This window comes from Lysobacter sp. ESA13C (assembly GCF_019970005.1).
Taxonomy (GTDB): Bacteria; Pseudomonadota; Gammaproteobacteria; order Xanthomonadales; family Xanthomonadaceae; genus Lysobacter; species Lysobacter antibioticus_B.
Genome location: NZ_JAHXYK010000009.1, coordinates 57,672 through 115,342 on the forward strand (window position 1 = coordinate 57,672; position 57,671 = coordinate 115,342).

The 57,671-nt window shown below is 67.7% G+C and carries 50 protein-coding genes (2 of these 50 cut by a window edge); 26 read left to right on the forward strand and 24 right to left on the reverse strand.

Annotated elements, in window-relative coordinates; genetic code table 11:
* On the forward strand, window positions 1–527 hold the final stretch of the coding sequence (locus LC490_RS17700; protein ID WP_223621051.1) for an FAD-dependent oxidoreductase. 685 nt of this gene lie to the left of the window's left edge; the window shows 527 of its 1,212 coding nt (coding positions 686–1,212); the start codon falls outside the window, past its left edge; the stop codon is at window positions 525–527.
* A 105-nt stretch (window positions 528–632) separates the two neighbouring features.
* Here LC490_RS17700 and LC490_RS17705 read toward each other — a convergent pair whose 3' ends face one another.
* The 6 genes from LC490_RS17705 to LC490_RS17730 all read right to left on the reverse strand — a co-directional run bounded on the left by LC490_RS17705 (window position 633) and on the right by LC490_RS17730 (window position 8,218).
* Complete coding sequence (locus tag LC490_RS17705; protein WP_031372459.1) at window positions 633–1,352, reverse strand: OmpA family protein; 720 nt, start codon at window positions 1,350–1,352, stop codon at window positions 633–635.
* 142 nt (window positions 1,353–1,494) lie between these two features.
* Window positions 1,495–2,961: a wax ester/triacylglycerol synthase family O-acyltransferase gene (locus LC490_RS17710; RefSeq protein ID WP_223621052.1), complete on the reverse strand. Its 1,467-nt coding sequence runs from the start codon at window positions 2,959–2,961 to the stop codon at window positions 1,495–1,497.
* A gap of 140 nt (window positions 2,962–3,101) precedes the next feature.
* On the reverse strand, window positions 3,102–4,532 hold the full coding sequence (locus tag LC490_RS17715; protein WP_223621053.1) for a deoxyribodipyrimidine photo-lyase: 1,431 nt from the start codon (window positions 4,530–4,532) through the stop codon (window positions 3,102–3,104).
* 99 nt (window positions 4,533–4,631) lie between these two features.
* Entirely contained in the window at window positions 4,632–6,266 is a 1,635-nt protein-coding gene (locus LC490_RS17720) for a S8 family serine peptidase (protein WP_036148835.1), read from the reverse strand.
* A gap of 372 nt (window positions 6,267–6,638) precedes the next feature.
* Window positions 6,639–7,715 carry an alanine racemase gene (alr, locus tag LC490_RS17725; RefSeq protein WP_031372463.1) on the reverse strand — a complete coding sequence of 359 codons (1,077 nt, stop codon included), beginning with the start codon at window positions 7,713–7,715 and terminating at the stop codon, window positions 6,639–6,641.
* 212 nt (window positions 7,716–7,927) lie between these two features.
* A complete protein-coding gene (locus tag LC490_RS17730; protein WP_223621130.1) occupies window positions 7,928–8,218 on the reverse strand; it encodes a glycine zipper 2TM domain-containing protein in 291 nt (96 codons plus the stop codon).
* Window positions 8,219–8,752: 534 nt separating this feature from the next.
* Here LC490_RS17730 and LC490_RS17735 point away from each other — a divergent pair.
* From LC490_RS17735 to LC490_RS17745, 3 genes are all read left to right on the forward strand, one after another.
* The gene (locus tag LC490_RS17735) at window positions 8,753–9,130 is read left to right on the forward strand and encodes a BlaI/MecI/CopY family transcriptional regulator (protein WP_031372465.1); all 378 of its coding nucleotides are present in this window, start codon (window positions 8,753–8,755) and stop codon (window positions 9,128–9,130) included.
* Window positions 9,127–10,677: a M23/M56 family metallopeptidase gene (locus LC490_RS17740; RefSeq protein WP_223621054.1), complete on the forward strand. Its 1,551-nt coding sequence runs from the start codon at window positions 9,127–9,129 to the stop codon at window positions 10,675–10,677. The genes LC490_RS17735 and LC490_RS17740 overlap by 4 nt, the downstream gene beginning before the upstream one ends.
* Before the next feature lie 193 nt (window positions 10,678–10,870).
* Window positions 10,871–13,105, forward strand: a complete 2,235-nt coding sequence (locus tag LC490_RS17745) for a TonB-dependent receptor (RefSeq protein WP_223621055.1) — start codon at window positions 10,871–10,873, stop codon at window positions 13,103–13,105.
* 84 nt (window positions 13,106–13,189) lie between these two features.
* Here LC490_RS17745 and LC490_RS17750 read toward each other — a convergent pair whose 3' ends face one another.
* The 7 genes from LC490_RS17750 to LC490_RS17780 form a co-directional block, all read right to left on the reverse strand.
* Window positions 13,190–14,602 carry a replicative DNA helicase gene (locus tag LC490_RS17750; protein WP_031372468.1) on the reverse strand — a complete coding sequence of 471 codons (1,413 nt, stop codon included), beginning with the start codon at window positions 14,600–14,602 and terminating at the stop codon, window positions 13,190–13,192.
* A gap of 336 nt (window positions 14,603–14,938) precedes the next feature.
* On the reverse strand, window positions 14,939–15,391 hold the full coding sequence (gene rplI, locus LC490_RS17755; RefSeq protein ID WP_031372469.1) for a 50S ribosomal protein L9: 453 nt from the start codon (window positions 15,389–15,391) through the stop codon (window positions 14,939–14,941).
* Between the two features lie 177 nt (window positions 15,392–15,568).
* A complete protein-coding gene (gene rpsR / locus LC490_RS17760) occupies window positions 15,569–15,799 on the reverse strand; it encodes a 30S ribosomal protein S18 (protein ID WP_031372470.1) in 231 nt (76 codons plus the stop codon).
* Window positions 15,800–15,810: 11 nt separating this feature from the next.
* Window positions 15,811–16,248 (reverse strand): 30S ribosomal protein S6, encoded by a 438-nt coding sequence (rpsF, locus tag LC490_RS17765; RefSeq protein ID WP_031372471.1) that lies wholly within the window; start codon window positions 16,246–16,248, stop codon window positions 15,811–15,813.
* Between the two features lie 331 nt (window positions 16,249–16,579).
* On the reverse strand, window positions 16,580–18,415 hold the full coding sequence (locus LC490_RS17770; protein ID WP_223621056.1) for a DUF885 domain-containing protein: 1,836 nt from the start codon (window positions 18,413–18,415) through the stop codon (window positions 16,580–16,582).
* Window positions 18,416–18,627: 212 nt separating this feature from the next.
* A complete protein-coding gene (locus LC490_RS17775) occupies window positions 18,628–18,966 on the reverse strand; it encodes an iron-sulfur cluster assembly accessory protein (protein WP_031372473.1) in 339 nt (112 codons plus the stop codon).
* A gap of 202 nt (window positions 18,967–19,168) precedes the next feature.
* Window positions 19,169–20,302 (reverse strand): DUF2891 domain-containing protein, encoded by a 1,134-nt coding sequence (locus LC490_RS17780; protein WP_223621057.1) that lies wholly within the window; start codon window positions 20,300–20,302, stop codon window positions 19,169–19,171.
* 185 nt (window positions 20,303–20,487) lie between these two features.
* Between LC490_RS17780 and asnS the strand changes: the two genes are divergently transcribed.
* From asnS to LC490_RS17805, 5 genes are all read left to right on the forward strand, one after another.
* Window positions 20,488–21,888: an asparagine--tRNA ligase gene (asnS, locus tag LC490_RS17785; RefSeq protein WP_031372475.1), complete on the forward strand. Its 1,401-nt coding sequence runs from the start codon at window positions 20,488–20,490 to the stop codon at window positions 21,886–21,888.
* A 274-nt stretch (window positions 21,889–22,162) separates the two neighbouring features.
* Window positions 22,163–22,468, forward strand: a complete 306-nt coding sequence (locus LC490_RS17790; RefSeq protein ID WP_031372476.1) for a hypothetical protein — start codon at window positions 22,163–22,165, stop codon at window positions 22,466–22,468.
* Window positions 22,468–22,806 (forward strand): hypothetical protein, encoded by a 339-nt coding sequence (locus LC490_RS17795; RefSeq protein ID WP_223621058.1) that lies wholly within the window; start codon window positions 22,468–22,470, stop codon window positions 22,804–22,806. The genes LC490_RS17790 and LC490_RS17795 overlap by 1 nt, the downstream gene beginning before the upstream one ends.
* Window positions 22,807–22,816: 10 nt before the next feature.
* Window positions 22,817–23,452, forward strand: a complete 636-nt coding sequence (locus tag LC490_RS17800; RefSeq protein WP_223621059.1) for an FMN-binding negative transcriptional regulator — start codon at window positions 22,817–22,819, stop codon at window positions 23,450–23,452.
* A gap of 1 nt (window position 23,453) precedes the next feature.
* Entirely contained in the window at window positions 23,454–24,239 is a 786-nt protein-coding gene (locus LC490_RS17805; protein ID WP_031372479.1) for an SDR family oxidoreductase, read from the forward strand.
* Window positions 24,240–25,214: 975 nt separating this feature from the next.
* On the opposite strand, the gene LC490_RS17810 is transcribed toward LC490_RS17805, so the two are convergent.
* The 10 genes from LC490_RS17810 to LC490_RS17850 form a co-directional block, all read right to left on the reverse strand.
* Window positions 25,215–27,098 carry a carboxypeptidase regulatory-like domain-containing protein gene (locus tag LC490_RS17810; RefSeq protein WP_223621060.1) on the reverse strand — a complete coding sequence of 628 codons (1,884 nt, stop codon included), beginning with the start codon at window positions 27,096–27,098 and terminating at the stop codon, window positions 25,215–25,217.
* Entirely contained in the window at window positions 27,095–29,299 is a 2,205-nt protein-coding gene (locus LC490_RS17815; protein WP_223621061.1) for a DUF4175 domain-containing protein, read from the reverse strand. Before LC490_RS17815 ends, LC490_RS17810 begins: the two co-directional genes overlap by 4 nt.
* Entirely contained in the window at window positions 29,296–30,471 is a 1,176-nt protein-coding gene (locus tag LC490_RS17820; RefSeq protein ID WP_223621062.1) for a BatA domain-containing protein, read from the reverse strand. The genes LC490_RS17815 and LC490_RS17820 overlap by 4 nt, the downstream gene beginning before the upstream one ends.
* Complete coding sequence (locus LC490_RS17825; RefSeq protein WP_223621063.1) at window positions 30,468–31,373, reverse strand: DUF58 domain-containing protein; 906 nt, start codon at window positions 31,371–31,373, stop codon at window positions 30,468–30,470. Before LC490_RS17825 ends, LC490_RS17820 begins: the two co-directional genes overlap by 4 nt.
* Before the next feature lie 19 nt (window positions 31,374–31,392).
* On the reverse strand, window positions 31,393–32,358 hold the full coding sequence (locus LC490_RS17830; protein ID WP_223621131.1) for a MoxR family ATPase: 966 nt from the start codon (window positions 32,356–32,358) through the stop codon (window positions 31,393–31,395).
* A 49-nt stretch (window positions 32,359–32,407) separates the two neighbouring features.
* On the reverse strand, window positions 32,408–32,536 hold the full coding sequence (locus LC490_RS24440; RefSeq protein ID WP_255610992.1) for a hypothetical protein: 129 nt from the start codon (window positions 32,534–32,536) through the stop codon (window positions 32,408–32,410).
* Between the two features lie 61 nt (window positions 32,537–32,597).
* A complete protein-coding gene (locus LC490_RS17835) occupies window positions 32,598–33,275 on the reverse strand; it encodes a DUF4159 domain-containing protein (RefSeq protein WP_223621132.1) in 678 nt (225 codons plus the stop codon).
* Window positions 33,276–33,376: 101 nt separating this feature from the next.
* Complete coding sequence (locus LC490_RS17840; RefSeq protein WP_223621064.1) at window positions 33,377–35,002, reverse strand: TldD/PmbA family protein; 1,626 nt, start codon at window positions 35,000–35,002, stop codon at window positions 33,377–33,379.
* A gap of 99 nt (window positions 35,003–35,101) precedes the next feature.
* Window positions 35,102–36,436: a TldD/PmbA family protein gene (locus tag LC490_RS17845; protein WP_031373391.1), complete on the reverse strand. Its 1,335-nt coding sequence runs from the start codon at window positions 36,434–36,436 to the stop codon at window positions 35,102–35,104.
* A 21-nt stretch (window positions 36,437–36,457) separates the two neighbouring features.
* The gene (locus LC490_RS17850) at window positions 36,458–38,086 is read right to left on the reverse strand and encodes a TldD/PmbA family protein (RefSeq protein WP_223621065.1); all 1,629 of its coding nucleotides are present in this window, start codon (window positions 38,084–38,086) and stop codon (window positions 36,458–36,460) included.
* Window positions 38,087–38,549: 463 nt separating this feature from the next.
* Between LC490_RS17850 and LC490_RS17855 the strand changes: the two genes are divergently transcribed.
* The 13 genes from LC490_RS17855 (at window position 38,550) to LC490_RS17915 (ending at window position 52,613) form a co-directional block, all read left to right on the forward strand.
* Window positions 38,550–39,977 carry an aldehyde dehydrogenase gene (locus LC490_RS17855; RefSeq protein WP_223621066.1) on the forward strand — a complete coding sequence of 476 codons (1,428 nt, stop codon included), beginning with the start codon at window positions 38,550–38,552 and terminating at the stop codon, window positions 39,975–39,977.
* Window positions 39,978–39,984: 7 nt separating this feature from the next.
* On the forward strand, window positions 39,985–40,650 hold the full coding sequence (gene can, locus LC490_RS17860) for a carbonate dehydratase (RefSeq protein WP_223621067.1): 666 nt from the start codon (window positions 39,985–39,987) through the stop codon (window positions 40,648–40,650).
* Window positions 40,647–41,105: a RidA family protein gene (locus LC490_RS17865; RefSeq protein ID WP_223621068.1), complete on the forward strand. Its 459-nt coding sequence runs from the start codon at window positions 40,647–40,649 to the stop codon at window positions 41,103–41,105. The genes can and LC490_RS17865 overlap by 4 nt, the downstream gene beginning before the upstream one ends.
* Window positions 41,106–41,636, forward strand: a complete 531-nt coding sequence (locus tag LC490_RS17870) for a 3-hydroxyanthranilate 3,4-dioxygenase (RefSeq protein WP_223621069.1) — start codon at window positions 41,106–41,108, stop codon at window positions 41,634–41,636.
* Window positions 41,637–41,643: 7 nt separating this feature from the next.
* A complete protein-coding gene (locus tag LC490_RS17875) occupies window positions 41,644–42,654 on the forward strand; it encodes an amidohydrolase family protein (RefSeq protein ID WP_031373397.1) in 1,011 nt (336 codons plus the stop codon).
* A 74-nt stretch (window positions 42,655–42,728) separates the two neighbouring features.
* Window positions 42,729–44,015: a kynureninase gene (kynU, locus tag LC490_RS17880; protein ID WP_223621070.1), complete on the forward strand. Its 1,287-nt coding sequence runs from the start codon at window positions 42,729–42,731 to the stop codon at window positions 44,013–44,015.
* 117 nt (window positions 44,016–44,132) lie between these two features.
* Window positions 44,133–44,432 carry a GIY-YIG nuclease family protein gene (locus LC490_RS17885; RefSeq protein WP_031373399.1) on the forward strand — a complete coding sequence of 100 codons (300 nt, stop codon included), beginning with the start codon at window positions 44,133–44,135 and terminating at the stop codon, window positions 44,430–44,432.
* 91 nt (window positions 44,433–44,523) lie between these two features.
* Window positions 44,524–45,894: an NAD(P)/FAD-dependent oxidoreductase gene (locus tag LC490_RS17890; RefSeq protein ID WP_223621071.1), complete on the forward strand. Its 1,371-nt coding sequence runs from the start codon at window positions 44,524–44,526 to the stop codon at window positions 45,892–45,894.
* 4 nt (window positions 45,895–45,898) lie between these two features.
* Complete coding sequence (gene sbcB / locus LC490_RS17895) at window positions 45,899–47,350, forward strand: exodeoxyribonuclease I (RefSeq protein WP_031373401.1); 1,452 nt, start codon at window positions 45,899–45,901, stop codon at window positions 47,348–47,350.
* Window positions 47,351–47,393: 43 nt separating this feature from the next.
* On the forward strand, window positions 47,394–48,080 hold the full coding sequence (locus LC490_RS17900; RefSeq protein WP_031373402.1) for a DUF2461 domain-containing protein: 687 nt from the start codon (window positions 47,394–47,396) through the stop codon (window positions 48,078–48,080).
* 817 nt (window positions 48,081–48,897) lie between these two features.
* On the forward strand, window positions 48,898–50,067 hold the full coding sequence (locus LC490_RS17905; RefSeq protein ID WP_223621072.1) for an MFS transporter: 1,170 nt from the start codon (window positions 48,898–48,900) through the stop codon (window positions 50,065–50,067).
* A 157-nt stretch (window positions 50,068–50,224) separates the two neighbouring features.
* Entirely contained in the window at window positions 50,225–50,776 is a 552-nt protein-coding gene (locus LC490_RS17910; RefSeq protein WP_031374264.1) for a DUF2939 domain-containing protein, read from the forward strand.
* A gap of 1,315 nt (window positions 50,777–52,091) precedes the next feature.
* A complete protein-coding gene (locus LC490_RS17915) occupies window positions 52,092–52,613 on the forward strand; it encodes a CHRD domain-containing protein (protein ID WP_031372347.1) in 522 nt (173 codons plus the stop codon).
* 56 nt (window positions 52,614–52,669) lie between these two features.
* On the opposite strand, the gene LC490_RS17920 is transcribed toward LC490_RS17915, so the two are convergent.
* A complete protein-coding gene (locus LC490_RS17920) occupies window positions 52,670–53,590 on the reverse strand; it encodes a 5'-nucleotidase (protein WP_031372348.1) in 921 nt (306 codons plus the stop codon).
* A gap of 193 nt (window positions 53,591–53,783) precedes the next feature.
* Between LC490_RS17920 and LC490_RS17925 the strand changes: the two genes are divergently transcribed.
* The 4 genes from LC490_RS17925 to LC490_RS17940 form a co-directional block, all read left to right on the forward strand.
* Window positions 53,784–54,908: a type 1 glutamine amidotransferase domain-containing protein gene (locus tag LC490_RS17925; protein ID WP_031372349.1), complete on the forward strand. Its 1,125-nt coding sequence runs from the start codon at window positions 53,784–53,786 to the stop codon at window positions 54,906–54,908.
* A gap of 6 nt (window positions 54,909–54,914) precedes the next feature.
* Window positions 54,915–55,613, forward strand: coding sequence for a response regulator transcription factor (locus LC490_RS17930; RefSeq protein WP_223621073.1), 699 nt, complete (start codon window positions 54,915–54,917; stop codon window positions 55,611–55,613).
* Window positions 55,610–56,959: a HAMP domain-containing sensor histidine kinase gene (locus tag LC490_RS17935; RefSeq protein WP_051885059.1), complete on the forward strand. Its 1,350-nt coding sequence runs from the start codon at window positions 55,610–55,612 to the stop codon at window positions 56,957–56,959. Before LC490_RS17930 ends, LC490_RS17935 begins: the two co-directional genes overlap by 4 nt.
* Before the next feature lie 162 nt (window positions 56,960–57,121).
* A protein-coding gene (locus LC490_RS17940) for an amino acid permease (RefSeq protein WP_223621133.1) crosses the window boundary here: on the forward strand, window positions 57,122–57,671 show its start. 821 nt of this gene lie beyond the right edge of the window; only the first 550 of its 1,371 coding nucleotides appear in the window; its start codon is at window positions 57,122–57,124; its stop codon lies beyond the right edge, outside the window.

Sequence of the window (57,671 nt, forward strand, 5' to 3'; positions counted from 1 at the left end):
AGCACGCGGTGATCGCCGCCGGTTACGCCGGACAGCAATGGATCGATCGGCGCCTGGCACGCAATCGCAGCAGTTACGCCTTCGTTACCGATCCGCTCGAAGCCGGGCAATTGGGTCGACTCGACAAAACCCTGGTCTGGGAATCGGCGCGCCCGTACCTGTATCTGCGCGCCACCGGCGACGGCCGCCTGATCGTCGGCGGCTGCGACGATGCCGTCGATGTGCCGGCGCGGCGCGACCGCCGGGTCGAGTCGCGCGCACGCAAGCTGGTGCGCAAGATCGGCGAGCGCTTTCCCGGCCTGCAACTGCAACCGGCCTTCGCCTGGGCCGGCACCTTCGCCGAAACCGCCGACGGCCTGCCCTGGTTCGGTGCGCATCCGCAGTACGGCCGGCGCGTGCAGTTCGCCATGGCCTACGGCGGCAACGGCATCACCTACAGCATGATCGGCGCCGGGCTGTTGCGGGCCGCGATCGAACGCCGGCCGCATCCGCTGGCGCGGCTGTTCTCGTTCGAGCGAGCGGGCTGAGGCCAGGCCTTCGTCGGCCCCAGACAAAACGGGCCGCGATGCGGCCCGTTCTGGTAATGCGATGTTGCAAGCCGAGGCGGCGACCGCCGTCTCTCGTCTAGCCCATCAGGAACGCACCGGCACCAGGGTGATCTCGACGCGGCGATTCTGGGCGCGGCCGGCATCGGTGTCGTTGCTGGCGATCGGGCGGGTCTTGCCGGCGCCGGTCAGGATGAAGCGATCGCGCACCAGGCCCTTCGACATCAGGTAGTTGCCGACGCTCGCGGCACGCTGCTCGGACAGACGCTGATTGACCGCGTCGCTGCCGATGCTGTCGGTGTGGCCGGCCACCTCGACGATGGTCTGGTTGTACTCGGTCAGGGTGCTGGCGACGTTGTCGAGCACCGAATAGAACTGCGGGTCGAGGCTGGCGCTGTTGAAGGCGAAGGTGATGTTGCTCGGCATGTTCAGGGTGATGTTGTCGCCCTGGCGGACCACGTCGACGCCGGTGCCGGCCATGCGGTCGCGCAGCGCGCGTTCCTGGCGGTCCTGGTAGTTGCCGATGGCGCCGCCGGCGAGGCCGCCGACACCGGCGCCGATCAGGGCGCGCTGGCGGCGTTCGGTGGCATCGTCGCCGCTGAGCAGGCCGGCCGCGACGCCGGCGAGCGCGCCGATCAGGGCGCCCTTCTGGGTGCGGTTCATGCCGCCCTGCTGTTCCGGCGGCGGGTTCTGGCCCGGATACGGTTGCTGCTGGCCGCCGTAGTAGCCGCCACCGCCGGTGGCGCAACCGGCGAGCAACACGGTCATGCTGGCAGCGGCCAGGGCGAGCTTGATCTGGGTGTTCATGGGAATTCCTCGTCTGTGTTGCGGGACGCAGACAAGCTAATCACGCCGCCGTCGCGGACGAGTGACGAGGGAGATCCACATTCAGGTCGCGGTCGGCGAGCGGTCCGCGCACCGCAGACCGCTGCCGTCGGTCGCTAGACCGTCAAAGCGCCGGCATCAGGGCGTCGGCGGCCTCGGCATTGAGGGTGACGTCCCAATTGCCCATCAGCGACAGGTACAGCAGCTTGTCGAATTCGCTGCCGAAGCGCTGGATCACCGCGTCCGGATCGGGGATCAGCTTGCCGTCGGCGATCAAGCCGAAATGCACGCGGCCGTTGTAGCTCAGGATCGAGATACCGATGCCGATCGAGCCCGTCTGCGGCACCCAGAACATCATCTCGTCGAGACGACAGCCGGCCAGGTACAGCGGTTGCTGCGGGCCCGGCACATTGGTCGCCACCGCCGTGGCCTTGCGGCTGAAAAGCTCCAACGCCAAGCCTTGCACTTGCGCCGGCGCCATTCCGAGCGCGGCCAAAAGACCAAATGCAACAATGGCTTGGCGTGAATTCTTGAGATTGTTCATGCACTCGGCGACGCGTTCCACCCGCCGAATCGGGTTGTCCTCGCCGACCGGCAGGTCGAGGAAGACCAGGCCGAAATGGTTGCCGAGCTTGCGCGCGTGTTCGAGCGGACGCAGGTTGACGGGTACGGTCGCGCGCAGGGTCAGCCCGTCGACGTTGTCGCCGCGCTCGATCATGTAGCTGCGCAGCGCGCCGGCCGCGGTCGCCATCAACACGTCGTTGACCGTGCAATCGCAGGCGCGACCGACTGCCTTGACCTCTTCCAGGTCCAGCGGCTCGGCCCAGGCCACGCGCTTGCTGACGCCGAGCTTGCCGCGCAGCAGCGACGGCGGGTCGTCCGGCAGCGACAAGGCATGCAGCAATTCGCGGGCGATCTCGCCGCCCTCCTTCGCCAGCATCGCGGCGAGGGTCGGGTCGCGATACATCTCCATGCTCTTCTCGACCACCTTGCTGCCGAGCTTCATGTAGCGGTCGACCGCGCCGACGCGGCGCGCGACTTCAACGCCGTCCTGCTTGAGCCAGGCGTGCGCGAGGTCGCTGCCCTTGGCCGGCTCGGCGGTGGTGTCGGTCAACGACAGCAGCACCTGGACCAAGGCGATGCCGTCGGCATAGCTGTGGTGGATCCGCGCGATCAGCGCCGAGCCGCCGTTGTAGCGCTCGACCAAGTGGAACTGCCAAAGCGGCCGGCTGCCGTCGAGCGGGCTCGACGCCAGCTGGCTGACGAAACGCTCCAGGCCGCGCTTGCCGCCGCGCCCCGGCAAGGCCGTGTGCTGGACGTGCCAGTCCAGGTCGAAGTCTTCGTCGGTCTGCCAATAGGCGCCCGCGGCGGTGTCCACGGCCTTCTGGCTGAAACGCGTATAGGCCAGGAAACGCTGCTTCACCACGCGCTTGAGGGCGTCCAGCGACATCGGCTCGGCGAACATCAGCACGCCGGTGATCATCATCGGATTGGTCGGCCGTTCCATTCGCAACCAGGCCGTGTCGACCCGCGACATCGCCTCGCGACGCGCGCGTTTGCGCGATGTTGCCCCCGCTTCTGCTTTGGCCATGCGCCCTCCCAAGCGTCAGCGTCGAGTGAATCACGCTGCCGCGAGCGGCGTCAACGCGAGCCGCGCCGAAGCGGGCGCTCGACGCGCCCGCCGAGCGCGGCTTGCGACGCCACGCACGCCGCAGCGCCCTCGCCTTCGTCCTACTCGCGCAACTTGCGGTAGGCCTCGAGCGCGTCGTCGCGGCCCGCCGCCAGGTCGACCAGCGGATGCGGCGGATAGTCGGGCGCGTGTTTGCGCAGCAAGGCCGCATCGTGCCAGGGCGCGAAGCGCAGCGGCACCGGCAGGCCGGCGAGCTCGGGCACCCAGCGTGCGATGTAATCGCCGTCGGGATCGAACTTCTCCGACTGGGTCACGGGATTGAACACGCGGAAATACGGCGCGGCATCGGCGCCGGTGCCGGCGACCCATTGCCAGCCGAGGCTGTTGTTGGCCAGGTCGGCGTCGACCAGGGTGTCCCAAAACCAGCGCGCACCGTGGCGCCAGTGATAGCGCAGGTGTTTGGTCAGATAGCTCGCCACGATCATGCGCACGCGGTTGTGCATCCAGCCGGTGGCCCACAGCTCGCGCATGCCGGCGTCGACGATCGGGATGCCGGTGCGGCCCTGCTGCCAGGCTTCCAGGCGCGGCTGCGCCACCCGCGCCCAGTCGAAATCGGCGAAGCGCGGATTGAAGTTCTGTTCGGGCGTTTCGGGAAAGTGATGCAACAGGTGATGGGCGAACTCGCGCCAACCCAGCTCGCGCACCGCCGAGTCGACGTCGCGGGCATTGCCGGCGTTGCGATGCTCGCGCAGCGCGCTGGCCACTCGCCACGGCGCGATCTCGCCGAAATGCAGATGCGGCGACAGCCGCGAAGTGCCGACCCGGTCGGGGCGGTCGCGTTGTTCGGTGTAGCCGCGCAAAGCGCCGTCAACGAAGGTCTCCAGCGCCGCCCGGGCGCCGGCCTCGCCCGGCGTCCAATGGCTCCAGAACGGTTCGGCCCAGTCGCGCTCCGGCGCCAGCTTGAGTGCGGCCAGCGGCACGCCGTCCGGCCCTTCGCGGGTGCTCGGCAGCGAGGCCGGCGGCTCCCACGAGGGCTCCTCCTTCCAGTTCGCCAGGGCCGAACGCCAGTACGGGGTGAACACTTTGAACGGCCCGCCTTGCTTGGTCCGCAAGGTCCACGGCTCGAACATCAGCGCGCTGTTGAAGCTTTCGACTTCCAGGCCCATGCCGCGCAGGGTCTGCTTGATCTTGGTGTCGCGACGTTCGATGTGCGGCTCGTAGCGGCGGTTCCAGAACACCGCCTGGGCGTCGGTGGCGAGAATCAGCGACTGCAGCGTGGCCAGGCTGGGACCGAAGAAATGGCGCAGGTGCGAGCCGCGTTTACGCAGGTCGCGATCGAGCGCGGCGAGCGAGCGCTGCCGCCAGGCATCCGACGCCGCACCGGGACGCCAACTGGCGTGCTCGTCGGGGGCATGGATGTAGATCGGGATCGGGGTGTAACCGGCCTCCAGCGCGGCACGCAACGCAGGATGATCGGCCAGGCGCAAATCGTTGCGGAACCAGATCAGCGCGGTCGCGTTGGCGTCGGGCATTGCGGCAGCCGCAAGGTCGAGGAGGCGGCAGTATGCCGCGTCCCCCGGCGTCCGGAACGGACGGGGTTCATGCTCGAACCCCGTCCGTGCGATCCCCGCTTACTGGGACTGCAGTTCCGTGATCGCGGCCTGGGTCTGGACCAGGCCCCAGCCGGTGTTGTTGTCGCGGCCGGCCGCATCCAGGTCGACCGCGGTGGTCGCCAGGGCGTCGCGGACCTGCTGCGCGGTCGCGGTCGGCTTGGCGCTCCACACCACCGCCGCCACGCCGGACACGTGCGGGGTCGCCATCGAGGTACCGCTCTTGTTCTCGTAGGCCACGTTGCTGACCGACGGGGTCGCATCGACGGTGGCGGTCTGCCCGGCCAGGGTGGCGATGATGGTTTCGCCGTCGGCCTTGCTGATGCCCACGGCCGGCAGCGTGCTGGTGACCGGCTGCGGCGGCGTGGCCGAGCTGTACAGACCGGCCTGCAGCGGGCCGTCGACGTTGTTGTAGACCACCATGGCCAGGCCGCGGCCGGTCTTCACCTTGGTCGCCTTGTCGGTGAAGGTGTTGGTGCCGCGCTGGCACAGCACGACTTTGTTGCGCCAGGTGTTCGACGAGGCCGTGCACTGGCCGCCGTTGACCCAACCGGCGCTGGCGGTGGTCTGCTTCGAACCGCTGATCGGGTTGGCGGCGAACTGGCTGTTGCCGACCACCAGCGGGTCGTTGGCCAGCGGCGTGGTGCTGTAGGTGTCCACGCCCGGCGCGGCGAGTTCGACTTCGCTGTTGAACTGCGAGAAATCGGCCTTGGCGTTGTTCTGGTCGATCGCCGCCACCGACACCACGCTCGGGTACGAAGCCGGGTAGCTCAGGGTCGCGTTGCCGTCGTTGCCGGCCGCGGCGATGCTCAGCACGCCGTTGTTGGCCAAGGTCTGGAAGGCGTTGCTCTCGGTGGTGGAGCTGCCGCCGCCGCCCAGGCTCATGTTGATGATCTTGGCGCCGGCCGCGGCGCAGCGGTTGGCCGCGTCGACCAGGGTCGAGCTGTAGGTCCACGAGCACTGGCCGTGGCTGCTGCCGTTGTAGCCGTTGCTGCCGAAGATCTTGACGATGTGCAGCGAGACCTTGCCCGGGCTGACGCCGACCACGCCGGTGCTGTTGTTGGCCGCGGCGATGGTGCCGGCGACGTGGGTGCCGTGCCCGCAGGTGTCGGTGTTCCAGCCGGTCGGATAACCGGTGATGGCGATGCCGGCGAAATCCTCGTGGCCCGAATTGATGCCCGAGTCGATCACGCAAACCTTGATGCCTTCGCCGGTGGCCGCCCCGGTGTCGATGACGCCGTCGCGATTGGCGTCCCATACGTCGCGGGCCTGGACCTGGTCGATACCGTAGGGAACGCTCTGCGCCATCGGATAGCGCGGCTGGTCGATCTCGACCGACTCGACATCGGGGTTGTCGCGCAGGGCCTTGACCGCATCGGCCGACGGCAGGGTCAGCACCGCGGCATTGAGCTTGTCGAACTGGAAGTTGACCGTGGCGTCGCCGCCGTGGGCGGCGGCCAGCCGGGTACGCAACGCCTGCACCTTCTGCTGCACGTTGGCCTGGACCAGGCCGCGGTTGGCGGCGCCCGCGCCGGCACCGGACTTGAACTTGACCCAGACCCGGTTCGGGTTCGGACCTTCGGCATTGGCCATGCTCGAAGCGACCATCATCGCCAGGCCCAGACCCAGTGCGCTCACCAAATTGCGTTGCTTCATTCGTGACTCCCCGAGATAGATTGCGGCCCGGACGCGGTCCGGGCCGGTTAGCCGCGTGCGGTCTTGGCCGCGACGCTCCAGCGACGCTAGCGCGCTCGGGGATCGGCTGGGAATGGGAGGAATCGCCCAGATGAATCATAAATTTGTGATGTACATCACAAATTTATGCTGATGAATGCCGCTTTTTGCGGCCTGTAGGGAGGTCATCCCGTTTAAGCGTTGCGCCTTTCGGAGCCCCCTGCGGGAGAGGGCTCGGCGGCCGATTCGCGACCTCGCGACGCCAGCCGAGACCGGGGCGACCAGCGCCCGCGAGCGGGCACCTGCGAGGCGGTCCTGCCCTGCCCTGGATCAGGGTCGCAGCCGCCGAGGCGCTCAGGCTTCGACGAAGCGTACCCGCCGGGTGATCGAGCAAGTCAGCTCATAACCGATGGTGCCGCTGGCCTCGGCGATGCGTTCGACCGGCAATTCCGGCCCCCACAACACCACCGGGTCGCCGACCTTGGCCTCGGGGACGCCGCGCAGGTCGATCGTCATCAGGTCCATCGAGACCCGGCCGATGACCTGGGTGTCGTGGCCGGCGACCCGCACCGGCGTGCCCGAGGGCGCCGCACGCGGGTAGCCGTCGCCGTAGCCGATCGCAGCCACGCCGACCAGCATGTCTTCGGGGCATTCCCAGGTCGCGGCGTAGCCGATGCGTTCGCCCTTGCCGACCCGGTTGACCGCGATCAGGCGCGTCGACAGGGTCATCGCCGGACGCAGGCCGAAGTCGGCGCCGGTGCGCCCTTCCACCGCGCTGATGCCGTACAGCAGGCCGCCCGGCCGGATCCAGTCGGCGTGGGCATCGGGCCAGCCGAGCACGGCCGCGGAATTGGCCAGCGAACGCGAACCCGGCAGGTCAGTAGTGGCCGCGGCGAAGGCCTGCAATTGCTGGCGCGTCTGCGGCTTGTCGAATTCGTCGGAGCTGGCGAAGTGATTCATCAGCACGATGCCCTCGGCCACGCTCGACGCTGCGGCCAGGCGCGCATGCGCCTCGCGCACGTCCTGCGGAGCGAAGCCGAGCCGGTGCATGCCGCTGTCGACCTTGAGCCAGCAACGGATCGGCTCGCCGGCAGCGGCCTGTTCGAGCATCTCGACCTGACTGATGTGATGGACCACGGTCTCGACGCCGAGCCGGCGCAGCTGCGGCAGGTCGTCGGCTTCGTCGAAGCCCGACAGCAACACGATCGGCTGCGACAGACCGGCCGCGCGCAGGCGGTCGGCGTCGGACAAGGCCGCCACGCCGAACGCGTCGGCGCCTTCGAGCGCCCGCGCCACGCGCTCCAGACCATGGCCGTAGCCGTCGGCCTTGACCACCGCCATGACCCGGCTGTGCGGCGCCATGCTGCGCGCCTGGGCGAGGTTATGACGCAGCGCGTCGGTGTGGATGCTTGCGGAAGTCGGTCGTGCCATGCGCCTATTCTAGCGGGCGCCGATGCGCGCCAGAACGCTCGCATGCGAGTCGCCGCAACGATCCCGCGCAAACGACGCGAGCGGCAAAACCTCGCCCAAGAAAAAACCGCGCGGGGCGAACCCTGCGCGGCTTTGGGTCGAGACCGATCGGGTCAGGACCGGTCAGGACGGACCGATCGGGTCGAAACCGATCGGTTCGGGGCCGACGCGGCTCAGTCGCAGCGGCGCTCGATCACGGTTTCCATCTTGTTCTGCTGGTTTTCCTGGATCTTGCGACCGGCGAAGGCGCCGCCGACCGCACCGGCCGCAGTCGCCAGCTTCTTGCCGCTGCCGCCGCCGACCTGGTTGCCCAGCAGGCCGCCCGCGACCGCACCGATGGCGGTGCCGGCGATCTTGTGTTGATCCTTGATCTGCTTCGGACGCTGCACTTCGACGTCGTAGCAACGCGGCTGGTGCGCCTTGGACTTGGACTTGGTCTGCGCGGTAGCCGCGCCGGTCACCATGACGCAGGACATCAGGGCGACGGCGATCGTGGATTTGAGCTTGGAGTTCATGGACTCACCGATAGGAATATGGACGGGATGCACGATGCGCCAGCATCCGTCACGACTGCGTCAACCCAGTCGCAACGCCGCTGCCGCGCATGTTCGCAAGGCTAACGTCGCGATGCTGAACGCGCGCAGGCATGCGTGCGTCTCGACACGGTCGTTCGACGAATCTGCGACGCGCTGCGCGTACGACGCGCATCGCGACTGCCGCGTCGATGCGCGATGCAGTGACGGCTTCGAATCGAGATACACAACGAGGTCGCTCGCCGGCGCATTCGCTCGCGCCGATGCCGTCGCCGATTCGATGCCGGCACAGTTGCGACCGGCCGTTTACGGAAGCCACGCTTGGCGGCCCCGCGAACGCTGCGTCGCCGCGCCAGCAGCCCAGCATTGGCTACCGAGCCCCTCGATCGCTGCCGTGATTCGCTCGGCTTGACACCATGCGACACTTGTCGCATGTTTACGACATCTGACGCTGGGAGCCCCGCGATGATCCGCCCGTCGAATGCCGAACTGGAATTGCTGAAGTGCCTGTGGCGCGAAAACGCCTGCAGCGCACGCGAGTTGCACGAGCGCGTCGCGCCGCTGCTGGACTGGTCGTATTCGTCGACGCGCAAGACCCTCGAACGCATGGTCGACAAGGGCCTGGTCGAGGAAATCGGCGAGCACGGGCTCAACGTCTACCGTGCCGCGGTCGGCAAGGTCGCGGTGCTCGCCGCGCTGAGCAGCGACTTCGCCAAGCGCGTGCTCGAAATCGACGGGCCGCTGCCGACCCAGGCCTTCGCCGACAGCCGTCTGCTCAACGAAGACGAGATCGACCAGCTCGAAGCGATGCTGCGCGACGGCGAACCGGAGTCGCAGGCATGACCTTGCCCAGCCTCGAGTTCTGGTCGCTGCACCTGGGCGCCTGTCTGGCGACCGGCGCGCTGGCTTGGGTCGCAGGGCTCGGCCTGCATCGTGCCCTGCGTCTGTCGCATGCCTCGCGCGCTTACTGGCTCGGGGTATGGACGCTGGCGGCGTTGCCGACCGCGGCGGCACTCGCCTTGCGTTGGCTCGGGCCGGAGACCCCATCGTGGCCGATAACGCCCAGCCTGCCGCTGCCGATGTTGAGCGATGGCGGCGTCTGGCCGGGCATGACCGGCGCGACGCCGCCGGTCGCGACGGCCGCGACGACCGCGCTGCGCGATTGGCTCGAACCGTTGCTGGCCGCCTTGTATCTCAGCGGCGCGATCGTCGCCGCGCTGCGCTGGTGCTCGGGGCTGCGTGCGGTGCGCCGCATCGTCGCCGCTTCGCGTCCCTTCGACGGCACGCCCGGTGGCGCGCTCAACGACGCTTCGGTCGCCGCTGAATGCCGGCGCTTGGCCGAGGCCGGCATCGAGGTGCGCAGCATCGACGATGCGACGAGCCCGTTCGCGGTCTGCCTGCCGCGGCCGACCATCCTGGTCCCGACGGTGTTGAGCGCGCAGATGAGCGATGAACAACTGCGCATGGTGCTGCGCCACGAGGCCGCCCACCTCGCCCGCCGCGACCCGCAGCGCGCCGCCGGGATGCGCCTGGTCCAGGTGCTGCTGTGGTTCGATCCCTTCCTGCGCCTGATCGCCCAACGCGTGCAGATCGCCGCCGAGCTGCGCTGCGACGCCGCCGCCATCGCCGACCGCGCCGACCGCCGCCGCAGCTATGCCCAGGCCTATCTGCAGACCTTGCGCCTGTCCGCCGGCGTGCCCTTGCCGGCCTCGGCCGCAGCGTTCTCGCGCAAGGACCCTGGCCATCACCGGCTGCGCATCGCCCACATGATTGAGGGCGACCGGCGTCGCCGCGTGCCCCCGGCTTTGCGCTGGGTGCTGGCAGCGACGGCGCTGGTCGCAGGCGCCGCGATCGCCTCGGTGCAGATCGCCGCGACGCCGGCAACGACCGCGCCAGCCGCCACGATCAGTCCGACGAGCGCTGCGGCCAAAGCAGTGGCCAAGCCGGCACCCGGCCCAGCCGTCGCCGCGACCGCAGCCGCGACCGCGGCCAGTGTGGAGATCGACTTCTCCTCGCCGATGCGCAAGCCGAAGATCAGCGGCCACTTCGGCGAAATCGGCCCGCCGCGCAGCAACCCGCATCGCGGCCTCGACTTCACCGCGGCACGCGGCACGCCGGTGCACGCGCCGGCCGCCGGCGTCGTGGTCGCGGCCACCGAACGCTACGACAACGCGCCGAACTACGGCACCGTGGTCGTGCTCGATCACGGCGGCGGCTGGCAGTCGCTGTACGCCCATCTCGAGGCTTACGACGTCCAGGTCGGCCAGCAAGTCGTGAGCGGAGAGCGCATCGGCCGCGTCGGCATCACCGGCAAGGTCACCGGCCCGCACGTCCACGTCGAGATGCTGCACAACGGCCAACGCGTCGACCCGGAGCCGCTGCTGCGATGAGCCCGATGCCATCAGCCCGATGACTCCGTAGTCGTCTGCGGCGACGCGCGAACCGCGTCGCCGCCCTACCCGGCCAGCCTGTTTGAATGCCCCGCTCATGGGGAGGGCCGGTCTTTGCCCCGCGATCTTCGCCCGCTCCGTCGCCGCCAAGCGCGACGGTCGCGCGACTGCGCCTCCCTCTATCCCGGTCCTTATGCAATCAACGTCGTCACCCACCTCGACACCGCTGCGCCAGGCATGCCGCCTGGCCCTGCTCCAGGCGATGCTGGCCTGCGTCCCAGCCGGCGCCAAGCCGCCTCAGGCCGCGCCCGCATCCCCTACTGCTGCGGCAGCGGTCGCCGAACTCGACACCGTGGTGGTCGAAGGCGAACGCCACGACGCGCGCCGCGACGACACCGCCTCGCGCACCGTGATCACGCGCGCCGAATTGCTCGCATTCGGCGACGCCAGTCTCGCCGAAGCGATGAAGCGTTTGCCGGGCGTCAGCATCGGCACCGGTGCGCCCGGCAGCTCGGGCGCGATTTCGCTGCGCGGCATGGGCAGCGGCTACACCCAGTTGCTGATCGACGGACAAGCGGCCGCGCCCGGTTTCGACCTCGGCGCGCTGTCGCCGGAGATGATCGAACGGGTCGAGATCCTGCGCACCACGACCGCCGACCTGCGCAGCGCCGCCATCGCCGGAACCATCAACATCGTGCTCGGCCGGCAGGCACGCCGCGACAGCGACGAATTCAAGCTGGCCTTGGGCGTGTCGAACGGCCGGCACCTGCCGAGCCTGCATTGGAGCCATTCGCGCCGCGACGGCTATCGCAGCCGTTCGCTCGAAGCCTCGTTGACGCGGCGCGAATACCTGGTCGAGGAAACCGGCAGCGAAATCGCACGCGACCGCGATGGCGTGCTGGCTTCGCAACGCGACACCCGCCTGCGCGTCGATGGCTATCGCGACGCACTGGCGATCGCGCCGCGTTTCGAGCTGACCCTGCAGAACGGCGACACCCTGGCCCTGCAAACCTGGCTCGACGCCGGCCATGCCCGCAAATACGCCGACATCGACTGGACCACTTCGTTGGGCCCGGAGCTCGATCATGTCCGCTACCGCCAGTTCACCGGCACCGACGTCGTGCAACTGCGCACCGACCTGCACTGGAGCCACGAATTCGCCCAGGCCGGCAAACTCAGCAGCAAACTCGGCCTCAGCGGCAATCGCGAGCGTTCGCGTTTCCGCGAGCAGGGCTATGGGGCCGACGCGAATCAGAATCTCGACGACGCCACCGATGGCCGGCTGCGCGTGCATGCGCTGAGTTCCAGCGGCAAGTACGCCTTGCCGCTATCGGAAGCCGATGCGAGCGACAACGGCCGGCACGCACTCGAACTCGGCTGGGAGGCCGGCCTGGAACGTCGCCGCGAATCGCGTCTGCAGCATCTGCGCGCCATCGGCGGCGAGCCGGAAACGATCAGCGACCTCTCCTTCGACGCCACCCTGCGGCGGCTGGCGCTGTACGCGCAGGACGAATGGACGCTGAGCCCGGTCTGGTCGCTGTATCTCGGCGCGCGCTGGGAGCGTATCGACACCCGCAGCGAAGGCAATCGCTTCGCCACGGTGCGCAACGATGCCAGCGTGCTCTCGCCGGTGCTGCAGTCCTTGTGGAAACTCTCCAAAACCCGCAACGACCAGGTCCGCCTGGGCCTGAGCCGCAGCTACCGCGCGCCGGAACTGCGTTCGCTGATCCCGCGCCCCTACACCTCGACCAACAACCGCGCGCTCGACCCCGATCAGCAAGGCAATCCCGACCTGCGCCCGGAGCTCGCGACCGGCCTCGACCTGGCCTACGAAAAATACTGGGACCAGGGCGCGATGCTCAGCCTCGGCGCTTACCTGCGCGAGATCGACGATCTGATCCGCACCGAAACGCGGCTGATCGACGGGCGCTGGGTGGCCTTGCCGGGCAACGGCGGCCACGCTCGCAGTTGGGGGCTCGAAGTCGACGGCAAGTTCTCGCTGTCGCGCTGGTTCGCCGCGCTGCCGGTCGACGTGCGCTTCAACCTCACCCGCAACCGGTCGCGGGTCGACGACGTGCCCGGCCCGCACAACCGCATCGACAGCCAGCCGCGCCTGACCGGGACCCTGGCCGCCGACTATGTCGTCAACCCGACTTGGACGGTCGGCGCGAGCTACAGCCATCGCAGCGGCGGCTCGGTACGGACCGGCTTGCACGAAATGGAAAACGAATCGCCGCGACGCGAGCTCGACGCCTATGCCTCGATGAAATTGGGCAAGCGCGGCAAGTTGCGCCTGAGCCTGAGCAACCTGCTCGAACAGGACATCGTCAGCGGCGCGGAGTATTTCGACGAGGAACGCTGGCAAGGCACGCAGCGACGGCGCCCGACCTCGCTGTTACTGCGAGCGCAGTTGGAGATTGCGTTGTAAACCGCGCCGTCCGTAAACGACGACGGCGCCGTCGAGGCGCCGTCGTCGTGTCTTGTTTGAAGCCTCTGGCTCGGCGCCCGAGGATTACTCGAACGAGCCGATGCTGTCGTGGGCGAGGTTGTCGAAGCGGGTGTACTCGCCGAAGAACTTCAGCTTGAGCGAGCCGGTCGGGCCGCTACGCTGCTTGCCGATGATGACCTCGGCCAGGCCTTTGTCCGGCGAGGTCTCTTTGTTGTAGTAGTCGTCGCGGTAAATGAAGATGATGACGTCGGCGTCCTGCTCGATAGCGCCGGATTCGCGCAAGTCGGCCATCACCGGGCGCTTGTCGGCGCGCTGTTCCAGCGAGCGGTTGAGCTGCGACAGCGCGATCACCGGCAGGTTGAGTTCCTTGGCCAGGTGCTTGAGCGAACGCGAGATCTCGGAGATTTCGGTCGCGCGGTTTTCGCTGTTGCCCGGCACCGACATCAGCTGCAGGTAGTCGATCACGATCAGGCCCAGGTCGTGCTCGCGCTTGAGGCGGCGCGACTTGGCGCGCAGCACCTCCGGCGACAGGCCCGGGGTGTCGTCGATGAAGATCTTGGCTTCGCGCAACTGGCGGATCGCGCTGGTCACGCGGCTCCAGTCTTCGTCCTCGAGCTGGCCCGAACGCAGGCGCTGGGCGTTGACGCGGCCGACCGAGGAGATCAGGCGCAGGGCGAGCTGGCTCGCCGACATTTCCATCGAGAAGATCGCCACCGCCTTCTTGCTGCGGAACGCGGCGTACTCGGCCATGTTCAGCGCGAGCGTGGTCTTGCCCATCGCCGGACGCGCGGCCAGGATCAACAGGTCGGTCGGTTGCAGACCGGCGGTCATCTCGTCGAATTCGGTGTAGCCGGTGGCCAGGCCGGTGACCGCGCCGCCGCTGGCGTAGCGCGTCTGCAGCACGTCGAAGGCTTCCGACAGCGCCTTGGTGACCGGGGTGAAGTCGGTGCGGCCGCGGGCGCCGGCTTCGGCGATCGCGAACACCTGCTGCTCGGCCTTGGCCAGGATCTCGCCGCTGTCGCGGCCATCGGGCTGGAAACCGTCGTTGACGATCTCGGTGCCGACTTCGATCAGCTTGCGCATCACCGCCTTGTCGCGAACGATCTCGGCGTAGGCGGTGATGTTGGCGGCCGACGGCGTGGTGCTGGCCAGTTCGATCAGGTAAGCGCCGCCGGCGACCTGTTCGGACAGGCCTTGCGAGTCGAACCACTCGCCCAGGGTCACCGCGTCGAACGGCCGGCTCTTCTCGGCCAGGTCGCGGATCGCGCGGTAGATCAGTTGGTGATCGCGGCGGTAGAAATCTTCCTCGACGATCTGGTCGGCGACCCGGTCGTAGGCGTCGGGCGCGAGCATGAGGCCGCCGAGCACGGCCTGTTCGGCCTCGATCGATTGCGGCGGCACCCGAAGCTGGTCCACGCGCTGTTCGGCGCGGGTCTCGAAACGTTTTTCGCTACGGAATCCGCCACGTGCGCTCATCGGGAAAGACGATCCTCGTCGTTCGGCCGCGTGTGCGGCCAATCGAGCCGATCAAGGCTCAGGGGCTGGTGAGGGCGCCGGCGATCCGGGGATCGGCGTCGATGGGTGTCGGTCGACGTCGCAGGAAGGAGGCCGGACACGCATCGTAGTCGCGATCGGGTCGTGCCCGTTGCAGATAACCCTGTGGATAAGAAGGGGACAACTTGCCCTTTCTATGTCACGAGCGCGTCGCACAGACTGCGACGGCCAGGGGCCTGCCCGGAGATCCGACGCCCGCGGAAAAAACGAAGGGCGCCTTTCGGCGCCCTTCGCAGTCTTACGATCGGGCGGTCGCGATTAAGCGGCTTCGCCGGCGACGATGACCTTGACCGTGACTTCGACGTCGGCGTGCAGGTGGATCAGCACGTCGTATTCGCCGGTGCGACGGATCGGGCCTTCGCCCATGATCACTTCCGACTTGCCGACTTCGAAGCCGGCCTTGGTCAGCGCCTCGGCGATATCGCGCGGGGTCACCGAGCCGTACAGCTTGCCTTCGGTCGCGGCGTTGGCGTGGACCGTCACCGAAGCGCCTTCCAGACGGGCCTTGCGGCCTTCGGCGCCTTCCAGCAGCGACTTGGCCTTGGCTTCGTACTCCGCACGGCGGGTTTCGAAGTCGGCCAGGTTGCTGGCGGTGGCCGGAACGGCCTTGCCCTGCGGCACGAGGTAGTTGCGGCCGTAGCCCGGCTTGACGTTGACCTTGTCGCCGAGGTTGCCGAGGTTGGTGACTTTCTGCAGGAGGATCAGTTGCATGGTCTTGCTCCGTGTTCGTTAGCGGGCCTGTAGGTCCGCAGCGGGATTCGCTGTCCGAAGAAGCGAGGAATGAATCGATAGGAGTGAGTTGAGAGGAGTGAGAAGTGATCGAAAGCAAAGCTTTCTCTCGTTGCTCACTCCTCGAAGGCGGCAAAGCCGCCATTCACTCCAACGCCGTTAGGCGTTGTGGTTGTCGGTGTACGGGATCAGCGCGAGGAAACGAGCGCGCTTGACCGCCGTGGCCAGCTGGCGCTGGTACTTCGACTTGGTGCCGGTGACGCGGCTCGGCACGATCTTGCCGGTCTCGGTCAGGTACTGGCGCAGGGTGTTGAGATCCTTGTAGTCGATCTCTTTGACGCCTTCGGCGGTGAACTTGCAGAACTTGCGGCGGCGGAAAAACTTGGACATGGGGGCAATCCTCAGGCGGCTTCGGCGTTGTCGTCGGCGTTGTCGGCGGTGCCGACGGCGGTCTCGCTATCGTCGTCACGACGACGACGCTCACCACGCTCGCCGCGCTCGGGCTTGTCGCCCTTCTCGTCCTTGAACTTCATGATCAGCGACTGCTCGGTGTCGGCGTCGTCGCGCTTCATGACCAGGTGACGCAGCACGGCGTCGTTGAAACGGAAACCGTCGACGAGCTCGTTGAGCACCGTCTGGGTGACTTCGATGTTCAGCAGGACGTAGTGGGCCTTGACCAGGTTCTCGATCGGATAGGCCAGCTGACGGCGGCCCCAGTCTTCGAGACGGTGGATCTTGCCTTCGCCGCCTTCGATCAGCGACTTGTAGCGCTCGATCATGGCCGGCACCTGCTCGCTCTGGTCCGGATGGACCAGGAACACGACTTCGTAATGACGCATGGGTGTGTTTCCTTGTGGATGATGGATCGCCGATGGCGACCCGGTTCAGCCCCCCGGGGTCCGGATGCGGACGCGGTGGAGCAAGGTCCCGACCGGCCTTGGGCCGTTCGAGAGCCGGAAAGTATGGCAGGACAAGGGCTTAGGTGCAATGCGGTGCGGTATTTGCCTGCGAAGGCCTGCGCGGCCGGCTTTGGCTAGGAGCGGCGCGAGCCGCCGACCGGGCGCTATCAGCCGCCGCGCCTTTCGCCGCCGCCCGGCTTGTCGCGGTCGCGGCTTGCGCCGCTCCTACCCATGGGCCGGGCTCCGGCTCCTATCTCAGCACCTCAAGAGATCAGCGTTTCTTCGATTTGGCGGGCGCCTTCGCCGGCGCCGGCTTCTTCGCCGCGATCCAGGCATCGATGTGCTTCTCCAGCACCTGCAGCGGCACCGAGCCGGTCGACAGCACCTCATCGTTGAAATCGCGCAGGTCGAAGTCCTTGCCGAGGGCCTTGCGCGAGCGCTCGCGCAGCTCGGAAATTTTCAGCTGGCCGATCTTGTAGGCCAGCGCCTGGCCCGGCCAACCGATGTAGCGGTCGATCTCGTTGACCACGTCCTGCTCGGTCTTGGGGGCGTTGTCCATGAAGAACTTGATCGCCTTGTCGCGGCTCCAGCCCTTGCTGTGCATGCCGGTGTCGACCACCAGCCGGACCGCGCGCCACATGTCGTAGGACAGCTGACCCATGCGGTCGTAAGGGTCGTCGTACAGGCCCATGTCGTAGCCCAGGCGCTCGGCGTACAGGCCCCAGCCCTCGCCGTAAGCGACGAAGTAGCCGGTGCGGCGGAACATCGGCGCGTCCGGCAGCTCCAGGCCGCGGGCGAACTGGAAGTGATGGCCCGGCACCGCCTCGTGTAACGACAGCGGCATCATTTCCCAGGTCGGGCGGACCTCGGGCTTGTACAGGTTGACGTAGTAGTAGCCGGCCCGGGTGCCGTCGACCGCGCCCGGCAGGTAATACGCCGTGGTCGTGTCCGGGGCGACGTTGTCGGGGATCGGGCGTACGCCGTAGGGCTGGCGCGGGATCAGCTTGGAAATCTTGACCAGCTCCGGGTCGATCCGCTTGGAGATCGCCTGGTAGGCCTCGAGCAGCGCCGCCGGGGTCTTATGGAAGAACTTCGGGTCGCTGCGCAAATAAGTGAAGAACTCCGCCAGGGTGCCCTTGAAGCCGACCTCGGCCTTGACCTTCTCCATCTCGGCGCGGATGCGCGCGACCTCCTTGAGGCCGATCTTGTGGATCGCATCGGCGCTCAGATTGGTGGTGGTGAAATCGGCGGCGAGGAAATCGTAATAGGCCTTACCGTCGGGCAGGTCGCTGGCGGCGATGCTGGTGCGCGCCGCGGCCAGGTACTCCTTCTCGAAGAAGCTGCCGAACTCGCGGTAGGCCGGCACGATGGTCTCGGCGATGACCTTCTTCGCCTCGGCCTGCAGCGCCTTGCGCTCGGACGCCGGCACGCTGTCGGGGAAGCGGTTGAAGGGCTTGTAGAACGGGCTCTTGCTCGGGTCGTCGACGATCTGCTTGGCGATCTGGCCCGGCACGCGCTGCATCAGCACGCGCGGCGGGGTGATGCCGGCCTTGGCGCCCTCGCGCAGCAGGGCCTGGTTCTGTTCGATCAGCACCGGCAAGGCGCGCATGCGCGCGAGCCAGTCGCGGTAGTCCTTGACCTGCTCGAACGAAAGGCCTTCGACCAGACCGTCGGCGGTCTGCACGCCGCCGCTCTGCCCGACCGGCGCCAGGTATTCGCGGTACTTCTGCCGCTCGATGCTCTTGCCGAGGTTCCAGCCGAACACGTCGTAGTTGAGCTGGTCGGCTTCCGACAACTGGCTGCGATCGATGGCCTTGAGCTTGGCCAGCGCCTGGCGGTCGCTCTCCTGACGCGCCTGGATCGCGCTCAGGCTGGCGTCGGTCCAGCGGTCGTTATAGCGCTTGTCGCCGTTGAAGCTGGCGCCTTCGGGGTTCTCGCGCAGGCCGCGCTCCCACTCCTCGTCGAACAAACGATGCAGCGCCTCGGTGGAGGCGTTGGCATTGCGCGTGGCGGATGCGGCAGTGGCGGGCGCGGCCGTGGCCATCGAGGCCAACGGCGCGGCCAGGCCCACGGCGATGGCCGCGGCGAGCAGAACGGGACGGAGCATGGTGCGGATTCCCCAGGAGACCAGCGGCCGAGTCTAGCCCGGCCTCGCGCCGCTGCCGCATGTCGAAAGTTGGCGGCAACGCCGCACCGGCCGCAACCGGCAAAGCCCTTCGAGCGAGCTGGGCAGAACGCGACGCGGCAGACCGCTGCGAGGCGCGATCTCGATACGGACAGAAGCGGTAATCGGCTGGCGCCGCCCTGCCCCGGTCGACCTCAGGCGGCGTCGGCCTGGGTGGTGAAGCTTTCGCCGCAACCGCATTCGGCGGCGGCGTTCGGGTTCTGGAACACGAACATCTCGCCGAGGCCCTGCTTGAGGAAATCGATGCGGGTGCCGTCGACCAGCGGCAGGCTGATCGGGTCGACGTAGATGCGCACGCCGTCCTGCTCGAACACGGTGTCGCCTTCGCGCTCGTCGCGGGCCAGGTCGGCGATGTGCTGCCAGCCCGAGCAACCGGTACGGGTCACGCCGAAACGCAGGCCCAGCGCGGTCGGCGTTTCGGTCAGGAAATGCTGGACACGTGCGAGCGCGGCGGGGGCGAGGGTCACGGACATGGCGGTACTCGTAAGAATGTTGTGCTCGATGCCGGCTGCGTCCTGGAAGGCTGCGGCCGGATCGGCGCTACCGGAATGGTAGCAGCCTGGCATCGGCGGGCTGTACCCGATATGGCGGCATTGCGACGGCGTTCAAGCAGGCGTCCTGTCGCCGCCAGCCTGTCGCAGCGCCGGCAAAGACGCTGCTTCGGGCCTGAACGCCTCAGTCGCTGCGCCCTGCCCCGGTCGCCGCGGCCGGGGCCGGGGCCGGCGCCGCATCCGGCGGCGCCATCAGATAGGTGGCGAAACTGCCGAGCCAATGGGCACCGGCGTAATGGCTGTCGCCGACCGCGATCAGGCCGAGTTCGCGATGCACGGCGGCGGCCGCACGCAAGGCGCGGATGCGCCGATCGCGCGGCGGCAATCCGGCGGCGATGCCTTCCAGCATCCAGGCCCGGCTCAGGTTGAGGCCGTCGAGATGGGCGAGCTTGCCGTCCTCGGGGTCGAGCACCACGGCCGGGACCAGCCAGTCGGCGCGAGCGCGGCGCGGCACCTGCGGCAGGAACTCGCGCAGCCAGCGGGCGTACTCGTCCGGCGCCAGCACCCGACGCATCAGATCGGCTTCGGCCAGGCACGGCGAAAGGAAGTCCTGTCCGGAAGGCTCATAGGCCAAAGGGCAGTCGCGGTCGCCCTGGTAGAAGAAGCGCGAGCGGGCGATCAGGGCGTCGCGCAGCGCCTGGTCGCCGCTGCGGCGGGTCCAGTCCAGGGCCAGGCCGAAGGCGAACGCGGTCTGGCTGTGTTCGCCGACGCGGATCGGGCGGGTCAGTTTCGGCAGCCAGCGCAGCAGCCGCGCAGCGGCTTCGCGCTCCAGCGGTTCCAGCGCCGCCGCCCATTGCCGCGCCTGCGGGTCGTCCCAGCCGCGCAACTGCGAGCCCAATTGCAGCAACCAGGCCAGGCCATAGGGGCGTTCGAAGGTCTCGTCGCTGCTGCGGCGCAGATACGCCAGTTCGCCGGCGATGTTCTCGCCGGTCAGGTTGCGCGCCAGAGCGGCCCGCGCCGGCGCGGCGAACGGCGCCTGCGGGAAACGCTCGACCAGCCGCGCCAGCAACCAGTGCCCGTGCACCGAGGAATGCCAGTCGTAGCAGCCGTAGAAGGCCGGATACAGCTTGCTCGGCGCGGCCACGTCCTTGGCGCCTTCGAGGCGATGGCTGATTTTGTTCGGGTATTCGCGGCCGACGCAGCTCAGCGCGAGACCGGCGAAATGGCCGGCGCGTGCCTCGTCGAGCACGACCACCGGCAGGGGCTCCGGCGCAGGCGCCGCTGCGGCCGCCTGCGCGCATGTCGCGGCCGCCGCCATGGCGAGCATCCAGCCGGCCCACCCGCGTCCCCATCGCCTGCCCCATCGCCAAACCCGATTCATGCCGCGCCTCGCCCCCGTGGTCCAAAACGCAGTCTAAGGCCGCGGCGACCGGCACGCCCTGTGCCGGCAGCATCCGTTATCATCGCCGTCCTTTACTTTTCAACGCGCTGGGGCGGCATCACATGACGGTGGTTAGCGTCGAACAGGCACTCGCGGGCAAGATTCCGGCGGGCGGCGAAGTCACGGTACGCGGCTGGGTGCGTACCCGTCGCGATTCCAAGGCCGGACTGAGCTTCGTCAACGTCAGCGACGGCTCCTGCTTCGCACCGATCCAGGTCGTGGCGCCGAATACGCTGTCCAACTACGACGAGGAGGTCAAACACCTCACCGCCGGTTGCTCGGTGATCGCCACCGGCATCCTGGTCGCCTCGCAGGGCCAGGGCCAGAACTACGAGATCCAGGCCTCCAGCCTGCAGGTGGTCGGCTGGGTCGAGAACCCGCTCACCTACCCCATGCAGCCGAAGGCGCACACGCTGGAATACCTGCGCGAGTTCGCCCATCTGCGCCCGCGCACCAACCTGTTCGGCGCGGTCACCCGTATCCGCCACTGCCTGTCGCAGGCCGTGCACCGGTATTTCCACGAGAACGGCTACTACTGGATCAGCACGCCGATCATCACCACCTCCGACGCCGAAGGCGCCGGCCAGATGTTCCGGGTCTCGACCCTGGACCTGGCCAACCTGCCGCGCGAGAAAGACGGTGCGATCGATTTCTCGCGCGACTTCTTCGGCAAGGAAACCTTCCTGACCGTGTCCGGCCAGCTCAACGTCGAGGCCTACTGCCTGGCGCTGAGCAAGGTCTACACCTTCGGCCCGACCTTCCGCGCCGAGAACAGCAACACCACCCGCCATCTGGCCGAGTTCTGGATGATCGAGCCGGAGATCGCCTTCGCCGACCTGATGGAGAACGCGCGGGTCGCCGAGGACTTCCTCAAGTACCTGTTCCGCGCGGTGCTCGACGAGCGCGGCGACGACATGGCCTTCATCGCCGAGCGCGTCCAGCCCGATGCGATCACCCGCCTGGAGACCTTCGTCAACTCGCCGTTCGAACGCATCGACTACACCGATGCGATCTCGTTGTTGCAGAAGTCGGGGCAGAAGTTCGAGTTCCCGGTCGAATGGGGCCTGGACCTGCAGACCGAGCACGAGCGCTGGCTGACCGAGCAGCACGTCGGCCGCCCGGTGGTGGTGCTGAACTACCCCGAGCACTTCAAGGCCTTCTACATGCGCCTCAACGACGACGGCAAGACCGTCGCGGCGATGGACGTGTTGGCGCCCGGCATCGGCGAAATCATTGGCGGCAGCCAGCGCGAAGAACGCCTCGACGTGCTCGACACGCGCATGGCGCAGTTCGGCCTGGATCCGGCGCATTACGACTGGTACCGCGACTTCCGCCGCTACGGCACCGTGCCGCACGCCGGTTTCGGCCTCGGCTTCGAGCGCCTGGTGGTCTACGTGTGCGGCCTGAGCAACATCCGCGACGCGATCGCCTACCCGCGCGCACCGGGCAGCGCCGAGTTCTGATCCGCCCGTGCCGGCGTGCTGCGGCCGTGTTCGTGGCGACATCGCTCGGTTCGCTCCGTGCCCGTGATCTCCGCGCAGGCGCGGATCCAACAACCTTGCAGGCTCTCGCACGAAGGGCCCTGGATCCCCGCCTGCGCGGGGATGACGGCCCGGAAGTTCGGCATGATCGGGCGGTAGCGCCCGCGACTCCCCGCCGCTTTACCCCGCCACGGCCGCGGCACATGATGGCTTCCGGCATCGATTCAGGCCCTTGGGCCACAGAGGTAAGACGTACGTGATCCTGTTCCTGGCCCTGACCTTCGTCGGCATCGCGATCTCCGCGTTCTGCGCGTTCGCGATCTTCTGGCCGCTGGCCCTGGTCCACCTGCGCGACCGCCATCCGGCCTTGCGCGGCGAACTCGGCGAGGCCGCCTTCGCCAATCCGTCCGCATGGGGCTGGCTGCTGCGCCAGCGCTATCGCGCCGCGAGCGACCGCAACCTCGACGGCCTGGCCACGCCGGCGCGGGTTTCGTTGCTGATCGTGTTCGCTTCGCTGGCCTGCGCGGGCCTGCTCTGGCTGCTTTCCATGATGGTGCCCTGATGACCGAAAACGAGTACGACACTTCTTCCACCCCGGCTTCCGGCGAAGGCCAATGGTGGCTGGCCACGCTCGGCCGCACCGTGGTCTGGGCGCGATTGCGCATACGCGAGGCCGGCACCGCCGAAGTCTTCGACAGCGACGCCAACACCTTGTCCTACGACAGCGAAGACACCGCCCGCGCCGCGCTCATGGACGCCGAGTTCGTCGAGCTCGAAGGCCTGGACGAAGAGGACGCGCAGGCACGCGGCTTCGCGCTCGACGAGCTGGTACCCCCGCAAGCCCAGGACGACGAGACGCTGGGCACGCTGATGATCCAGAAACTGCCGCAGCGCCACTGAGCCCGACGCCATGTACCTGCCGCGCGCCTTCGCCGAAACCGACCTGGGCGCGCTCGACCGCCTGGCCGACGCCTACGACTTCGCCACCCTGATCACCGTGCGCGACGACGCGCCGACGATCAGCCACTTGCCCCTGTTGTATCGGCGCGACGGCGAGCAAGTCGAACTGCGCGGCCATTGGGCGCGCCCGAACCCGCAGGCGCGCCACGCCGGCCCGGCCCTGGCGATCCTGCAAGGCCCGCACGCCTACGTGTCGCCAGGCTGGTACACCGACAAGGAAAGCGCGGCGCGGGTGCCGACCTGGAACTACGCCATCGCCCACCTGCACGGCGAATTGCAGACTTTCGAAGACGAGGCCGGCCTGGCCCAACTCGTCGACGACCTCAGCGTCCGCCACGAAAGCCGCGTCGGCAGCGACTGGCGCTTCGAGGTCGAGCGCGAGGAACTGCGCCGGCAGTTGCGCGGCATCGTCGGCTTCCGCTTCAAGGTCGAACGCATCACCCTCAAGTTCAAACTCAGCCAGAACCATCCCCTGGCCAATCGCGAAAACGTCGCCACCCAGTTGCAGGCGCAGGACCGCGACGACAGCCGCGCGGTCGCCGCCCTGATGCGCGAGCGCATGGCCCTACCGAGCAGCGGAGACTGATATGGATCTGAACTTGAGCGGCAAGCACGCCTTGGTCTGCGGCGCCTCCGAAGGCATCGGCCGCGCCGCCGCGCACGAGCTGGCCCTGTTGGGCTGCGACGTGACCGTGCTGGCGCGCCGCGCCGACGCCCTGGCCACGGTCGCCGAGGCCTTGCCGCGCAGCGGCGCGCAGGCGCACGGCTGGATCGCCGCCGACGTCGCCGACGCGGCCACCCTCGCCGCCCAGGTCGAAGCGCTCGCAGCCGGCAAGCCGGTGCATATCCTGGTCAACAACACCGGCGGCCCGCCTGGCGGCCCGGCGCATACCGCCCTCGACAGCGCCTATCTGGACGCCTTCCAGCGCCACCTGCTCGCCAACCAGACCCTGGTGCGCGCGGTGCTGCCCGGCATGCGTTCGGCGCAATGGGGCCGCGTGGTCAACGTGATCTCGACCTCGGTCAAGGAACCGATCGTCGGCCTCGGCGTGTCCAACACCATCCGCGGCGCCGTTGCGAGCTGGGCCAAGACCTTGTCGCGCGAACTCGGCGCCGACGGCATCACCGTCAACAACGTCCTGCCTGGCTACACCCAGACCGCGCGCATCGAACAGATCATCGGCGACCGTGCCCGCAACAGCGGCCAAACGCAGGAGGCCGTGATCGAAGCCATGCGCAAGACCGTACCGGCGAACCGCTTCGCCGCCCCTGGCGAGATCGCCGCCTGCATCGCCTTCCTGTGTTCGCCGGCCGCGGCTTACGTCAACGGCGTGAGCCTGGCGGTGGATGGTGGGCGGATGCAGTCGATTTGATCTGACGGTTGGGCGAATGCCGTCGTCCTAAGGGAGCGAACACGCGCCGAATCCAGCGTTATCCCACTGTAGGAGCGGCGTGAGCCGCGACCGCGGGATGCGCAGAAGCAACAACGCCGGTGCCGCGCATCGAAGCGGCGTGTTTCCGCGAGGGTAGGAGCGGCGTCCTACTGGATTTCCTTCGGTCACAAGCCGCGACCGCGCTGTTTCAATCTCGCGGCGCATCGCTCCCGCAAGATCAAGATCAGGATCAAATGCCAAAAGCTTCCGCCACTAAAGCGGCGGGTTACTTTCTTTTGTCATAAGCAACAAAAGAAAGGTAACCAAAGAAAAATGCTTCTCTTTGAATCAAGGGCCCGCACGAGCGGTGCTTTCGCAGGGCTCTACATACGGGACATCCCTGTCCCGATGAAAAACGGCTCGCGTCCCTGCGAGCCGCCCTCCGGGTCTTCGATTGCCTTCGCTAGTGCGAAACGTCGCACAACAACAGCCAAGGCTAAAGCAACGACCGAAGACGGGATTTGACGCCGCCTGCGAAATATCGTCGCCATCCACAGTTCGTGGTCGCGGCTCACGCCGCTCCTACAGAGGCCGATCACCGTTGCCGTTGCCATTGCCATTGCCGTGATGAGCTTGGCGCAGCATCGAGCTCGCGAGAACGCCTGGAGACCCGGAGGGCGGCGCACAGGACGTGCGCCGTTTTCCGATAAGACAAGGATGTCTTATCGGAAAATCCCGGCGCCAGCTGAGTGCTCGCAAGGGAGCTTCGTCAAGGAGAGCCCTTTTCTTTGGTTACCTTTCTTTTGGGCTTAGCAAAAGAAAGTAACCCGGCCGCGTTAGCGGACGGAAGCTTTAGATGTCGCTTCACCGCTTTGCGGTAAGAACCGCAGCAACCGCCAGCGGCGCGGTCGCGGCTTGTGACCGAAGGAAATCCAGCAGGACGCCGCTCCTACCCTTTGGATTCGTCGCCTACCACTATTCGGCCTGCGCGATACGTCCGCGCCGCGAACGCTCTAACCACCACACTCCCGCGCTGACGAACAGCCAGCTCAGAAACCACGGCCAGGACGAACCCCGTTGCGCCTGCGTCGACGACGCGGCAAACAGAGGGGCCGAAGCACTCGCGACCTTCGCCTGCGCCATCAACAGCAAAGTCGCCTCACGCACCTCGCCAGCACGCAAGCCCGGCGCCTCATCGCGGCCGCGCACCGCGAAGGGCTGCACGCGCTCGCCTTGGCGCAACACATGCCAACCCGCGTCGGTCGGCCAGAAGGCGGCGCAGCGTTCGCTACCGCTGGCCGGATCGATCAGCACATCGATGTCATCGCCTTGCGGTGTACGCACCTGCGCCCCAGCGCTCAAGCCGCACAGCGAGACCCGCCGGTCCTGACGCGCCTCGCCATCGATCCGCAGCATCGGCTTCGGCTGAGCCCGCGCCAACGCGCCAAAAGCGGCACTCCACCATTGCCCATGCAGATCGTCGCGACCGGCCAGGGTCAGGCGGAAGCTGTCGCTCAGGGTCCACACACCGAGCCGGCCACGGCCGGCGCTGCGCCAACTGGCGAAAGCCTTGCCGTCCGCACCGCGCAACAGACTGTGCGAACCCGCGCCATCGAGTGTGAGCGCACGTCGATTCAGTACCGGCAACTCCGCCACCGCCTCATCGCGGGCACGCGGCGCGTCGGTCGTGCCCGGGCCGATGCGGGCGCGGGTCGCTTCTTCATCCGCGCTCGATGGCGGCAAACGCACTTCCACCGAGTCTGCGCCGGCCCCGAGTTCGAAGCCCAGCGCCCGCAGCTGCGTACGCATGCGTGGCGACAAAGGGCCGCCGATGCGCAGCAGCACGCCGAGGCCGTCGCGCATGGCGCCGAGCAAGGCGGCACGCTGCGATTCGCCCAGGCCTTCCCAGACGCGTTCGTCCAGCACGACCAGATCGAAACCGGCCAAGGTCGAGGCGTTCAAGTTCAGCGGCGCATCGCCGAGCCGCAGCCCAGCGCCGGCATCGACCTGGGTATGCAGCTTGATCCCCGCGTCCAAGGCCCAGCGTCGCAGGTACTTCAGTTCCGGATTCGGTGCGCCAGCCAGCACCAGCACTCGCGGCGGCGTATCGGCGACCACCGACAAAGGCAGCTCGATCTCTTCGGCGACGTTCTGGCGCGCATCGCGCAAACGCAGCCTGAAATTCATCAAGCCCGGAATGCGTGCGATGGCGCCGACGCGGAAGCCGCCATCCGCCGCCAAGGCGGCGCGGTCGACGCGTTGCAGACCCGGGTCTAGTAATTCCACCACCGCACCGGGCATCGCTGCGACACTTCCGGTCACGCTGAACCCGCCGCCGGCCGCGACTTCGCGCGGCGCCCACAGGCCGCTCAGTCCGCGCGGCAACGGCGTCGGCTGCCATTCGATCGTCAGCCCGCGCGCGGCATGGCGATCGCGCAGCTCCAGGCCGGCGCCGAGCAGGCGCAGCCGTTGGGTGCCGGGATGGCGGCGCAACGCCGTGGCGAGGTCGGGTACGCGTTCGCCGTCGGTCGAAGCCGTGGCTTCGGGCAAGGCGATGCGGGTCTCGCCGGCGATCGTGGCGTCGCTCGCGCTCGCACCGGCCGTCGCCACCACCATGCTGCCGGCGTCGCTGTATACGAGCGGCGGGAACAGCGCGAGATACAGCAACGCCGCCATCAGCGGTTGCGCGATCAGCAACAATGCGAGCCGCCAACCACGCGCACGCATCCCGACCTCGGCGCGGTATTTCCGCAGGATCAGGCTCGCCATCGCCAGCACGACGGCGAGGCCGAGCAACCCGGCGATCGCGGTTTCGAGGCTGCCTTGCAGGCCGCTGTCGAGATCGATGGCGCCGATCATCGCCGGGCCTCCTGTTGCAAGGCTTCGAAGTAACGCCGGTCGACCGCGTCGCCCTGCCCTCGCCGTTGCACGCTCGCCGGCGGCCGCGTCAGCAGCGGCCACAGCAGTCGCCGCAGCTCAGCGCGACAACGCAGGCATTCGGGTTCGTTGCGCAGGGCATCGAAGGCGGCGGCGAAGGCCAAGGGGTCGGCTACTCGCGACTCGTGCTCGCGCAACCAACGCTGCAGACCGGTGTAATCGATCGGGGTCGGCTTGCTCGCGCGCGTGCTTTGCTCCAGCTCGCGCCACAGCGATTCGAGCAAGGGATCGGCTGCCCTCGCCGCGGCCAGCATCTCGCCGCGTCGCGCCAGTCCGGCGCGTTCGCCGCTCAAACGGCGGCTTTCGTCGATCGGCGGCAACTCGGGGCCGACCCGGGCCAGGTAGATGCGCGTGGCCTGCTGCACTTTCTTGATGAAGCCCAACGCCTTGTGCGCATACGGCAGCGCCTGCTGCGGATGGCCCTGGCGCAGATGCAGTTCCGACTGCCACATCTCGTCGAGCGCGGCTTTGAGCAGCTTGCGCGTGTCCGGATCGAGCAAGGTCGCGGCTTCGGCGTGATCGTGGGTATGGCCGAACTGCTCCAGCACCGAGCCTTCCTCGCCGAAGGTAGGCGCCGCCGGCTTCGGCGTATGCGTATGCTCATCGTGTTCGTCCGGCGCGGAGGCATTCGCGCTCTGCCCCTGGCCCTTATCCGCAGCCGTATGCTCGTCGTGCGGTTCGGGTTCGTCGCGGTCGTTGGTCGGCAACTGCGGTGCGCCCTCGGATTCTTCGCCGAGGAACTGGCCGTAGCGCAGGCGCAACAGGCGCTGATCGACGCCGATCGCGTCGGAGCGTTCGATAAACCGCGCTTCGTCGAGTTTGCGCCGCTGCGCGATCAAGGCCTCGGCGTCGATGATGATCTGGCGCTGGCTGCGGAAATACGCCGGCAAGGTGGTCTTGACCATGCCGTCCAGGCCCGTCGCCTCGCTGCCGAGGTCGGCCGGCCAGCGCAGGATCAGGCTCGGGCTCTGCGCCGTCTGCGGCTTCGGCGAGCGATTGTCGTCGACGCTGAGCTGGACGATCAGGTCGTCGCCGCTGGCGAAGCCGAGGCTGGCCAGGTCGAGACGCTGCGCATAACGCTTGGCGGTCGCCGTGCCGCTGCCGCGCAGACTGAGGCGCTGCTCGCGGAAGGTGATGTTCTCGCCACTGCCCTGGGCCAGGGTGATGCGCAACTGTGCATTCGCGGCCAGTCCGTAATCGTCGCTGGCTTCGAACTCCAGCGGCCAGTTGCGCTGCCCCGCGCTCATCAGGCTCAGGCCGCGATCGGGTTCGAGCACGCGCAACTGCGGAACGCGGTCGACGGTGACGTCGAGCCGGTACAGACGGCGCGTCTGCGCATCCGGCGCGCCTGCGGCGACGATGCGATACAAGGCCGGCTTGGCCAGCACGCGCTCGGCGCTCCAGCGCCCGTCGCCCTGGCGTGCGAGCGCCAAGCGCTGGCCGTCGTGGAAGACCAGCTCGGCCGCGCTCGGCTGCGGCTCGAAACGCAGGTTCCAGCGCAAGCGCGCGTTCTCGGGCACGCGCCCTTCGAGGGTGGGTTCGCTGCGCGGCGGCATGTGCGTATACGCCGGTGGATCGATGCGCAGGCCTTGTTCGATCAGCCGTGGCTGTCCGGGCAAGGCGGCGACCTGCGGCGCCGGCGACAAGGCTTCGAGATCGCGCGCGCCGCTCTGCGCACGTGGCCACAGGCCGATCGCGATCAAGCCCAGCAACGCAGCGAGCGCCGACACGAGCAGGCGCCGTGCCGACCACCCCGGGCCCAGCTCGGGACCGTTTGCAGTTTCGATGCGTTCGCGCAGCCGCGCCTGTTGCAAGCGCTGCAAGCCGTTCAAGTCCTCGCCCGATGCGAACAACAGATCGGCGCTGTCGTCCATGTCGCTGCGGGTGGCGTTGAGGCGTCGCGCGAGCCAAGCCTCGTCGAGGCGCCGGGCCTTACTCCAGACGAAAGCGGCGAGCGCCGCGCATAGCACTGCCGCCAGCGACAGTGCAGCCGAAACACCCCACAAGCGCCAGGCCAAGGCCGCGCCGACCACGACCGACGGCAACAGGCACAGGGCCAGATCGAGGGCGCGGCGGGTGCGCGCCGAACGCAGCCGGCCGGCAAGGATCGTCGCCGCGGTCATGGCGTCGCTCCGCGTCGTGCGCGCGTCGCCAGCCAGCGTTCGAGCACGAACACCAATGCGATCAACAGCGCCAACCACAAGCGCAGCTCGCGCGGCGGCAAGGCATAAGACGCGCCTCCAGTCGCCGGTGCATGGTCTTTAGCCGAGACCCAGGAAGGCGCGGGAGCGGTCGGCTCGAACAAGCCGCGCAAGCGTTGCGGGAAACCCGGTTCGAGCAACTCCGGCATGACCTGTGGCGCCAGCGCACGGGTCAAGCGCATGAGCCGGCCACGGCCGAACGCGACGCCCTCGACCAGGACCGCACCGGACGCGTCGCGCCACAACGGCGCAGGCAGCGATGAGGCATCGCGCGGCCATTCGCTGGCCGCATCGAGCAGCACGCGCCCGCCGTTGCGGGCGAACTCGCGCACCTGCGCCGGCACAGCGCCGGGCGCCAACCAGATCAACTCGCGGCTGTCGGCCGGCCAAGCCTCGGTGCTGGGCGCGACCGATTCGGTCGAGCGATCGTCCGCTGTCGGATCGCGCCAGGCGGCGATCGCCGCGCGCAGATACGGCAGCGCCGCTGCGCGATCGGCGGCATAGCGGATCGCCGGCGACGGCGCGGCCATCGCGCTGGCCGGAGTCGCGGCCGGCGTCGGGCCCGGCACGACCCGCCATTCGACCGGCCGCGACAACTGCGGCCGTTGTCCGTCGGCGCCGCCCATGCGCTCGGGCACGAACACGGTCAGCGCCGCTGCAGCCGGCAGGTCCGCGTCGAGCTCACGCAGCAGGCTCGACAGCGGCGCGGACCGCTGCGGCGCGGCAGCATCGATACGCGGAAAACCCGGCGCGAGCCAGTGCAGGCGCGCATCGGATGCGGCAGCCTGGGCGCGTGCGGCCTGTGCGTCGACGCCGGGTGCGACCACGATCCACGGCCGCGCGCTCTCGGCGCCGAACAACACCGGCCGCGCCAGCCACAGCGCGATCAAGGCCAGCAGCAACAGGCGCAGCAGCAGCAGCGGCCATTCGTCGAAGCGGATGCGGTGACGCGGCTTCGGCCGCTGCCGCAGCCAACGCAGGGCGGCGAAATCGGTCGGGCGCTGCTCGCTGCGCCGCGCGAGATGGATCAACAGCGGCAGTAGCAAAGCCGCCAGCGCGGCCAGCGCGGCGGGCAGCAGCAGGCTCAGGTTCACGTCTGCTCCGCCATGTCGCGGGCGCCGAACAAGCGTCGCAGCGGCAGATCGAGCGCCTCGTCGAGCACGTACTCGGTATGGCGGATGCCGCTTGCGTCCAGGCGCGCATCGAGCGCTTTGCGCGCGGCGGCGAACCGCACAAGGAACTCGTCGCGCAAGGCCGCGCCGTCGCCGAGCAATTCTTCGCCGGTTTCCGGGTCGCGGAAGCGGTAGCCGCCGCGGAACGGGAAGTCGCGTTCTTCCGCGGTCAGGATGCGAATGCTCAGCACTTCGCGTCGCGCCGATGCGAGCCGCTCGGCGATCGCGACGGCGCCCTCCTCGCTGCCGTCGTCGAAACCGTCGCCGATCATCAGCACCAGGTCGCCGGCGGCGATGCGCTCCCACAGCGGCCGCAGCCGTTGCGCGGCCGGCCAGGCGCCCTGCGCCGACAATGCATGCAGTTCCAACCACAAGCGGTCGCGTTGGCGCGCACCGGTCGCAGGCGCGACCAGGCGCACACCGTCCTCGCGCAGCGCGATCAAACCGAAGCGGTCGCCCTGACGCAACGCCAACTCGGCCACGCACGCGGCCAGAGCCTTAGCCGCGTCGAGCCTCGACCAATCCGGGCGCGCCGCATCGCACTGGTTCATCGACGCGGTGGCGTCGACCAGCAACCAGACCGCGAGCGGACTTTCGCGCTCGGCTTCGCGCACGAAGAACCGGTCCGAGCGCGCATACAATTTCCAATCGACCTGGCGCAATTCGTCGCCGGGCTCGTAGGCGCGGTACTGGGCGAATTCGAGCCCCGCGCCGCGGCTGCGGCTGTTGTGCAGGCCGATGCCATGGGTGCCGACTGCGCGCCGCGACAGCAGGCGCAAGCTGCGCAGGCGCGCCCGCACCGACGGTGGAATGAAATCCTTCACGAGGCTCCGGCGCCTGTGCTCAAGCGCTCGGGAACGGTACGCCGCGCAGCAACGCGGCGATGACGTCGTCGGCGCTCTTGAGCTCGGCCTCGGCGGCGAACGACAGCAGCAGGCGGTGACGCATCACCGGCGCGGCCAGGGCGAGGATGTCCTCGCGGGTCGCCGCATAACGCCCATGCAGCAGCGCCCTCGCCTTCGCCGCCAACACTAGCGACTGGCCCGCACGCGGGCCGGCGCCCCACTTCACCCATTGCCGCACCTCCGGCAAGGCGCTCTCGTCGGGACGGCTGGCGCGCACCAGTCGCGTGATCCAGACCAGCAGGTCGTCGCCCAGATGCACCTCGCGTACCCGCGCTTGCAAAGCGATCATCTCTTCGCCGCCCATCACCCGCGGCACCTCGGCGCTGCGCGTGCCGGTGGTCTGCAACAGAATGTCGTGCTCTTCGCGCTCGCTCGGATAGCCGACGCGGATATGCAGCAGGAAGCGGTCGAGCTGCGCTTCCGGCAAGGGATAAGTGCCGGCCTGTTCGAGCGGGTTCTGGGTCGCCAGGACGAAGAACGGCGCCGGCAGGGCGTGGGTCACGCCGGCATAGCTGACCGTGCGCTCCTGCATCGCTTCGAGCAGCGCGGCCTGGGTCTTCGGCGGCGTGCGGTTGAGTTCGTCGGCCAGCAGCAGATTCGTGAAGATCGGCCCGGGCTGGAAGCGGAAATGGCGATGGCCGGTGCCGTGGTCTTCTTCGAGCAACTCGGTGCCTAGGATATCGCTGGGCATCAGGTCGGGGGTGAACTGCACGCGCCTGAACTGCAGCTCCAGCGCCTGTCCCAGCGAGCGCACCAGCAGGGTCTTGCCGAGGCCCGGCACGCCTTCGAGCAGGCAGTGGCCGCCAGCCAGCAGGCCGATCAGCAATTGCTCGACCACCTCGTGCTGGCCGACGATCGCCTGGGCGATCGCTTCGCGCAGGGCGCCCAAGCGATCGAGCTGCATTTTCAGTTCGGCTTCGTTGCCGCCGGTTGCCACGTTCGTGTTCATTTCTTTATCCCGAAAGCCAGTGCAGATTCGCTCCGCGTTTTTCAAGCAACAACAGCAACAGCAAATCCCCCGCGTCCGCTGCGCGGTCGCCGCCCCCTTTGTCAAAGGGGGCAACAGCGAGCACGCGCTTCATCGTGTTCGCTTCGCTACTGCCTGCCCTCGATTCCCGATTCCCGATTTCCAAATCCCGAATCTCAAGCCCCCAACGCATACATGACGATATTGACCGCGAACTTGGTGTTGTCCTCGGCCAGGAAGCGTTTGTTGCGCCAGTCGTAGTCCCATTCGCAGCCGTAATCTTTGTTGCTGTACAGCACGCCCAGGCGACCGTCGATCTCGATGCCTTGCAGGTAGTCGTGGACCAGGTCGTCGCCCCAGCCGTTGAGTTCGAAGCCGGTCGCCGGCGGGCCGTCGAAAACGAAGAAGCTGCGGTAGATGGGGTGGTTCTTCGGCAACCGGCGCAAGGCCTTGGCACCGAAGATCCTCGCCATCTGCTCTTCGAAGGACTTCGCGAACAGGCCGTCGATGTCGTGGTTGCAGTCGTCGACGAAGACGAAGCCGCCGTTGCGCACGTAGCGCTCGAAGTTACGGCGCTCGTCGGTGTTGAACTCGACCAGCTTGTGCCCGGCCAGGTAACAGAACGGCGCGCCGAGCATCTTCGGGTCGGCCAAGGCGAGCACGTGCTCTTTCGGGTCGACCCTCAGGTTGGTGTAGTCGATCAAGGAGGTGATCAGGTTGGCCGGCATGCGCTGGTCGACGTCCCAGTCGCCGGAGTCGTACTTGAGCCGGGTGAACCAGAAGTCGTAGTCGGCGCGGGCAGCCCGCGCCAACGGCGAGTGCGCCAACCAGGCGCCGGCAGCGCCGCCGAGCATCAACCGCAGGAACTGCGCCCGGTTCACCGGGCCCTGCCTGCGTCGGTCTGGGTTGCCGCGATGCGGCCTGGAACGACCATGCCCTGCCTCAACCCCATCGGCTACAGCGCACGCGCGGTGTTGATGATGTTGACGCCGTTGAAGCGCGTCGTGCTCGACCCGTGCGAGACCGCCGAGACCTGGCTCGGCTGGCCCTTGCCGTCGAAGAACGAGCCGCCGAGGCGGAAATCGCGCTCGTCGCAGATCGCCACACAGGCGTTCCAGAACTCAGGGGTGCGGATCTGGTAGGCGGCATCCTCGACCATGCCGGTGACCTGGCCGTTCTTGATCTCGTAGAACAACTGACCGCCGAACTGGGCGTTGTAGCGTTGCTGGTCGATCGAATACGAACCGCGGCCGTGCACGTACAGGCCGCGCTCGACGCCCTTGATCATCTCGGCCACGCTCAATGGCTGCTTGCCCGGCTTCAGCGAGACGTTGGCCATGCGCTGGAACTGCACGCTCGACCAGGAATCGGCATAGCTGCAACCGTGCGACTGTTTATGGCCGAGCAGATGCGCCTCGTCGCGGGTGGCCTGGTAGTCGACCAGGATGCCGTCGCGGATCAGGTCCCACTCGCGGGTCTTGACGCCTTCGTCGTCGTAGCCGACCGCGCCGAGGCTGCCGGGACGGGTTTTATCGGCGACGAAGTTGACCCGTTCGCTGCCGTAGCGATAGCCCTGTTCGCGCTTGTCGAGGGTGGCGAAACTGGTGCCGGCGTAATTGGCCTCGTAGCCGAGCACACGGTCGAGTTCGAGCGGGTGGCCGACGTTCTCGTGGATGGTCAGGAACAGGTTCGACGGGTCCAGCACCAGGTCGTACTTGCCTGGCTTCACCGACGGCGCCTTGAGCTTGGCGCGGGCGTGCTTGGCGGCGGCGACCGCGTCTTCCATCACGTCGTAGGAGCGGCCGTAGCCGGTCAGGCCGCCAGGCAACGCGACCTTGCCGGCCGGATCGGCGTCGAGGTATTCGTAGCCCATGCCCATCGGCGCCGACAGGCCGTCGCGGGTGCGGAACTTGCCGCTGGCCTTGTCGACCGCGGTCGCGGTCAGCGGCAGCCAGATGCGGTGGATGTCCTGGTCGATGTAGCTGCCGTCGCTGGACGCGAAATACTTCTGTTCGTTGATCACGAACAAGGTCGAGTTGACGTAGTCGGCGCCGGCCTTGAGCGCGGCGGCGTTGACGCCGAGCAACAGCTCGACTTTTTCCTTGATCGGCACCGCCATCGCGTTCTTGCGCAGCGGCGTGGCCCAGCGCGTTTCGCCGACGCCGGCGACCGGCGCCAGCTCGACCTTGCGCGTCTGTATGCGCGCATTGGCGCGAGCGATCGCCAGCGCCTGGCGCGTGGCGGCAGCGACCGCGTCCGGGGTCGAGGCGTCGGTGGCGGCGAAGCCCCACGCGCCCTGGCTCAGTACGCGGATGCCGACACCGGCGGATTCGCCGTTGACGATGTTGCGGACCTGCGCTTCGCGGGTCACCACCGATTGGCGCAGGTAGCGGCCGATGCGCACGTCGCAATAATCCGCTCCGCCTTCGCGCGCGGCGTTCAAGGCGGTGTCGGCCAGGCGTCGCCGGCGCGCGAGGTCGGCCGGCTCCAGCAAGGCCTCGGCAGCGATAACGCGGCCGTAGGGAAGCGCGAGGCCGGCCAGGCCGAGGCCGGTGAAACTGAGGAAATCGCGTCGTTGCATCGGGCGGCTCGGGTTCGGCTGGCTCGGCGGCACGCTGTCACAGCGAACCAGGGCAGGCGGCGCGCCGGATCGCCGGCCGCGCCGCCGTTCAAAGGTGAATCAGACCGCGTCCGACAACGAGGTGAAGGTGAAATCGCGCAGCTTCATCGGCGGGATCATCATCACGAACGAAGACTCATCGCCGGCCACGCGCACCGGCCGCCCGAGTTCCTCGATGTTGTTGAGCATGATCACCGGCGATTCGTTGAAGCGGAAATTCTTCACCGGGTGCTTGATCACGCCGTTCTCGATGTAGAAGGTGCCGTCGCGGGTCAGGCCGGTCAGCAGCACGGTCTGCGGGTCGACCATGCGGATGTACCAGGTGCGGGTGACCAGGATGCCCTTCTGGGTGCCCTTGATCAGCTCGGCGGTGGACTTGTCGCCGCCTGCCATGAGCAGGTTGCCGGGCGTGCCGACCGCGCGCTTGCCCTGTTTCTTGGCCCAGAAGCGCGAGTAATCCAGGGCGGCGACCTTGCCGTTCTCGACCACCGACATCTTCTCGCGAGCCAGGCCCTGTGCGTCCCACGGCAGCACCGGAGCCCGCGGGTCCCAGGGGTCGGCGCTGATGTTGACGCGCGGGTCGTAGACCTGCTCGCCGAGCTTGTTGCCGCCGCCCTTCTTCGACAGGAAGCTGCGACCCTCGTCGGCCTGGCGCGCATCGAAGAAATTCATCATGAACGAGATCAGCCCGGCGGCCGCGGCCGGCTCCAGGATCACCGTGTACTTGCCCGGCTCCAGCGCCTTGGCCTCGGCCGACTCGGTGGCCTTGCGCATGGCGATGCGCACTTCGTTGTCGGCCTTGAACTCGCTGGCGTCCTTGAGATTGCGCCCGACCCAGCCGGAACCGCGGCCGTCGTCGGTGCGCACGGTGCAGGTGTAGTCGAAGTTGGTGGCCTGCTGGTAGCCGAAGTTGCCCTTGCTGTTGGCCACCGCGACGAAGCTCTGGCCGTCTTCGAGGAAGCCAGCGGCGGTGAGCTTGCCTTCGCGGCACGGCGCGATCGAGTCTGCCGCGACCTGCGCGCGGAATTCGGGCGTGATCGCCGCGGTCGAAGCGCTGAAGGTCGGGCTCGGCTTATAGCTCTGCTTGTCGATCGCCGGCATGAACTCCGGGTTTTCCGGCGCCAGCCTGGCCAGGTCTTCGGCGCGGCGGACCACGCGTTCCAGCGCGGCATCGTCGAACTCGTTGATGCTGGCGGTGCCGACGCGGTTGCCGAAGGCCGACTGCACGGCCAGGTTGCTGTTGCTGACGATGCCGCTGGTCGACACGTTGTTGAGAGCGAAACGGATGTTGCCGGCGATCGAACCGGTCAGGGTCGCGGTGCACTCGTCCGCCTTGGACAGCGCCAGGACCTTGTCGAGGATGGCCTTGGCTTCGGCTTCGGTGAAGATGCTCATGGGTGGATTCTCCTGCGCCGGTCAGCCGAGCTTGCGGGCGGTGTTGATGACGTTGACGCCGTTGAAGCGCGCCGTGCTGGAACCGTGCGAGACCGCCGAGACCTGGCCCGGCTGGCCCTTGCCGTCGAAGAACGAGCCGCCGAGGCGGTAGTCGCTTTCGTCGCAGACCGCGGCGCAGGAGTTCCAGAATTCCGGGGTGCGGATCTGGTAGGCCACGTCTTCCAGCATGCCGGTGATCTTGCCGTTCTTGATCTCGTAGAACAGCTGGCCGCCGAACTGGGCGTTGTAGCGCTGCTGATCGATCGAGAACGAGCCGTCGCCGACGATGTAGATGCCGTTCTCGACGTCCTTGATCATGTCGGCGACGCTGAGCTTGTTCTTGCCCGGCGCCAGCGACACGTTGGCCATGCGCTGGAACTGCACGCTCGACCAGGAATCGGCGTAGCAGCAGCCGTCGGACTCGCTCTTGCCCAGGATGTGGGCCTGGTCGCGGATGGTCTGGTAGTCGACCAGGATGCCGTCCTTGATCAGGTTCCAGCGCTTGGTCTTGACGCCCTCGTCGTCGAAGCCGACCGCGCCGAGGCTGCCTTGCTGAGTCTTGTCGGCGAACACCGTGACCTGGTCGCTGCCGTACTTGAAACCGCTCTTGACCTTGTCGACGGTGGCGAAACTGGTGCCGGCGAAGTTGGCCTCGTAACCGAGCACCCGGTCGAGCTCGAGCGGATGGCCGATCGATTCGTGGATAGTCAGCCAGGTGTGCGAAGGGTCCAGCACCAGGTCGTACTTGCCCGGCTTGACCGACGGTGCGGTGAGCTTCTGCCGCGCCTGCTTGGCGGCGGCGACCGCGTCTTCGAGCATGTCGTAGGAGTTGCTGTAGTTGACCACGCCGTTCGGCGAGACGGTCTTGCCCGAAGCGGCGCCGTCGAGGTACTCGAAGCCCATGCCCATCGGCGAGGACAGGCCTTCGCGGGTGCGGAATTTGCCGCTGGCCTTGTCGATCGCGGTGATCGTCATCGGCGCCCAGATGCGGTGCACGTCCTGGTCGATGTAGGAGCCGTCGGTCGAAGCGAAGTATTTCTGTTCGTTGACCAGGAACAGCATCGAGTTGACGAAGTCGGCGCCGGCCTTGACCGCGGCGGCGTTGACGCCGAGCAACAGGTCGACCTTGTCCTTGATCGGCACTTCCATGGCGTTCTTGCGGATCGGCGTCTTCCACGCCACCTCGCCGACGCCCGGGGTCTTGGCCAACACCACCGGCTGGGTCTGGGTCTTGGAGTTCGCACGCGCGATGGCAGCGGCCTGCTGCGCCGCCTCGGCCACGCTCTTGGCGTTCAACTGATTGGTCGCGGCGAAGCCCCAGGCGCCGTCGACCAGCACGCGGATGCCGATGCCGGTCGACTCGGTGTTGACCACGTTCTGGACCTTGTCCTCGCGGGTGATGACGAACTGGCGCAGATAACGGCCGATGCGTACATCGCAGTAAGTTGCGCCGGCGCCTTTCGCCGCGGTCAGCGCGGTGTCGGCAAGCACTTTTTTCTTGGCCACATCCAGCGGCGTCAACAGGGCTTCGGCGGCGATCGCGCTGCCGTAGGGAATCATCAGCCCGGCGATGCCGAGCCCCGACATGGTCAGGAAGTTGCGTCTATCCACGAGATTGTTCCGCCGTTGTGGGCCCGATCGGCAGTGCTGGTTGCCGCCGCAAGGCATGGATGAAAGTCACCTCTCGGAATGTGCGCAGTGCCTGCGCGGGCAGTCAAGTGCCGGGAGACAGTGACTCGCGATGCCGCCGTTGCGCCGATCGGGGTTGCCGATACGAGACGCCAGGCGCAGCGATTCATCTTATTTCGCGGTATTTCGCCTCCCTTGCCGCCCGCCACCTGGGTGTCCTCGCGACTGCGCGAGGCGACTTTGCTGCGGCGCACCTGGGCCAACAGTCATGCATGACTTTGGTCATGTCCGCGCGCCACGGACCGGATCGGCAAAGTCGGAGGCCGCGTCATTCGTTCGCGAAGGCCCCAAAGCGCACGCCATCCGGCCCCGCCGTCACGGAACCGCGACCGCCCCGCCGCCCCGCGCTATGGGCGCTGCCGCGCCCACGCGTTAAGCTTGGCGCATGCACAGATTCCGGCACTGGATCGACGGCCAGGCGCGCGATGCGGCCGGCAGTCGTTGGCTCGATGTCCACGACCCCGCCAATGCGCAAGCGTATGCGCAGGTCGCGGCCGGCGACGCCGCCGATGTCGAGCTCGCGGTCGCCGCGGCGCAGGCCGCGTTCCCGGCCTGGTCGGCCCTGCCCCACAGCGAACGTGCGCGCTGGCTGGAAGCCCTCGCCAGCGCGTTGGAAACGCGCCTGGAGGACTTCGCCCAAGCCGAGTCGCGCGACGCCGGCAAGCCGATCCGGCTCGCCCGCGAAGCCGAGATCCCGCGTGCAGTCTCCAACCTGCGCTTCTTCGCCCACGCCGCGACCCAGTTCGCCAGCGAATCCCACCACGGCCAGGCCGGGCTCAACTACACCTTGCGCGCGCCGCTCGGCGTGGTCGCGACGATCTCGCCGTGGAACCTGCCGCTGTACCTGTTCACCTGGAAGATCGCCCCGGCGCTCGCGGCCGGCAACACCGTGGTCGCCAAGCCTTCCGAAGTGACCCCGGCCACGGCCAGCATGCTCGGCGAGCTGGCCGCCGAAATCGGCTTCCCGCACGGCGTGCTCAACATCGTCCACGGCCTCGGCCCCGAGGTCGGAGAAAGCCTGGTCCGGCACCCGGCGGTGCGCGCGATCTCGTTCACCGGCAGCACCGCGGTCGGCCAGCGCATCGCCGGCATCGCCGCGCCGCTGTTGCGCAAGGTCTCGCTGGAGCTCGGCGGCAAGAACCCGACCCTGGTGTTCGCCGACAGCGACTGGCACGCGCACCTCGACACCCTGGTGCGCTCGGCGTTCCAGAATTCGGGGCAGATCTGCCTGTGCGGCTCGCGTGTGCTGATCGAGCGCTCTATCTACGACGAAGTCCGCGACGCCCTGGTCGAACGCGCGCAGGCGCTGAAGATCGGCGAGCCTGCAGACGAGAGCACCGCGCTTGGCCCGCTGGTGTCGCAGGCGCATTACGACAAAGTCCTGGCCGCGCTCGAACGCGCGCGCGGCGAAGGCGGCCGCGTGCTGTGCGGCGGCCATGCACTGGACCGGCCCGGCTGGTACGTGGCGCCGACCGTGATCGAAGGCTTGGGCCCGGACTGCGCCAGCAACCGCGAAGAGATCTTCGGCCCGGTCGTGACGCTTCAAGCTTTCGGCGACGACGCGCAGGCGCTGGCGCTGGCCAATGCCGGCGACTACGGCCTGTCGGCGTCGGTCTGGACCCGCGACCTCGCCCGCGCCCATCGCCTCGCCGCGCAATTGCGCGTCGGCATGGTCTGGGTCAACACCTGGCTGCAACGCGACCTGCGCACGCCGTTCGGCGGCGTCGGCGCGTCCGGCCTCGGCCGCGAAGGCGGCGCCGAGGCCATGCGTTTCTTCACCGACGCCAAGAACGTCGGCCTTCACCTGGGATGACCGTTGTATGACCCCGTTGCACGACCTGCTTGAACGAAACCGCGAATGGTCCGAGCGCATCAGCGCCGAGGACCCGGAGTTCTTCGCCCGCCTCTCGCGCCAACAGGCGCCCGAGTACCTCTGGATCGGCTGCTCGGATTCGCGCGTGCCGGCCAACCAGATCATCGACATGGCCCCGGGCGAGGTCTTCGTCCATCGCAACATCGCCAACGTCGTGGTCCATACCGACCTCAACTGCCTGTCGGTGATCCAGTTCGCGGTCGACGTGCTCAAGGTCAAGCACATCCTCGTGGTCGGCCACTACGGCTGCGGCGGCGTGCATGCGGCGTTGCACGGCCACCGCCTCGGTCTGGCCGACAACTGGATCCGTCACGTCGGCGACGTCGCCGACAAGCACGTGGCCTGCATCTCGCACGCCCATGCCGAAGAGCGCCACGACCGTTTGTGCGAGCTCAACGTGATCGAGCAGGTGCAGAACGTCAGCCTGACCACCATCGTCCGCGATGCCTGGGCGCGCAAGCAGCCGCTCGCCGTGCACGGTTGGGTCTACAGCCTGCGCAACGGCCGTGTCCACGACACCGGCATGAACATCGACAGCTTCGAGGCCCTGCAGGACACCTACGAACGCGCCGTCGCCACGGTGCACTCGACCCACGGCGGTTCGCCGCGATGAGCGGCGGCGGCATCAGCGCCGCCAAGGCGCCGCGGCCGGTCGGCCTGTACCCGCATGCGCGCCGGGTCGGCGACCTGCTGTTCCTGTCCGGGATCGGCCCGCGCGATGCCGCCAGCAACGCCATCCCCGGCAACGTCCACGACGCCGAAGGCCGCCTGATCGCCTACGACATCGAGCTGCAATGCCGCTCGGTGTTCGCCAATGTCCGCGCCGTGCTCGAAGCCAGCGGCGCCGGCTGGGACGACCTGGTCGACGTGACCGTATACCTGACCGACATGGCCCGCGATTTCACCGCCTATAACGCGGTCTGGGCCGAGTATTTCCCCGAGCTCGAACGGGCGCCGTGCCGGACCACGCTCGGCATCACCGCGCTGCCGACGCCGATCGCCATCGAACTCAAATGCATCGCCGCCTTCGCCCCGCAGCGAAACGGCGCACCGCCCGAGGGTAAGTGAATGCTTCCTGGACCGATCAACCTCAACCAATGGATCGACGAACACCGGCACCTGCTGAAGCCGCCGGTCGGCAACAAGGTGATCCACCTCGGCGACTTCATCGTCATGGTGGTCGGCGGCCCTAACCAGCGCACCGACTATCACTGGGACGAAGGCCCGGAGTGGTTCTATCAGCTCGAAGGCGAGATGGTCCTGCGGATCCAGGAGGATGGGGCCGTGCGCGACATCCCGATCCGCGCCGGCGAGACCTTCCTGCTGCCGCCGCGCGTGCCGCATTCGCCGCAGCGCATGCCCGATTCGATCGGTTTGGTCATCGAGCGCAAGCGCCTGGCCCACGAAGACGACGGCCTGATGTGGTACTGCGAACGCTGCAATCACAAGCTCTACGAAGAATTCTTCCATCTGCACGACATCGAAGCCGACTTCCCGCCGGTGTTCGAGCGTTTCTATTCCTCGCGCGAACATCGGACCTGCATGGACTGCGGCCATCTGAACCCGGCGCCGGGCCGCTATGTGATGCCCGACACCTGAGGCGACGATGCTCAAGATCGACACCCACGCTCATTATCTGCCGCGCGACTGGCCCGACCTGGCGCGCAAGTACGGCGACGAGCGCTTTCCGGTGATCCACCACACCGACGACGGCCGCCACCGCATCTACAAGGACGGCAAGTTCTTCCGCGAGATCTGGTCGAAGACCTGGGACCCGCAGGAGCGCATCGACGACTACGCGCGCTTCGGCGTGCAGGTGCAGGTCATCAGCACCGTGCCGGTGATGTTCAGCTACTGGGCCAAGGCCAACCAGGCCCTCGACCTGCACCAGGCGCTCAACGATCATATGGCGCAGGCTTGCCGCGACTACCCGCGCCACTACGCCGGCATCGGCACGGTGCCGCTGCAGTCGCCGCGCCTGGCGGTGCAGGAACTCGAACGCTGCATGGACCAGCTCGGCCTGCAGGGCTGCCAGATCGGCAGCCACGTCAACGACTGGAACCTCGACGCACCGGAGTTGTTCGAGTTCTTCGAGGCCGCCAGCGACCTCGGCGCGGCGATCCTGGTGCACCCCTGGGACATGATGGGCACGCCGAGCATGCCGAAATACTGGCTGCCGTGGCTGGTCGGCATGCCGGCCGAGCAATCGCGCGCAGCCTGCTGCCTGGTGTTCGGCGGCGTGCTCGAACGCCTGCCGAAGTTGAAGATCTGCTTGGCCCATGGCGGCGGCAGTTTCCCCTACACCATCGGCCGCATCGAACACGGCTTCAACATGCGCCCCGACCTGGTCGCGACCGACAATCCGCGCAACCCCCGCGATTACCTCAACCAGTTTTACTTCGACTCCTGGGTCGCCGACCCGCGCGCGCTCGAATACCTGCTCGACACCTGCGGCGTGTCGCGGGTGATGCTCGGCACCGACTACCCGTTCCCGCTTGGCGAACAGACGCCCGGTGCCGGCATCGCCTCGCTCGACCTGCCGCCGGCCGACCAGGCGCGGCTGTATCACGGCACCGCGCTGGAATGGCTCGGGCTGTCGAAGTCGCGCTTCGAGTGAGTGCCGGGCGAAGCCCGCCCTTGCCCCCTCGTCACTCATCTCTCATCACCGCCCCACGTTGCCAGGCCTTTCCCGTGACCGATCTGTCGTCCCCCGCCCATGCCGCCGCGCTCGACGCCGCCGACCCGCTGCCGACCCTGCGCGGCGAATTCCTGATTCCCCGCCACGGCGACCAGGAGCAGGCCTACTTCGTCGGCAATTCGCTCGGCCTGCAGCCGCGCGGCGCACGCGCGCACGTCGAGGAGGTGCTGGACAAGTGGGCGATGGAAGCGGTCGAAGGCCACTTCACCGGTCAGGCGCAGTGGATGCCGTATCACGAACTGGTGCGCGACCCGCTCGCACGCCTGGTCGGCGCCCACCCGGGCGAAGTGATCGCGATGAATTCACTGACCGCCAACCTGCACCTGATGATGGTCAGCTTCTACCGGCCGACCCGCGAGCGCCCGGCGATCCTGATCGAAGCCGGTTCGTTTCCGTCCGACCGCTATGCCGTGGCTTCGCAGATCGCCTTCCACGGTTTCGACCCGGCCACCGACCTGATCGAGGTCGAGCCGGACGAACCCGGCGGGCTGATCTCGATGGCGACGATCGAACGCGCCATCGCCGAGCACGGCCCGCGCCTGGCCCTGGTGCTGTGGCCCGGCGTGCAATACCGCAGCGGCCAGGCCTTCGACCTACCGGCGATCGTGCGCCTGGCGCATGCGCAGGGCGCGTTGTGCGGCTTCGACCTCGCCCACGGCGTCGGCAACCTCGAACTGCAGTTGCACGACAGCGGCGTGGATTTCGCGGTGTGGTGCCACTACAAGTACCTGAACTCCGGCCCCGGTGCGGTCGCCGGCTGTTTCGTCCACGCACACCACGCCCGCACCGACCGACCGCGCTTCGCCGGCTGGTGGGGCCACGAAACCTCGACCCGTTTCCGCATGGGGCCGGACTTCGTCCCGACCGCGGGCGCCGAAGGATGGCAGCTCAGCAACCCGCCGATCCTGGGCCTCGCTCCGTTGCGCGCATCGTTGGACCTGTTCGACCGGGTCGGCATGCCCGCTCTGCGCGATAAGTCGCAGCGCCTGACCGGCTATCTGGAAGCGCTGATCCGCGAACGCCTCGCCGATACGCTCGATATCGTCACGCCCGCCGACCCGGCGCAACGCGGCTGCCAGCTGTCGTTGCGAGTGATCGGCGGCCGCGGCCTCAGCGGCCGCGCCGCCGGCCGCGACCTGTTCGACTATCTCGCCGCCAACGGCGTGCTCGGCGATTGGCGCGAGCCCGACGTGATCCGGATCTCGCCGGCGCCCTTGTACAACACTCACGCCGACGTGCTGCGCTTTGCCCGGGCGGTGGAAGCCTGGAGGGGCGCTTGATTCTGGCTTCGTCCCACCTGGATCCGCTCAGGTCCGGCGAACCCTCCTACCGTCATTCCCGCGAAGGCGGGCTCTGCTTTTCTTCGGCGCTAGCCGAATATCCAAAGTGAGGTTGAAGTGTCCAGGTCGCCCGCCGTGTACCTCCTTGCAAGCGCGAAACGCGGCACCTTGTATACCGGCGTTACGAGCGACCTGATCCAACGCGTATGGCAACATCGCGAGCACCTGGCACAAGGCTTCACCGAACGCTATGGCGTCGATCGACTGGTTTGGTACGAACAGCACGAGACCATGGAAAGCGCCATTCAACGCGAGAAGAAAATAAAGAAATGGAACCGCGAATGGAAGATCCGACTGATCGAAGAGAACAATCCGGAATGGCGCGACTTATGGCAGGACATCGCGAGTACCGGCTGAAGCCTCTGGATTCCCGCCTTCGCGGGAATGACGGTATGAAGATCCACGGCTCCCTGCCCCTCCTCGCGCGACTCGCCATAGGACTCGCCGCTTGAACGCAACCATATACCCCAAGCACATCACCATCATCGGCGCCGGCCTCGCCGGCGCGCTGCTCGCCACCTTGCTGGCGCGGCGCGGCTGGGAGGTCGATGTCTACGAGAAGCGCGGCGATCCGCGCCTCAAGGGCTATCAGGGCGGGCGATCGATCAACCTCGCCCTGGCCGAACGCGGCCGCCATGCGCTGCGCCTGGCCGGGGCCGACGACGCGGTCATGGCGCAGGCGGTGATGATGCGCGGGCGCATGGTGCATTTCCTCGACGGCCGCACCGACCTGCAGCGCTACGGGCGCGACGACAGCGAAGTGATCTGGTCGGTGCACCGCGGCGAGTTGAACCTGATCCTGCTGCAAATCGCCGAGGATGCCGGCGCCCAGTTGCACTTCCATCGCGGCCTGCAATCGGTCGATTTCGAGCGCCGCCTGGCGGTGTTCCACGACGACCGCGACGACAGCGCGCACGAGATCGTGTTCGACAGCCTGGTCGGCGCCGACGGCGCCGGCTCGGCCCTGCGCGGGGCGATGAAGCAGGCGGTGGAATTGGGCGAACGCACCGAATTCCTCGGTCATTCTTACAAAGAACTGGAGATCCCGCCGTCGCCCGACGGCGGTTTCAGCATCGAGCCGAACGCCCTGCACATCTGGCCGCGCGGCCGCTACATGTGCATCGCCCTGCCGAACGACGAACGCACCTTCACCGTCACCCTGTTCCTGCCCAACGAAGGCGACCCGAGCTTCGAAACCGTGCGCAACGGCGCCGATGCGCGCGCCTTGTTCGAGCGCGACTTCGCCGACGCGGTGCCCTTGATCCCGCAACTCGAACAAGACTTCGAGCGCAACCCGGCCGGCCTGCTCGCCACCTTGTACCTGGACCGCTGGCACCTGGACGACCGCGCCGTGCTGCTCGGCGACGCCGCCCACGCGATGGTGCCCTTCCACGGCCAGGGCATGAACTGCGCCTTCGAGGACTGTGTCGCCCTGGCCGAGCGCCTGCTCGCCGACGACGACCGCGCCGCCGCCTTCGCCGCGTTCCAGGCCGAGCGCCTGCCGAGCGCGCGCGCGATCCAGGCCATGGCGCTGGAAAACTATCTGGAAATGCGCGACCGCGTCGACAACGACGACTACCTGCTGCAACGCGCCCTCGAACACGAACTCGCCGAACGCCATCCCGAGCGCTTCATGCCGCGCTACGCGATGGTAACCTTCCACCGCATGCCTTACGAAGTGGCCTATGCCCGCGGCCTGCAGCAACGCGAGCTGCTCGTCGAACTGACCCGCGGCCACGACAGCCTGGCCAGCCTCGATTGGCCGGCGGTCGACGCGCTGGTGCGCGAGCGCTTGTCGCCCCTGCCCGCGGACGAGTGATCCCATGCCCGCCAGTTTTCTGTTCTACGACCTCGAAACCTTCGGCGCCGACCCGCGCACGACCCGCATCGCGCAGTTCGCGGCGATCCGCACCGACGCCGACCTGAACCCGGTCGAAGAGCCGATCAGCGTCTTCGTCAAACCCGCCGACGACTTGTTGCCTTCGCCGGTCGCGACCCTGATCACCGGGATCGCGCCGCAAGATGCCCTGCGCGACGGCGTCAGCGAGGCCGAGATCTTCGCCCTGATCTCCGACGAAATGTCGCGACCGGAGACCTGCAGCGCCGGCTACAACTCGCTGCGCTTCGACGACGAATTCGTACGCTACGGCCTGTTCCGCAATTTCTACGACCCTTACGAACGCGAATGGCGCGGCGGCAACACGCGCTGGGACCTGCTCGACGTGATGCGCCTCGCCCACGCGCTGCGCCCCGACGGCGTGGTCTGGCCGCAGCGCGAAGACGGCACCACCTCGTTCAAGCTCGAACACCTGGCCGAAGCCAATGGCGTGCGCGAGGGCGATGCTCACGAAGCGCTGTCGGACGTACGCGCCCTGATCGGCATCGCGCGCAAGTTCAAGACCGCGCAGCCGAAACTGTGGGAATACGCCCTGCGCCTGCGCGACAAGCGCTTCGCAGCGACCTTGCTCGACACCATCGCGATGACCCCGGCCCTGCACGTCTCGCAGCGCTATCCGGCCAGTCGCCTGTGCGCGGCGCCGGTGATCCCGCTGGCGCGGCATCCGCGCATCGACAACCGCGTGCTGGTGTTCGACCTGATACAGGACCCGGCGGCGCTGTTGCGGCTGGCACCGGACGAGATCGCCGACCGCCTGTACACGCCGACCGCCGACCTGCCCGAGGGCGAGGAACGCGTCGCGCTCAAGGAAGTGCATCTGAACCGCTGCCCGGCGCTGATCGCCTGGAACCATCTGCGCCCGGCCGATTTCGAGCGTTTGTCGATCGATCCCGCCCAGGTCGAGTACCGCGCCGCGCAGATTCGCGAAGCCGGTCCGGAACTGGTCGAGAAAGTCCGCCGTGTCTACGCCAACGACCGTGCCCGCGAACCCTCCGACGTCGACGCCTCGCTTTACGACGCCTTCATCGGCGACGGCGACAAGCGCCTTTTCCGCCAGGTCCGCACCACCCCGCCGCCGGCGCTGGCCCAGGCGGCTTTCGATTTCCGCGACGCGCGCCTGCCCGAGCTGCTGTTCCGTTATCGCGCCCGCAACTGGCCGCAGACCCTGGACGCGCAAGAGCGCGAACGCTGGGACGAATATCGCCGCCATCGTTTGTACGACGAGGCCGGCCTGTCCGAGTACAGCTTCGAGCGTTTCCACGCCGAACTCGCCCAGACCCGCGCACTGGCCGGTGCCGACGGCGGCAAACAGGCCTTGCTCGATCGCCTCGAAGCCTGGGCCCGCGACATCGACGCCGGCCTCAAGCCGGCCCTGTGATACTGACCGTCCCCCGCTACGAGCAAGCCCGAGAGCCCGCCGCATGAGCCGCTATTTTTCCGAAGCCAGCTTCAAGTTCCTGCGTTCGCTGGCGCGTCACAACAACCGCGAATGGTTCCATGCCCACAAGCCCGATTTCGAGAGCCATGTGCGCGAACCCTTCCTGCGCCTGCTGACCGACCTGCAGCCGGTCCTGGCCGAAGTCAGCCCGCATTACCGCTCCGAGCCCAAGAACGTCGGCGGCTCCTTGTTCCGCATCCAGCGCGACACCCGTTTCGCCAACGACAAGGCGCCGTACAAGACCCACCAGGGCGCGCGCCTGTTCCACGAGCGCGGCCGCCAGATCGAAGCGCCGTCGTTCTACATCCACCTGGAAGGCGGCAACTGCTTCATCGCCTCCGGCGTGTGGCACCCGCAGCCCGACTCGCTGCGCAAGATCCGTCACTTCGTGCTCGACAACCCGGGCAGTTGGAAGGCCGCTGCGCACGACGCGAAGTTCCGCAAGCGCTACGACCTCGACGACAGCGAAATGCTGACCCGCGCCCCGCGCGGTTTTCCCGCCGACTTCGAATTCGCCGACGACCTGAGGCGCAAAAATTTCGTCGCCCTGCGGGCCATCGACGACGAGACCATGACCGGGCCGCGGTTGTTGAAGACCTTGGAGAAGGATCTGGCCGGGTTGGCGCCGTTCACCGATTACCTGTGCGCGGCGTTGGATCTGGAGTTCTGAGCCTCAAATCCGATCGTCAGTCGCCGTTGCCGTTGCCGTTGCCGTTGCCGTTGCCGTTGCCGTTGCCGAGATTTTGATCTGCTTTGCCGCTTTACCGGTCAAGTGGAGACCCGGAGGGCGCCGCACAGGACGTGCGGCGTTTTTCGATAGGACAAGGATGTCCTATCGAAAAATCCCGGCGCCGGCATCGCACTCGTGGCCTGTGCCCTTGCAAGGAGAGCCCTTTTCTTTGGTTACCTTTCTTTTGGGCTTAGCAAAAGAAAGTAACCCGGCCGCGTTAGCGGACGGAAGCTCTGCACTTGCTTATGGCTTTCATACAAGCAAGATCAAACGATAAAAGCTTCCGCCACTAAAGCGGCGGGTAACTTTCTTTTGTCTAAAGCAACAAAAGAAAGTAACCAAAGAAAAATGCTTTTGTTTTGAATCACAGGCCCGCACGAGCGGTGCCTCCGCAGGGCTTTTTCATACGGGACATCCTTGTCCCGATGAAAAACGGCCCGCATCCATGCGGGCCGCCCTCCGGGTCTTCCTCTGCCCTCGCGAGTGCAATGCGACGCACAGCAACGGCAACAGCAATGGCAAAACCTTCAGCGCCACTGCTCTTGGGTAGGAGCGGCGCAAGCCGCGACCGAAGAAACTGCGATCACTCGAACGCTCACCGGCCTCCAGAACCGGCCCACCGGTCCGCCGCCGCTTTGCCCCTCATCGCCCCGCCTGGCCTAGCAAAAAACCTCTCGAAATCGCGCCCCGCGGCAACCGAATCCCGCACCGCTTCCGGTATCGTGAGCGGCATCCGCCGCGCCTCGCCGAGCCTCACGTGTCCACCGCCGAATTCCGCCGCTACGCCCTGTTCTACCTCGGCTACTTCGGCATGCTCGGCGCCTATACGCCCTACATCGGACGTTGGGTCAGCGCCAACGGTCACGGCGGTTATGCGGTCGGGGCGATGCTGGCGCTGTGGTACGGCGGGCGCATCCTGGCGCCGCCGACCTGGGCGCGGCAGGTGGCGCGCAGCCGGGCGCCGGGGCATTGGCTGGTCGCCGGTTGCCTGCTGGCGCTGGCCATGTTCGCCGGCTTCGCCCGCTTCGACGGCGGCGTGATGTTGTTCGTGGTGATGGGCGCGTTCGCGCTGTTCTTCAACGCGGTCATGCCGCAGTTCGAGGCGATGACCCTGAACGCGCTGGGCACGCGCAATCACGACTACGGCAAGATCCGGATGTGGGGCTCGGTCGGCTTCCTGATCGTCGCGGCGAGCTACGGCTGGTTGCTCGACCGGCTCGGCAACGATGCTTTCGTCTGGCTGAGCCTGCCGTGGCTGGTGTTGACCGCCGCCGCGGCCTGGCTGCACCGCGCCGATCCGCCCTCGCCGGCGCCGCTCGAAGGCACGCCGCGCGAACGCCTGTGGCGGCGACCGGGCACGCGCCGGCTGCTCGGCACGGTCTTGCTGGTGCAGCTGAGCTTCGGCCCCTTCTACGTGTTCTACACCCTGCAACTGCAGGCGCACGGCCACGACGGTTTCGCGGTCGGCCTGCTGTGGGCGATCGGGGTGGTCTGCGAGATCCTGATGTTCTGGCAGGCGCCGCGGCTGGTGCAGCGCTTCGGTGCGCATCGCCTGATCGCCGCCTGCATCTTCGCAACCGCGCTGCGCTGGGTCATGGTGGCCTGGTTCGCCGATTCCTTCGCCTGGATGGCGCTGGCCCAGACCGGCCACTCCTTGAGCTTCGCCGCTTTCCACGCCGGCTGCATGCGGCGCATGGCCGAGTTGTTCCCGGCGCGCCGCGACATGGCCTCGGCGCAGGGCATGCTGTCCGGCTTCAGCGGCGGCATCGGCGGCGTGCTCGGCGCCGGCATGGCCGCATTGGCCTGGCAGCACGGCGGTGGCACGGCGGCGTTCATGGCCGGCTCGGTCTGCTCGGTAGCCGCACTGGCGCTGCATTTGGCCGCGCAACGCTACGCCCGCGATCCACGTCCGGCCGAGACCGCCTGAGCGGCGCGCCCATCCCGTTCACGGAGAGGGTCGGGATGAGGGCTCATGAGGTTTGCCACCTCTCGGAGAAGCAGTTAGTTCCAGCCCGCTCCCGGTCTCTTAAGCCAAGGTAAGGCCAGGGCCGTTACTCTGGCGGTCCGTCACCCGGATCGCCGCGATGAAGAAATGGATAGCTCTGTTGGTCCTGGCCCTGGTCCTGTTGCTCGGCTATGTCGCCGCCGGGCCCTTCCTCACCGTCAACGCCATCCGCAGCGCGGTCAAGGAGCGCAACGCCGGCGAGCTCAGCAAGCATGTCGACTTCGCCGCGCTGCGCCTGAGCCTGAAGGCGCAGGTCGACGACTACATCGTCCGTCGCGCCGGCCCGGAGGCGCAGTCGAGCCTGTTCGGCGCGCTCGGCCTGAGCCTGGCCAGCGGCGTCGCCGGCACCGCGGTCGATGCGATCGCCACCCCGGTCGGCATCGGCGCGGTGCTCGAAGGCCGCAATCTGCTGCGGCGCCTAGATCCTTCGGCGCCGCGCCGCGACGCCTATGCGCAGGTGCCGCCGGCGGAACCGCTCAAGCACCCGAGCTATCGCTTCGAATCGCCGTCGCGCTTCACCGCTACGGTCAACAACGCCGACGGCGATCCGGTCGTGTTCGTGCTGACCCGCGACGGCCTGAAGTGGCGGGTCACCGACGTGCGCCTGCCTCTGGAAAAGATGCTGCCCTGAACCAGGACGCCGGCGGCGATAACCTTCAATGGGCGGGCCGCAGCGAGTTGGACGGCGCCTCCCGAGGGAGGCGTTGCGAGGCGCTTTCGGCAGCCCCAGGGCAGGAGCGGCGTCCTACTGGATTTCCTTCGGTCACAAGCCACGACCGCGCTGCGATGGTCTTGCGGCGCCTCTTTCAAGCAAGATCAACATCAAACGCCAAGAGCTTCCGCCACTAAAGCGGCGGGTTACTTTCTTTTGTCAAAAGCAACAAAAGAAAGCTAACCAAAGAAAAATGCTTTCTTTTGAATCACAGGCCCGCACGAGCGGTGCATGCGCAGGGCTCTACATACGGGACATCCCTGTCCCGATGAAAAACGGCGCGCATCCCTGCGCGCCGCCCTGCGGGTCTTCGATTGCCTTCGCGAGTGCCAGGCGACGCACAGCAACGGCAACGGCAACGGCAACGCTGCTCTTGGGTAGGAGCGGCGCGAGCCGCGACCGCGTTCGTTCAGCCTCTATCGTCGGCCGGGACAAGCACCTTTCTCGGCCGCGACGCCGTTGCAGTTGCCGTGTTTTTACCTTGCTTCGGCTTTTCGCCTTGCCGCCAAATGAAGACCCGGAGGGCGGCGCACAGGACGTGCGCCGTTTTTCGATAGGACAAGGATGTCCTATCGAAAAATCCCGGCGACAGCACCGCACTCGTGGCCTGTGCCCTTGCAAGGAGAGCCCTTTTCTTTGGTTACCTTTGACCGAAGGGAATCCAGACGGACTTTTGGGCTTAGCAAAAGAAAGTAACCCGGCCGCGGCAGCGGACGGAAGCTCTGCTCTTGCTTATGGCTTCCTGAGAATTAGGATCGGACCAAACGCTTAAAGCTTCCGCCAGTGAAGCGGCGGGTTACTTTCTTTTGTCATAAGCAACAAAAGCAAAGCAACCAAATAAGTTTCTTATTTTGAATCACAGGCCCGCACAAGCGATGCCGACGCAGGGCTCTACATACGGGACATCCCTGTCCCGACGAAAAACGGCGCGGATCCTTGCGCACCGCCCTCCGGGTCTTCTATGGCCTTCGCTAGTGCGAGGCGACGCACAGCCACGGCAGAAGCAAAATCGTTACGGCAACGGCAGTTTTGACAGCGCCGTGCCGTTGTCATTGCTGCGATGGGCTTGCGCGGGGCATGGCGCTTGCACGAATCGAGCCAGAAACCCGGGTATTTCTGGCACGTTTGATGCCGGGATTATTTTCACCCGCGGCTAACGGCGCTGGGAGCAGCGTCCGATCGGACGCGTCTCGCGTCCGCCCGCAATGCGGGAACGATTCACGAGGACGACGACATGAAACGCATCGCTGCGTTTGCGATGGTCGCGTTGCTTCCGCTTGTTTCAGCGCAGGCCGAACACCGCGAGTTCCGCGCAGTCCTGGAAGGCAGCCAGGAAGTTCCGCTGGTCTCCACCGGCGCCAGCGGCGGGTTCCGCGCCCGCATCGGCGACGGCGGCGCGATCCACTACCAGCTTTCGTATTCCGGTCTGGAAGGCGACGTCACCCAAGCGCATATCCACGTGGGCCAGCGCAGTGTCAACGGCGGCATCGCCGTGTGGCTGTGCTCGAACCTGGCCAGCCCGCCGACGCCTGCGGGCGTGCAACCGTGTCCGCCGCCGCCGGCGACCATCCAGGGCGTGATCATGGCCGCCGACGTGGTCGGCCCGAGCGGCCAAGGCATCGCCGCCGGCGAGTTCGAGGAATTGCTGCGCGCGCTGCGCGGCGGCAACGCCTATGCGAACGTGCACACCAGCAAATTCCCGGGCGGCGAGGTGCGCAGCCAACTGGGTCATCGCCACAACGGCCACGACGATTGAGCGAGAGGTTCCAGCCTGGGCGCTTGCGCTGAGCTTCTCGGGCCAACCAGGAACGTTTAGCGGTTAGCAACTCCGTGCGGCACGTGCCCCGCGGCGACGTGGTCGCGCGCCGACAGGATGTTGTGCTCGGAGTCGTCGAAGAAGATGTCGGCGCCGAAGGCTTCCAGGAACGGCCCCTTCGGTCGGCCGCCGAGGAACAGCGCCTCGTCGAGACGGATGCCCCACTCGCGCAGGGTACGGATCACCCGCTCGTGCGCCGGCACCGAGCGCGCGGTGACCAGGGCGGTGCGGATCGGTGCGTCCTGCCCGACCGGGAAGGCCTTCTGCAAGCGATGCAGGGCGTCGAGGAAGCCGCGGAACGGGCCGCCGGAGAGCGGTTCGCCGGCGTGGCTGCGCTCGTGCTCGGCGAACGCGGCCAGGCCGCCCTCGCGCGAGACCCGCTCGCCCTCGTCGTCGAAGATCACCGCGTCGCCGTCGAAGGCGATACGCAACTGGTCCGGGCGCAGATGCGGCGCCAACCGCGACGGCGGAATCGCCGGCAACAAGGTCGCCGCGGCGACACCGGCGGCGAGCGCGGCGCTGACGTCTTCGGCATTGGCCGAGAGGAACAGATCGGCGCCGAACGGACGGATGTAGGGAAACGGCGGTGCGCCGTTGCTGAACGCCGCACGCTTGATCGACAGGCCGTGATGGGCGATCGAATTGAAGATGCGCAGGCCGCTGTCGGCGGAGTTGCGCGAGATCAGGATGACCTCGACCCGCGGCGCCTCCGGCGGCGCGCCTTGGTTGAGCGCCAGCAATTTGCGCACCAGCGGGAAGGCGACGCCGGGACGCAGAAAATCGTCCTCGTGCTCGCGCTGGAAGTCGGCGTAGGCGTCGATGCCCTCACGCTCGAACAGCGTATGGCTCTCTTCCATGTCGAACAGGGTGCGCGAGGAAATCGCGACGATCAACGGGTCGGCATCACGGTCAGGCATGCCGTCATTGTGCCCTGTCGCGCGCCACGCAGATAGGACGGACTGCCCCATGTCGGGCCCCGCCGGTCGGCGTGGCGGTAACCGTGCGCGCTGTTGCTTACCACTGCGTATGGCTAAGCCCGCTTCGATGCCGTTTGAAGTTTGCTTCACAGGCGCTCGCGAGACTGGCCCTCCTTCACACGCAGTCCTCGCCATGAACCTCCGATTCCCGCATTTGCGCCGGTTGGCCCTGGGCCTGCTGCTGGCGTGCTCCGGCACCGGCATCGCCCAGGCCGCCGACAAGGTCCTGATCGTGGTCAGCAGCGAAGGCCGCGACCAGGGCAAGACCCGGCCCGGCTATGAGATGGACGAGTTCGCCCAGGCTTATCTGATCTTCCGCGACAACGGCCTGGCGGTGGACGTCGCCAGTCCGCGCGGCGGCGCCGCCGAGGCCGACAAGTACGACCCGAAGCTCGCCTTCAATGCGCGCCTGCTCGAAGAAGGCCACGGCCTGAACCAGTTGAACACGACCCTGGTCACCGCGACGCTGCGCGCCGGGGACTACGCCGCGGTCTACGTGGTCGGCGGCAAGGGCGCGATGTTCGATCTGCCGGACGACCCGGCACTGAAGAAACTGCTCGCCGAAGTGTACGAGCGCGGCGGCGTGGTCGCCGCGGTCTGCCACGGCCCGGCCGCCTTGGTCGACGTGCGTCTCGACGACGGCTCCTATCTGGTCTCCGGCCGCGCCTTGACCGGTTTCAGCAACGAGGAAGAAGCGATCTTCGGCAAGCGCTGGGTCAGGCAGTTCCGCTTCCAGCTCGAAGACGCCCTGCGCGAACGCGGCGCACGCTGGCAGGAAGCGCCCTTGATGATGCCGGGGCTGGCCGTCGACGGCCGCTTGATCACCGGCCAGAACCCCTACTCCACCCCGGCCGTCGCCGAAGCCATCGTCGCCGCGCTCGGGCGCACGCCGGTCGCGCGCACGCCCTGGCGCGACGAACGCAGCCTGGCCCTGGTCGAGCGTTTGCTCGCCGGCGAGCGCGAGGCCGCGCACAAAGCGCTCGCCGACGAGCCGGACGCCTACCACGTGCAGTTGATCGGGTTGATCGGTTATTACCAGTTGCAGGCGCATCCCGAGCCGGCCCGCACCCGCGCCGCCCTGGCGATCATGCAACTGGCCGCGCCGTACATGCCCGAACCGCAATTGCGCCTGGGTATCGCCGAAGCGCATTGGCGGCTCGGCGACGAGACCCTGGCACGGGCGATGATCGGCGAGGTGCTGGTCAGTCACCCGGACATGGCCGATGCTAAGCGCCTTCTCGAACGGATCGACGGCTGAGCGCTGATGCACGACCGCTTGCGCATCCTCGTGATCGAAGACCACCTGGCCCTGCGCACGGCCATGGCGGCGATGTTCGAATCGCACGGCCATGCCGTCGATTTCGCCGCCGACGGCCGCAACGGCCTGCAACTGGCATTGAACGATCCGCCCGACGTGTTGGTGCTCGACCTGACCCTGCCCGGCCTCGACGGCTTGCGTGTGTGCGCGGAACTGCGCGCACGCGCCGACCGTCACATCCCCATTCTGATGCTGACCGCACGCGACGGCCTCGACGACAAATTGCGCGGTTTCGAGGCCGGCGCCGACGACTATCTGGTGAAACCCTTCGCCGGCGAAGAATTGCTCGCGCGCTGCCTGGCCCTGTCGCGCCGGCATCGCGCGGGCGAGCCGCACGACCTGCGCATCGGCAGCTTGAGCATCGACCGCCGCAGCGGCGAAGTGCGGCGCCAAGGGCGCGTCCTGGAACTGCAGCACACTCCCTTGCGGATCCTGACCATCCTCGCCGAGGCCTGGCCGCGCACCCTGACCCGCAGCGAGTTGATCCAGCGCCTGTGGGGCGACGTGCCGCCGCAATCGGATCCGCTGCGTTCGCACCTGTATCTGTTGCGGCAGGCGCTGGACAAGCCGTTCGCACAGCCGATGCTGCGCACCGTGCACGGCGTCGGCTTCAAGCTCGAAAGCGACGAGGACGCCATACCGTGAGCGGCCCGGCGAAAGCACCGAAGCGGCGCCTGCGCAATCGCCTGATGCTCGCCTTCGCCGGCTTCGCCCTGTCGGTCGCGGCCTTGTTCGGGCTGTATGCGGTGGCCTTCATGTACGCGACCGAAGACGCCTTCTTCGAGTCGATGCTCGAACAGGAAGCCGCGGCGCAGTTGCGCCGGCACGCGCTCGACGGCGCTTGGGCCGAGCCGCAACAAGCCTTCATGCGCGTCTACCCGGACACGCAACATTTCCCCGCCGATCTGCTCGCCGCGCGCGAGTCCGAGCCCTGGCGTTCGGAATTCGCCGGCCGCGACGGCCGCCATTACCACGTCAAGGCGCTGCAGCCGCCGGCGCCGGCGCAAGGCGCCTGGCTGGTCGCCGAGGTCAGCCGGCAACTGGTGGTGCGGCCGATGCGCGACCGCATCCTGCAATGGCTGGGCTGGTCGGCGTTGGCCGTGGTCGGCCTGGCCTTGGCGCTCGGCGCCTGGCTGGCGCGGCGCAGCACCGCGCCGCTGTCGCGCCTGGCCGCACTGGTCGACAGCATGGCGCCGAACCGCTGGCCGCAACGCATCGCCGCGGGTTTTCCCGACGACGAGGTCGGCGTGCTCGCACGCGGCCTGGATGCGATGACCGAACGCACCCAGGCCTTCATCGACCGCGAGCAGGCCTTCACCCGCGATGCCAGCCACGAACTGCGCACGCCGCTGGCGGTGATCCGCAGCACCGGCGAACGCCTGCTGGCCGAGCCTGCCCTGTCCGCGGCCGGCCGCGAGCATCTGCTGCACCTGCGCCAATCGGCTTGGCAACTCGAACAGACGGTAACGACGCTGCTGACCCTGGCGCGCGAGGCGCCCGTGGTGTTGCCCGATGCGCCGATCGCGCTGTTGCCGGTGCTGGAACAGGTGGTGATCGAACAAGCGGTCTGGCTCGACGGCAAGCCGGTCGAGGTCGAGGTCGACGTGCCCGGCGAGACGCGCATCGATCTGCCGCAGCCGGTGCTGCATATCCTGTTGTCGAATCTGATCGGCAATGCCTTCGCCCACACCGAATCCGGCACGGTCGACATCCGCATCGCCGGCGGGCGCCTGCGCGTCGCCAACCGCGGCCATCCGATCCCGGCCGAGCTGCGCGAACGCCTGCACGAGCCCTTCCGCAAACGCGAAGGCAGCGCCGGCCTCGGCCTCGGCCTGGCGATCGTGCAGCGCCTGTGCGAACGCTACCGGGTCGACCTGCGCCTCGACGAGGAGGCCGGGGCGATGGTGGTGAGCCTCGCCGTGGCGGGCGCTGCGGGTTCGCCCCAGGGCGCGCCGGGGACGGCGGAAAGCTCAGCCGTGCGCTCGGACTAGCCGCGCGACAGCGGCGCCGGCCGGCCGATTCCTGCGGTTTAGGGCCGGAATCGCCGCAGGCCTCGTTGCCGACCGCGGCGACAAGGTATCGTTCCGCACCGCCTCATCGTCCGGACGCCCGACATGTCCCCAACCGAAGTCCCTGCCCGCACCGCCACGCTCATGAACGGCGCCGCCGCGTCCCAGCTCGGCCACGCCTTGAAGTCGCGCCAGTTGGTGATGATGGGCCTGGGCAGCGCGATCGGCGCCGGCCTGTTCCTCGGTTCGGGGGTCGGCATCCGCAGCGCCGGGCCGGCGGTGTTGCTGTCGTATCTGATCGCCGGCGCGTTGGTCATCATCGTCATGCGCGCGCTCGGCGAAATGGCCGCGGCGCGGCCGACCAGCGGCGCGTTTTCGGTGTATGCCGCCGACGCCATGGGGCCGACCGCCGGCGCCACCCTCGGCTGGCTGTGGTGGGCGCAGTTAGTGATCGTGATCGCGGCCGAATCGGTCGGCGCCGCCGGCCTGCTCGCCACGGTCTGGCCGCAATTGCCGGTGGCCTTGATGTCGCTGGTGTTCATGTCGGTGTTCACCGGCGTCAACCTGCTCGGGGTGCGCAACTTCGGCGAATTCGAGTTCTGGTTCGCGATCCTCAAGGTCGCCGCGATCCTCGCCTTCATCGCCATCGGCGTGCTGCTGGTCTGCGGTCTGTTGCCCAACGTGCCCTCGCCGG

Bases quoted from the DNA above. Each gene is read 5' to 3' on its own strand.
- asnS (WP_031372475.1), top strand. From the start codon at position 20,488: ATGACGGTGGTTAGCGTCGAACAGGCACTCGCGGGCAAGATTCCGGCG.
- LC490_RS17930 (WP_223621073.1), top strand. From the start codon at position 54,915: ATGCACGACCGCTTGCGCATCCTCGTGATCGAAGACCACCTGGCCCTG.
- LC490_RS24440 (WP_255610992.1), bottom strand. From the start codon at position 32,536: ATGAAGCGCGTGCTCGCTGTTGCCCCCTTTGACAAAGGGGGCGGCGAC.
- LC490_RS17745 (WP_223621055.1), top strand. From the start codon at position 10,871: ATGCAATCAACGTCGTCACCCACCTCGACACCGCTGCGCCAGGCATGC.
- rpsR (WP_031372470.1), bottom strand. From the start codon at position 15,799: ATGTCCAAGTTTTTCCGCCGCCGCAAGTTCTGCAAGTTCACCGCCGAA.
- LC490_RS17730 (WP_223621130.1), bottom strand. From the start codon at position 8,218: ATGGTGACCGGCGCGGCTACCGCGCAGACCAAGTCCAAGTCCAAGGCG.
- LC490_RS17715 (WP_223621053.1), bottom strand. From the start codon at position 4,532: ATGCCCGACGCCAACGCGACCGCGCTGATCTGGTTCCGCAACGATTTG.
- LC490_RS17830 (WP_223621131.1), bottom strand. From the start codon at position 32,358: ATGCAGCTCGATCGCTTGGGCGCCCTGCGCGAAGCGATCGCCCAGGCG.
- LC490_RS17815 (WP_223621061.1), bottom strand. From the start codon at position 29,299: ATGACCGCGGCGACGATCCTTGCCGGCCGGCTGCGTTCGGCGCGCACC.
- LC490_RS17835 (WP_223621132.1), bottom strand. From the start codon at position 33,275: ATGCTCGGCGGCGCTGCCGGCGCCTGGTTGGCGCACTCGCCGTTGGCG.
- alr (WP_031372463.1), bottom strand. From the start codon at position 7,715: ATGGCACGACCGACTTCCGCAAGCATCCACACCGACGCGCTGCGTCAT.
- LC490_RS17810 (WP_223621060.1), bottom strand. From the start codon at position 27,098: ATGATCGGCGCCATCGATCTCGACAGCGGCCTGCAAGGCAGCCTCGAA.
- LC490_RS17900 (WP_031373402.1), top strand. From the start codon at position 47,394: ATGAGCCGCTATTTTTCCGAAGCCAGCTTCAAGTTCCTGCGTTCGCTG.
- LC490_RS17845 (WP_031373391.1), bottom strand. From the start codon at position 36,436: ATGAGCATCTTCACCGAAGCCGAAGCCAAGGCCATCCTCGACAAGGTC.
- LC490_RS17875 (WP_031373397.1), top strand. From the start codon at position 41,644: ATGCTCAAGATCGACACCCACGCTCATTATCTGCCGCGCGACTGGCCC.
- rplI (WP_031372469.1), bottom strand. From the start codon at position 15,391: ATGCAACTGATCCTCCTGCAGAAAGTCACCAACCTCGGCAACCTCGGC.
- LC490_RS17780 (WP_223621057.1), bottom strand. From the start codon at position 20,302: ATGGCGGCGGCCGCGACATGCGCGCAGGCGGCCGCAGCGGCGCCTGCG.
- LC490_RS17915 (WP_031372347.1), top strand. From the start codon at position 52,092: ATGAAACGCATCGCTGCGTTTGCGATGGTCGCGTTGCTTCCGCTTGTT.
- sbcB (WP_031373401.1), top strand. From the start codon at position 45,899: ATGCCCGCCAGTTTTCTGTTCTACGACCTCGAAACCTTCGGCGCCGAC.
- LC490_RS17775 (WP_031372473.1), bottom strand. From the start codon at position 18,966: ATGTCCGTGACCCTCGCCCCCGCCGCGCTCGCACGTGTCCAGCATTTC.
- LC490_RS17840 (WP_223621064.1), bottom strand. From the start codon at position 35,002: ATGCAACGACGCGATTTCCTCAGTTTCACCGGCCTCGGCCTGGCCGGC.
- LC490_RS17865 (WP_223621068.1), top strand. From the start codon at position 40,647: ATGAGCGGCGGCGGCATCAGCGCCGCCAAGGCGCCGCGGCCGGTCGGC.
- LC490_RS17770 (WP_223621056.1), bottom strand. From the start codon at position 18,415: ATGCTCCGTCCCGTTCTGCTCGCCGCGGCCATCGCCGTGGGCCTGGCC.
- rpsF (WP_031372471.1), bottom strand. From the start codon at position 16,248: ATGCGTCATTACGAAGTCGTGTTCCTGGTCCATCCGGACCAGAGCGAG.
- LC490_RS17750 (WP_031372468.1), bottom strand. From the start codon at position 14,602: ATGAGCGCACGTGGCGGATTCCGTAGCGAAAAACGTTTCGAGACCCGC.
- LC490_RS17795 (WP_223621058.1), top strand. From the start codon at position 22,468: ATGACCGAAAACGAGTACGACACTTCTTCCACCCCGGCTTCCGGCGAA.
- LC490_RS17910 (WP_031374264.1), top strand. From the start codon at position 50,225: ATGAAGAAATGGATAGCTCTGTTGGTCCTGGCCCTGGTCCTGTTGCTC.
- LC490_RS17710 (WP_223621052.1), bottom strand. From the start codon at position 2,961: ATGGCCAAAGCAGAAGCGGGGGCAACATCGCGCAAACGCGCGCGTCGC.
- LC490_RS17740 (WP_223621054.1), top strand. From the start codon at position 9,127: ATGACCTTGCCCAGCCTCGAGTTCTGGTCGCTGCACCTGGGCGCCTGT.
- LC490_RS17735 (WP_031372465.1), top strand. From the start codon at position 8,753: ATGATCCGCCCGTCGAATGCCGAACTGGAATTGCTGAAGTGCCTGTGG.
- LC490_RS17800 (WP_223621059.1), top strand. From the start codon at position 22,817: ATGTACCTGCCGCGCGCCTTCGCCGAAACCGACCTGGGCGCGCTCGAC.
- LC490_RS17855 (WP_223621066.1), top strand. From the start codon at position 38,550: ATGCACAGATTCCGGCACTGGATCGACGGCCAGGCGCGCGATGCGGCC.
- LC490_RS17805 (WP_031372479.1), top strand. From the start codon at position 23,454: ATGGATCTGAACTTGAGCGGCAAGCACGCCTTGGTCTGCGGCGCCTCC.
- LC490_RS17705 (WP_031372459.1), bottom strand. From the start codon at position 1,352: ATGAACACCCAGATCAAGCTCGCCCTGGCCGCTGCCAGCATGACCGTG.
- LC490_RS17870 (WP_223621069.1), top strand. From the start codon at position 41,106: ATGCTTCCTGGACCGATCAACCTCAACCAATGGATCGACGAACACCGG.
- can (WP_223621067.1), top strand. From the start codon at position 39,985: ATGACCCCGTTGCACGACCTGCTTGAACGAAACCGCGAATGGTCCGAG.
- LC490_RS17925 (WP_031372349.1), top strand. From the start codon at position 53,784: ATGAACCTCCGATTCCCGCATTTGCGCCGGTTGGCCCTGGGCCTGCTG.
- LC490_RS17920 (WP_031372348.1), bottom strand. From the start codon at position 53,590: ATGCCTGACCGTGATGCCGACCCGTTGATCGTCGCGATTTCCTCGCGC.
- LC490_RS17720 (WP_036148835.1), bottom strand. From the start codon at position 6,266: ATGAAGCAACGCAATTTGGTGAGCGCACTGGGTCTGGGCCTGGCGATG.